We start from the raw sequence: 57,671 nt of genomic DNA, 5'->3' as shown, positions 1-57,671 counted from the left end.
GCGCGCTGGAACAGGTGCAGGGTATAGGTGGCGCTGGCACGCTGCTGATTGGCCAGTACCTGCGCGTACTGATCGGCCAGCTCGCCAGCGAACGCCACCTCATCGGCGTGCCAGGTCCTGACACAGCCGGAGTGTTCCAGGCAGAGCACGCCGAACACTTCACCGCCGACCCGGATCGTCGCATCAAGAATCGATGTGATGCCGCGCGGATTGAAGCATATAGGTGCGAGTTCCACGGTACGGGCGTCTTCTACGACGTTCTGCACATCGATCACCCGCCCCTTGTGCAGCGCCTCTACATAACCTGGGCAGGCCGAGACGTCCATAGATGGAGGGTATTCAAAGCTGCCAAGATCGCGGCAGTAAGCTGCGATGGCCTCTAGTTGATCTCCCTTCAAATGCCATATCGATGCGCGGGCGATCCCATATGCTTCACTGGCGGCCTGGGTGATCAGCTGCGCAGCCTCAAGCTGCGGGTTAGCTGCGCTGTAGCGGTGCCGGGCCAGGCGCACGATAAGACTCTGTTGCGCGCGAGAGCGGATCAGGTGTTCGAGATGCTCATCCTGGGCCTGCTGATAAAACTCCAGGGAGGACTGCAGCTTCGCATTCTGGGATTCCAGAGCCGGGGAGGTTCCCGCTGCATGGGGTTCGACGATCAGGTAGCCACGAACCAGTTCTCGACCATACTGTTGACAGAGTTCGCCGATCTCCAAAATATCCAGCGGCCCACCGGAGGCGTGCAGGCAATAACGAATGGAATAGTGGCCCAGGGTTGCCAGCTGCGCTTGCACGACGTCATGAAGTTTTAGGCGAGCCTGCGGCTCCATGAGGCTGGCATAAGGCGAGTCAATCAGAGAACAGAGATTATGCGCGGGCTGGCCAAGATAACGGTCGCAGGCTGGGTCGAGATACAGCAAGGCCCAGCTGGATTCGTTCAAACGCTCGAAACGCAGCATGCCCAGCCTCGAAGGCACTGGCAACTGTGTCACAACCTCGGTCGCCAAACGGCTGGCGGCATCGGTATGTATTTTCATCGAGCGGTTTGCTTCCAGTATGCTGCGGGAGTCGCTTCGTTAGCCGCAGCTTAGACGCTTTTTAGGGCGCGGCGATGGCTAAATAATATTAATTATTGCAAGGGTGCATCATGCAGCAGGGACTGACAAGTCAGCTAGCAAAGTTACTGTTAATCTCGGTTTTCCTGATCGCTAGCGGACAGCTCAACGCCGCCGAGCCAAATACCCTGGGCTCAGACGAACCGTCCCGCTATCTGGCCGAACTCCAGACGCTTTATCTCACCCAGGACGAACGAAAAGCCCTGCTTGCGCACAGCAATGCGCTGCTCAAGGCCTATAAATTGCGGGCTGCCTATCAAGTGGAGCAGGCCAACCCGGAGGATCTCGAATACCAGATCAGTGTTGGCGTGCCTGGCGAGTTGCGTATCCGTGAGGAGCGCCGCGATGCGTCCGGTAATGTCGCCGTGCGCAACCGTGGGTTTTCGGTGTTCGGCTTGGATCCCTACATCCAGTACCAGTGCCCGCCGCAAGGCGTTGTATGCACCTTCGCGGGCTTGGCTGACGGCGAGCCGTGGCTGACCATCCTCCGAGACCCCAAGGGGGCGGAGGAGTTGGCGAAGGCTCTGTCCTTCCTGTTCCGCAATCTTCAAAAAGGCTGATGACGCTTCGCGACTAGACTGACAAAAAAACCCGCCAAGAGGGCGGGTTTTTTTTCGCTCACCGGATCACAACAGCATCGTGCGGATGTCCGCCAGCAGCTCCGACAGACGCTTGGTGAAGCGCGCCGCCGCGGCGCCGTTGATCACGCGGTGATCGTAGGACAGCGACAGCGGAAGCATCAGCTTGGGCTGGAAGGACTTGCCGTCCCATACCGGCTGCATGGTCGCCTTGCTGACACCCAGGATCGCCACTTCCGGCGCATTGACGATCGGTGTGAAACCGGTGCCGCCAATGTGACCGAGACTGGAGATCGTGAAGCAGGCGCCCTGCATGGCGTCGGGCGACAGCTTCTTTGTGCGCGCCTTCTCAGCCAGCTCGGCCGCCTCGCCCGCCAGTTGCAGCAAGCTCTTCTGATCCACGTTCTTGATCACCGGCACCATCAAGCCGTCCGGCGTGTCGACCGCAAAGCCGACATGCACGTACTTCTTGCGGATCACTGCTTTGCCGCTGGGTGCCAGCGAACTGTTGAAGTCCGGCAGCTCCTTGAGCAGGTGCGCACAGGCCTTGAGCAGCAGTGGCAGTACGGTCAGCTTGACGCCGGCCTTCTCTGCCACAGCCTTCTGCGCGACGCGGAAAGCCTCCAGTTCGGTGATGTCGGCCGACTCGAACTGGGTCACGTGCGGTACGTTGAGCCAGCTGCGGTGCAGGTTCGCGGCGCCGACCTGCATCAGGCGGGTCATCGGCACTTCTTCGATTTCACCAAAGCGGCTGAAATCGATGGTCGGGATCGGCGGGATGCCCGCGCCGCCCGTGCTGCCTTCGGCTGGGGCCTGCTTGGTCTTGTGCAGCATGGTCTTGACGTAGGCCTGCACATCTTCCTTGAGAATCCGCCCCTTGGGGCCCGTGCCTGTAACCTCGGCCAGTTCGACGCCGAACTCCCGTGCGGTCATACGCACTGCAGGCCCGGCGTGCACTTTGCTGCCTGCCTTGCTTGGGCCACTTACTGCCGGGGCTGGTGTTGCGGCAGCCTTGGCTTCCGGTACGCCCTGCTTGTTCGGCGCGACGGCCTGCTGCTGCGGTGCCGCTTCCTGCGGCTTGGCTTCGGCCTTCTTCGCCGGGGCGGCGCCCGCGACCTTCAGCGTCAGGATCAGGTCGCCGGTCTTGGCCGAGTCACCGACCTTGATCGACAGCGACTCCACCACGCCTGCCTTGGGCGCCGGGATCTCCATGCTGGCCTTGTCGGATTCCAGCGTGATCAGCGACTGATCGGCTTCGACACTGTCGCCGGCCTTGACCATCACTTCGATAACGTTGGCGCTGCCGCTGGAGCCGATGTCCGGGATGCGAACTTCTTCCACGGATTCGCCAGCTGCTTCGGCGGGCTCTTCAGCCGCCTGCTCGGTAAGCTTTTCCTTGGGTGCGCTTTGCGCCTGACCTGCGGGGGCAGGGCTGGCCGCGGCTGGCTTGCTCTCCGCCTCACCCTTTAGAATCAGGATCAGATCGCCGGTGCCGACTTCGTCGCCCACCTTGACCGAAATGCTCTCGACGACGCCCGCAGCTGGAGACGGGATCTCCATACTGGCCTTGTCGGATTCAAGCGTAATCAGCGCTTGCTCGGCTTCTATGGTGTCGCCCGGCTTGACCGAAATCTCGATCACGCTGGCTTTGCCGGAGGAGCCGATGTCGGGCACCTTGATCTCCTGCGACTCGCCTTCCCCGGCCGATGCCGATGGATGTTCATCACCCGGAGGCGTCGGCTCTTCAGCTTCATCGACTGGGTTGCCACTGTTGGCCGGCTCGGCGGCGGCTTGCGCTGGCGCTTCGCTGCCCTGGCCATCTTCGCTTTCCAGCTCCAGTAGCTCGTCGCCTTCCTTGAGGCGGTCGCCCAGCTTGACCTTCAAGGCTTTCACGACGCCCGCCTTGGGCGCCGGAATCTCCATGCTGGCCTTGTCGGACTCGAGCGTCAGGATGCTCTGGTCGGCTTCGATACGGTCACCGACCTTGACGAACAACTCGATTACTTCACCCTCACCGCTGCCGATGTCGGGTACGCGTATGGTTTCACTCACGATAGGTTCTCCTGTGCGCACGCATCAGCAATCCAGAGGATTGCGCTTCTCGGGGTCGATACCGAACTCGGTGATGGCGTTGGCCACGACCGTGCGTTCGATGGCGCCGCGATCGGCGAGTGCCTGCAGGGCGGCGACAGCGACCCAGCGACGGTCGACTTCGAAGAAGTCGCGAAGCTTGGCGCGCGAGTCGCTGCGGCCGAAGCCGTCGGTGCCCAGCACCTGATATTCGCGGGATGGCACCCACTGGCGAATCTGATCGGCGAACAGCTTCATGTAGTCGGTGGAAGCGATGACTGGACCTTCGCGGCCTTCCAGACACTGCTCGACATAGCTCTTGCGGGGTTCGTCGGTTGGGTGCAAGCGGTTCCAGTGGTCCACGGCCAGACCATCGCGGCGCAGCTCGTTGAAGCTGGTGACGCTCCAGACGTCGGCGCCGACGCCCATCTTGGCGAGGATGTCCACCGCGGCGCGTACTTCGCGCAGGATGGAACCCGAACCCAACAGCTGTACGCGGTGCTTGAAGTCGCCCTTGGCTTCTTCGAGCAGGTACATGCCTTTGATGATGCCTTCTTCGACACCTTCTGGCATGGCTGGCTGCTGGTAGTTCTCGTTCATCACGGTGATGTAGTAGTAGACGCTCTTCTGCAGCTCCATCATCTCGTGCATGCCGTGATGCATGATCACCGCCAGCTCATAGCCGTAGGTGGGGTCATAGCTGCGGCAGTTGGGGATGGTGCTGGCGAGGATGTGGCTGTGCCCGTCCTCGTGCTGCAGGCCTTCGCCGTTCAGCGTGGTGCGCCCGGAGGTGCCCCCCAGCAGGAAGCCGCGAGTCTGTGCATCACCCGCCGCCCAGGCCAGGTCGCCGATACGCTGGAAGCCGAACATCGAATAGAAGATGTAGACCGGCAGCATCGGCTGGTTGTAGTTGCTGTAGGCGGTACCGGCGGCCATGAAGGAGGAGAAGGCGCCCGCTTCGTTGAGACCTTCCTGCAGGATCTGCCCGTCTTGCACCTCGCGGTAGTACATCACCTGGTCGCGGTCGACCGGCTCGTACAGCTGCCCCACCGGCGAGTAGATACCCAGCTGGCGGAACATGCCTTCCATGCCGAAGGTACGCGCTTCGTCGGCGAGGATCGGCACGATGCGCTTGCCCAGGTCCTTGTCTTTGATCAGCTGCGACAAGATCCGGCCGAACGCCATGGTGGTGGAGATTTCACGGTCTCCAGAACCGTCGAGGACAGCTTTAAGCGTCTCCAGCGGCGGCGTTGGAATGCTGAAGCTCTTGGCCCGACGCTGCGGCAGCGAGCCGCCAAGTTTCTCACGGCACTTGCGCAGATATCTCATTTCTGCGCTGTCTTCGGCAGGACGATAGAACGGCAGCTCTTCGAGTTGCGAATCGTTGATCGGAATGTCGAAACGGTCGCGGAATTTCTTCAGGCTCTCGATATCGACTTTCTTGGTGTTGTGGGCGATGTTTTTCGCTTCACCGGCACCGGTGCCATAACCTTTGATGGTCTTGGCGAGGATGACGGTCGGCTGGCCTTTGTGGTTGACCGCCTGGTGATAGGCCGCATAGACCTTGTAGGGGTCGTGGCCGCCACGGTTGAGCTTCCAGACTTCCTCGTCGGACATGTTCTCGACGCGCTTGAGCAACTCCTGATCGGCCCCGAAGAAATGCTTGCGCACGTAAGCGCCGTCTTTGGCCTTGTAGTTCTGGTATTCGCCGTCGATGGCCTGATCCATGCGGCGCTGCATGCGGCCGTCTTCGTCAGCGGCGAACAGCGGATCCCACAGGCGACCCCAGACGACCTTGGTGACGTTCCAGTTGGCGCCTTTGAACACGCCTTCCAGTTCCTGAATGATCTTGCCATTGCCGCGAACCGGGCCGTCGAGGCGCTGCAGGTTGCAGTTGATGACGAACACCAGGTTGTCCAGGTTCTCGCGGCCAGCCAGGGAGATGGCGCCGAGGGTTTCCGGCTCGTCGCACTCGCCGTCGCCGATGAAGCACCAGACGCGCTGCTTGCCTTTCGGAATGAAGCCGCGGCTCTCCAGGTACTTCATGAAGCGCGCCTGGTAGATAGCCGTGATCGGGCCCAGACCCATGGATACGGTCGGGAATTGCCAGAAGTCGTTCATCAGGTGCGGGTGCGGATAGCTCGACAACCCGTGGCCATCGACTTCCTGGCGGAAGTTGAGCATCTGATCTTCGCTCAGGCGGCCTTCGAGAAAGGCGCGCGAGTAGATGCCGGGCGAGGCGTGACCCTGATAGTAGATCAGGTCGCCGCCGTGCTCCTCGGTCGGAGCCTGGAAGAAGTAGTTGAAGCCGATGTCATACAGGGTCGCGCTGGAGGCGAAGGTGGAAATGTGCCCACCCAGGTCCGGGTCCTTCAGGTTCGCGCGCATCACCATCGCCAGTGCGTTCCAGCGGACCAGGGAGCGAATGCGGCGCTCCATGAACAGGTCGCCGGGCATCTTCGCTTCGCGGGTGACCGGGATGGTGTTGCGGTAGGGCGTGGTGATGCCGTAGGGCAGGGGTGTGCCACTACGGGTGGCCAGTTCACCCATCCGGGTCATCAGGTAGTGGGCGCGGTCTTCACCTTCGCGATCGAGTACTGACTCGAGGGCGTCCAGCCATTCCTGGGTTTCGACGGGATCGAGATCTTGCATGGCTTGCTCCAGGGCGGAAAGGCTTCCAGAATCGGTTGCCTGCTTCGCGGCCGGCTTTGTGAGCCGGTGCGTTTATGTTCTTGGATGGTTGCCGGGGGTAGAGCCGGGCTCTGTAGTTTTACTACAAAACCGAGACCGATTCAGCCCCCTGTCGGATTTTTTCGTAGTAAAACTACATTCGCAGTGGCTCCGTCGGACGGGTTGACCCCGGCGTCAACGCTCTATTGTGGGCGTTCTCGCTATTCTTCTGGCCGTTCTTGCACAAAGGAACATTCATGAGTTTGCCATTGCTGGTTGCATTGCCGACGTCGCTTCAATCGTTGGTCACCCGTGCCGAGGAGATGTTCCTCGGCTCCCTGCGCGACTCATCGGACCAAGCTGAACAGGTGTTTTCAGCGTGGCCAGCGGCTCGCCGTGAGGCCTTCGGTCGGGTTTGTGCCGCCAGCGACTTCGTGATCGAACAGGTTAGCCGAGATCCCGAGGTGCTGCTGCAACTGGCCGAAAGCGGGTTGCTGGAACGATCGCTAAAGCGTGGCGAAATGCGCACGACGCTCGCCGAACTGCTCGACGATTGCACCGATGAAGACAGCCTGGCCCATCGGCTGCGGCGGTTCCGCAACCGCCAGCAGGTGCGAATCATCTGGCGTGATCTGACTCGACAGGCCGATCTGGCCGAGACCTGCGGCGATTTGTCCGACATGGCCGATGCCTGTATCGATCTCGCCTATCAATGGCTGTATGAGCGCCAGTGCGAGCAGTTTGGCGTTCCGACTGGCCGGCGCAGTGGCGATGCCCAGCATATGGTCGTGCTTGGCATGGGCAAGCTGGGCGCGCATGAACTGAATCTGTCCTCGGATATCGACCTGATTTTCGGTTATCCGGAAGGCGGCGAGACTGTCGGGGCGAAGCGCTCCCTGGATAACCAGGAGTTCTTCGTCCGCCTCGGGCAGCGGCTGATCAAAGCGCTCGACGCGCCGACCGTCGATGGTTTCGTCTTCCGTGTCGACATGCGGCTGCGGCCCTATGGCTCGTCCGGTTCGCTGGTGCTCAGTTTCAATGCGTTAGAGCAGTACTACCAGGACCAGGGGCGCGACTGGGAGCGTTACGCCATGATCAAGGCGCGCGTGGTCGGCGGCGACAAGGCCGCCGGCAAGCAGTTGCTGGAAATGCTCAGGCCCTTCGTTTACCGACGCTATCTCGATTTTTCCGCGATCGATGCGCTGCGCACCATGAAACAGTTGATCCAGCAGGAAGTGCGGCGCAAGGGTATGGCCTCCAACATCAAGCTGGGCTCCGGCGGTATTCGCGAGGTGGAGTTCATCGCTCAGGCTTTCCAGCTCATCCACGGGGGGCGTGACCTGAGCCTGCAACAGCGGCCCTTGCTAAAAGTGCTGACAACCCTCGCCGGGCAGGGCTATCTGCCGACTGTTGCCGTAGAAGAGTTGCGCGAAGGCTATGAATTTCTGCGCTACACCGAGCATGCGCTGCAGGCCATCGATGATCGCCAGACGCAAATGCTGCCAGAGAACCAAGTCGATTGTGATCGCGTCGCCCTGATCATGGGCTTCGATGACTGGGATGCCTTTCATCAGCAACTGCTGTATTGGCGTGGGCGAGTCGATTGGCATTTCCGCCAGGTGATTGCCGATCCCGACGAAGACGAAAGCGCCGAAGCCGAATCACTGGTGGGCGGCGAGTGGCTGCCCCTTTGGGAGCAGGATTGGGACGAGGAATTCGCTTGCCGTCAGTTGAGTGATGCGGGTTTTCGTGACGGCCAAACCGCTTGCCAGCGACTCGCTGCCTTGCGCAGTGGCAGCCAGGTGCGCACCATGCAGCGGTTGGGGCGCGAGCGTCTCGATGCCTTCATCCCGCGGCTTCTGGCTCAGGCGGTCGAACAGGACGATCCGGATCTGGTGCTGGAGCGCGTGCTTCCTCTGGTCGAGGCAGTGGCTCGGCGTTCGGCTTATCTCGTACTGCTGACTGAAAACCCAGGCGCGTTGCAGCGTCTGCTCGAGCTGTGTGCCGGAAGCCCTTGGATCGCCGAGCAGATCACCCGCTTCCCGTTATTGCTCGACGAACTGCTTAATGCCGGGCGGCTGTTCAGCCCGCCGCAGGCGCCGGAACTCGCCGCCGAGCTGCGCGAGCGGCTGGCGCGCATTCCCGAGGACGATCTCGAGCAGCAAATGGAGGCGTTGCGCCATTTCAAACTAGCGCACCGTTTACGTGTCGCGGCATCCGAGATTGCCGGTACTTTGCCGCTGATGAAAGTCAGTGACTACCTGACCTGGCTGGCCGAGGCCATTCTCGAAGAGGTGCTGGCCCTGGCCTGGCGGCACACCGTCGCACGGCACGGCCAGCCGCAGCGAGCCGACGGTTCGCTGTGCGATCCGGCGTTCGTCATCGTTGGCTACGGTAAGGTCGGCGGCATTGAGCTGGGCCACGGTTCCGACCTGGATCTTGTGTTCATCCATGACGGCGACCCGAACGCCGAAACCGACGGCGTCAAACCCATCGATGGCGCGCAGTTCTTCACCCGACTCGGGCAGCGCATCATTCATCTGTTGACCACCCAGACGACGTCAGGGCAGCTCTACGAGGTCGACATGCGTCTTCGTCCGTCAGGTGCATCCGGCCTGCTGGTCAGCTCGCTGGGCGCCTTTGGCCGCTACCAGAGCGAGGAGGCCTGGACCTGGGAGCATCAGGCGCTGGTGCGTGCTCGAGTGCTGGTGGGCTGCCCTCAGTTGGAAGCGGATTTCGAAAAAGTCCGCGCTTCGGTGCTCGGGCGTGCGCGTGATCTTGAACAGCTGCGTGGCGAGGTCAGCGAGATGCGCGCCAAGATGCGCGACAACCTCGGCACTCGCACCACTCAGGCAGGCACGGCTGAAAAGGCGTTCCTGGCCGATGGCGAGTTCAATCTCAAGCAGGACGCCGGTGGTATCGTCGATATCGAATTTATGGTGCAATACGCGGCTTTGGCGTGGTCGCACCAGCATCCGCAGCTGCTGCGCTACACCGACAATATCCGCATCCTCGACGGGTTGGAGCAGGCCGGGTTGATGACCGGCGATGAGGTTCGGCTGCTGCAGGACGCCTACAAGGCATACCGCGCTGTGGCCCACCGGCAATCACTGCAGAAACTGCCTGGCGTTGTGAGCGGGGATCAATTTCATGACGAGCGTCGCGCGGTGATGCGCATCTGGCGCGAGCTGGGGCTTAGCTGATCTCGTCTGTTAACACAGCATTTATCGAATTCCGAGGTGGCAACAATGTCGATGGCCGATCGTGATGGCGTTATCTGGTATGACGGTGAGATGGTGCAGTGGCGCGACGCGACCACCCATGTACTGACTCACACCCTGCATTACGGTATGGGCGTCTTCGAAGGCGTGCGCGCCTACAACACGCCAGCCGGTACTGCGATCTTTCGCCTGCAGGCGCACACCGATCGTCTGTTCGACTCGGCGCACATCATGAACATGAAGATGCCGTACTCGAAAGAGGAAATTAACAAGGCGACTCGTGCCGCCGTTTGTGAAAACAATCTCGAAAGCGCCTATATCCGGCCGATGGTCTTCTACGGATCAGAAGGCATGGGGCTGCGCGCCAGCGGCCTGAAAGTGCATGTGATCGTCGCCGCCTGGCACTGGGGCGCCTACATGGGCGACGAAGCGCTGGAGGTCGGTATCAAGGTCCGCACCAGCTCGTTTACTCGTCACCACGTCAACATCAGCATGACCCGCGCCAAATCCAACGGTGCCTATATCAACTCGATGCTGGCGCTGCAGGAAGCCATCTCCGGCGGTGCTGACGAGGCGCTGATGCTGGATCCGGAAGGCTATGTGGCCGAGGGTTCGGGTGAGAACATCTTCATCATTAAAGATGGCGTGATCTACACCCCGGAAGTGACCGCCTGCCTCAACGGCATCACCCGCGGCACCGTACTGACCCTGGCTGACGAGCTGGGAATCAAGGTGGTCGAGAAGCGCATCACTCGCGATGAGGTCTATATTGCCGACGAAGCCTTCTTCACCGGTACTGCTGCAGAAGTTACTCCGATCCGCGAAGTCGACGGCCGCAATATTGGCCTTGGCCGTCGCGGCCCGGTCACCGAGCGCATCCAGAAGGCTTACTTCGATCTGGTCTCTGGCAAGACCGATGCGCACGCTGAATGGCGGACTCTAGTAGGCTAAAGGCTCGAGGTTGAAGGCTGGGCGAGGTGCTTCCCCGTTTAATCTTCAACTCTCCACCCTCTGGCGGCTTTTGTTATGAATATTCTGATTGTGGGTCCTAGCTGGGTCGGCGACATGGTGATGGCGCAGACGTTGTTCGTCTGCCTGAAGCAACGCCATCCCGACTGCCAGATCGACGTGCTCGCCCCGGAGTGGAGTCGGCCGATTCTCGAGCGCATGCCCGAGGTTCGGGAGGCGCTGAGCTTTCCGGTGGGGCACGGCGTGCTCGACATGGCGACCCGGCGAACCATTGCGCAGAGCCTGCGCGGGCGTTACCAGCAGGCAATCCTGCTGCCCAACTCGCTGAAATCGGCGCTGGTGCCCTTCTTTGCCGGCATCCCGAAACGCACCGGCTGGCGTGGCGAGATGCGTTTCGGCCTGCTCAACGACATGCGCAAGCTGGATAAACAACGTTATCCGCTGATGATCGAGCGCTTCATGGCGTTGGCCTTCGAGCCTGGCGTTGAGCTACCCGAGACCTATCCGAAGCCGTCCTTGCGTATCGTCGAAGAGACTCGCGACGCTGCGTTGGCGCGTTTCGGGCTTGCATTGGATCGCCCGGTGTTGGCGCTTTGCCCCGGTGCCGAGTTTGGTGAATCCAAGCGTTGGCCGGCCGCGCATTTTGCCAAAGTCGCCGAGGCTAAGATCCGTGAAGGCTGGCAGGTCTGGTTGTTCGGTTCGAAGAACGACCACGCTGTCGGCGCGGAGATTCTGCAGGCGTTAATTCCCGGACTGCGTGAAGAGGCGCTGAACCTGGCCGGCGAAACCAGCCTGGCCGAGGCCATCGACCTGCTCTCGTGCGCCGATGCGGTTGTTTCCAATGATTCGGGCCTGATGCACGTCGCCGCCGCGCTCGCGCGGCCGCTGGTTTCTGTCTATGGCTCGACGTCGCCGGCCTTCACGCCGCCTTTGTCCGATCAGGTTGAGATCGTGCGGCTGGGACTCGACTGCAGCCCGTGTTTTGATCGAACCTGCCGTTTCGGCCATAACAACTGCATGCGCGAACTTGAGCCGCGTTTGGTCATTGAGGCGCTGCGGCGCCTGCTACCCCAGTCGGTCGAGGTACGCTGAGTGAGGGTTTTGCTGGTCAAGACCTCTTCGCTGGGTGACGTGGTTCATACGCTTCCGGCGTTGACCGACGCACAGCGCGCTATTCCGGGCATTCAAATCGACTGGGTGGTGGAGGAGGGGTTCGCTGAGATTCCTGCCTGGCACCCTGCGGTGGCGCAGGTGATTCCGGTGGCGATCCGGCGTTGGCGAAAGCATCCTCTGCAAACTCTTCGTTCCGGTGAGTGGCGGCGCTTCAAGGCGCGACTGCGCGAGACCCGTTACGATCTGGTGATTGACGCTCAGGGGCTGCTCAAGAGCGCCTGGCTGACACGCTACGTCAAGGCACCGGTCGCCGGTTTTGATCGCGATTCGATACGTGAGCCGCTGGCATCGCGTTTCTACGATCGATGCCATGCCGTGCCGCGGAACCAACATGCGCTCGAGCGGGTGCGTCAGTTGTTTGCCCAGGCGCTCGGCTACACGGTTCCGGAAACGGTCGCTGACTACGGCCTAGACCGCAGCCAGTTGGCTGCACCGGGCGAGCAGCCGTATTTGCTCTTCCTGCATGGCACCACCTGGCCAAGCAAGCACTGGCCGGAGCGCTACTGGCGCGAACTGGCCGAGCGCATGAGCGAGTTCGGTTGGGCTATCCGCTTGCCGTGGGGCAATGCCGAGGAGAAGGCCCGAGCCGAACGAATCGCCAAGGAGCTGCCGAACGCTTCGGTATTGCCCAGACTCAATCTGGGAGGTGTCGCCAAAGTTGTAGCCGGGGCGCGTGCCTGTGTAGCGGTGGATACGGGGCTCGGTCATCTCGCTGCAGCCTTGGACGTTCCGGGCATTTCGCTTTATGGACCGACGCTGCCCGGCCGCGTCGGTGCGTACGGCCGTTCCCAAATACACTTGTGCGCGCCCGGGCCGAACGCCGGCAAAGGGGATCGCCACAAACCCTGTTTCGACGAGCTGCCACCTGAGCGCGTCGCAAGTGAACTCAAGGCCCTGTTGCGGTCATCGGAGACGCCCTGATGCAGCTGGCCTTCATTCTCTATAAGTATTTTCCGTTCGGCGGCCTGCAGCGTGACTTCATGCGCATCGCGCTGGAATGCCAGCGCCGTGGTCATGCGATTCGGGTTTACGCGATGATTTGGGAGGGCGAAGTGCCCGCTGGTTTCGAGGTGCTGATCGCGCCGGTCAAAGCGATCTTCAACCACACCCGCAATGAGCGTTTTACCGACTGGGTCGAAGCCGATCTGGCCAGGCGCCCGGTGGGCCGGGTGGTCGGCTTCAACAAAATGCCAGGGCTGGACGTGTACTACGCCGCGGATCCCTGTTTCGAGGATAAAGCGCAGACACTGCGCAACCCGATCTACCGCCGCTGGGGCCGCTACAAGCATTTCGCCGAATACGAGCGGGCGGTATTCGAGCCCCGCTCCAAGACAGAAATCCTGATGATTTCAGAAGTGCAGCAGCCGCTGTTCGTCAAACACTATGCGACGCCTGCTGGCCGTTTTCATCTGCTGCCGCCGGGCATCGCTCAGGATCGACGGGCGCCATCCAATGCCGCAGATATTCGGGCCGATTTCCGGCGTGAGTTCAGGCTTGAGGATGACGACCTTCTGTTAGTGCAGATCGGTTCCGGCTTCAAGACCAAGGGACTCGATCGCAGCCTTAAAGCCGTTGCGTCACTGCCTCTCGAATTGAAGAAGCGAACTCGCCTGTTCGTCATTGGCCAAGACGATCCAAAACCGTTCCAAATGCAAGCCAAGACGCTGGGAATATCCGCTCAGGTCGAGTTTCTCAAAGGCCGCAGCGACATCCCGCGTTTTCTCCTCGGAGCCGACCTGTTGATCCATCCGGCCTACAACGAAAATACCGGTACGGTGCTGCTAGAAGCGTTGGTTGCGGGGTTGCCTGTGCTGGTGACGGATGTCTGCGGTTACGCTCACTACATTACAGATGCGAACTGCGGCAGGGTCGTCCCTAGCCCATTCGACCAAAGCCAGCTCGACCGTCTGCTGGCCGAAATGCTTGCAAGCGACGACCAGCGCAGCCGCTGGGCGCAGAACGCCTTGGCTTTTGCCGCTAGCGCGGACCTCTACAGCATGCCCGAGCGGGCAGCCGATGTAATCCTGGCGGAACCTACATGAGCGGTGCAACTTTCCCTGCGGCAGCCCGTGCGCTGGCGATGCTCGCGCGCTGCCTGGGTCTCGACTACGGACGGACACGCCCGACTCGGTCCTGCGAGGACTTCGTATGCGCCTGATCCTTGCCGAACCGTTCAAGTCCCTGTGGGCCGGCCGCGATGCGTTCGCCGAAGTGGAAAAGCTGCAGGGCGAAATATTCCGCGAGCTCGAAGGCCGACGAACCCTGCGCACCGAAATCGACGGGCGCGGTTACTTCGTCAAGATTCATCGCGGCATCGGCTGGGGTGAGATCGTCAAGAACCTCTCTACCGCCAAGGTGCCGGTACTTGGCGCCGGTCAGGAGTGGCGCGCGATTCAGCGGTTGCATGAGGTTGGTGTGCCGACGATGACCGCCGTCGCCTATGGCGAGCGCGGCAGCAATCCCGCGACGCAGCATTCGTTCATCGTCACCGAGGAGTTGGCGCCAACGGTCAGTCTTGAGGACTTTAGCGCCGACTGGTCGAAAACCCCGCCCGAGCCAAGGCTCAAGCGGGCGCTAATTGATGAGGTGGCGCGCATGACTGGGGACATGCACCGCGCCGGCGTGAATCACCGCGACTGCTATATCTGCCATTTTCTGCTGCATACCGACAAGAAGGTCACGGCTGAACATTTCCGTCTTTCCTTGATTGACCTGCACCGCGCCCAGGTCCGCAGCACCACACCGCCCCGCTGGCGCGACAAAGACCTGGCCGGGTTGTATTTCTCGGCCTTGAATATCGGCCTGACCCACCGCGACAAGCTGCGCTTCCTAAAGGGGTATTTCCGCAAACCGCTGCGGGATGTACTACGCGATGAGGCCGCTTTGTTGGCCTGGCTGGCAGCCAAGGCCGCAAAGCTGCAGACTCGCTATGACCGCAAATACGCGCCGGGTACACGAGGGTGAGTGCTTGGACCGTCGTTCGTGGTGCGGATCCCGAAGCAGTTGAGGCCTTTGCCAGCCTCGAGTCGGTATTCGCGCTCCGAGGTGAGCCGATTGCTCGGGACCCATTGTCTGAAGTAATCCGGGTCGAGCGCGACGGCCTGCGCTATTACGTCAAGCGTTATTGGGCTGCAGGGAAGGGGTTGCGTCGCTATTTAGGGCGCCCGCGAGTGAAGGCGGAATGGCAGAATCTCAAGCATTTCGAGCGGTGGGGGATACCCGTTGCGCCGCTCGTGGCCTGGGGAATGGAGCGTCGTGCCGGCGCGTTTGTGCGAGGAGCGCTGATCACTCTCGAGGTGCCTAACTCTGTGGATATGGCAGCAATTGCCACGAATGCAGATCCGCGCCTATCCGACCGCCACTGGGTCGAGCAAATCAGTCGACAGGTAGCGCAGGCAACTCGAACCTTGCACGATCACCGCTTTGCTCACAATGACCTGAAGTGGCGAAACCTGCTGGTGAACGACGCTGGCGAGCTTTTTATGATCGATTGCCCATCCGGTGACTTCTGGTGGGGGCCCTTTCTGCGGCACCGTATCGTCAAGGACCTGGCTTGCCTCGACAAAGTGGCCAAACAGCGCCTGAGCCGCACGCAGCGGCTGCGATTCTATCTGCAGTACCAGCAGCGTCCACGCCTGGTGCCGGGCGACCGCGCCGTTATTGGTCAAGTGCTCAAGTATTTCGAGGGGCGCGAATGAAGGACTATTATTCACTGCGCGACCAGGCAATCCTGCAGGCGCAGGGGCTCGATAGCTTCGAAGCGCTTTGGGCGCTACAGCTCGAGTCGGTGGATGCGCCGAATACAGTGCGTGGTGGCTGGAGCAGTGTTTTCCGTCTGGAACTGGGCGGGACGGCCTATTATCTGAAGCGTCAAAGCAACTACCTGACCCATACTTTTCGCCGCCCGTTTGGCGAACCGACGTTCTCGCGTGAGTTCCGCAATATCCAGCGTTACCAGCGCCTAGGCATACCCACGCTACAGGCAGCGTACTTCGGCGAGCGGCGCGTTGCTGGCGAGCGGCGCGCCATTCTTCTGACCCACGCCCTGGATGACTGGCGGGACTTGCACGGTTGGCTGAATGAGTGGCGTGAGCTTAATACGACGACGCGCAGGGCGCTGCTGCAAGCGTGTGCTGAGCTTGCAAGAAACCTGCACCAATCTGGCCAGCGTCACGGTTGCTTCTATCCCAAGCACATTTTCATTCGCCCGTCTGGCGAGCGGTTCGAGGCTTGCCTTATCGATCTGGAAAAGACTCGCCCGCTGCTGTTTAGACGCCAGGATCGAACAATCGACCTCGAGGCACTGACCCGCCGCGCGGCGGTTTGGAGTAAAAGCGAGGTGCGGCAACTGATCGAAACCTATCTCGCGCGCGGTGCCAGTGAGTCGGCTATCGATGCCTGGTTGGAGAAAATTGCCGGCCGTCGGCAGCGCAAGGCGGCACGCATATGAAACTGACGGATCTCGCTCATGCCGGACGGTCGCCGACATTGCCGCTGACGTTGGCATTGCCCGCCGGCGAGCTGACGGTGCAGCAGTGGCTGCGTGTACTGCCAGGGCAGCGTTATGTCGGCAAGGCGCAGTGGCAAGGCCGCGACGTGCTGGCCAAGCTGCTGGTCGGAACCAAGGCCGAGCGGCATTTCCAGCGTGAGCGGCGCGGTGCTCGATTGCTGGCGGAACAGGGCATGACTACGCCCGCGCTACTCGCCGAGGGTTTGGCGGAGGGGCAGGGTGGTTGGCTGCTGTTCGACTACCTGGCCGGCGGCGAAAGTCTGGCGCAGGCATGGCACGAGGTGAAGCGGCAACCCATGCTGTCCGATGCGCAACAGGATGTGTTGGGCGCGGCGCTTGGCGCTATTGCGCAGCTGCATACCAAGGGGTTGTGGCAGAGCGACCTGCATCTGGACAATCTGCTGCGCCACGAGGGAAAGCTGCACCTCATCGACGGTGGAGCTGTGCAGGCGCAAACACCGGGCCAACCGCTCGGTCGTGACAAGGTGCTGGCGAACCTCGGTGTGTTCTTCGCCCAGCTGCCTGCCAGTCTCGAGCCGCATATCGAGGAGCTGCTCGTGCATTACCTGCTAGTCAATGGCGAGCATGCACTTCCCTTGGAGGTTTTGCTGCGGGAGGTCGCCAACGTGCGGCGTTGGCGGCTACGCGACTACTTGAGCAAGCTTGGACGTGATTGTTCCTTGTTCAGCGTAAAACGTGGTTTGAATCAGCTGCGTGTTGTGCGTCGCGAGGATGAGCCCCTGCTGCATGAGTTGCTGGCGGCACCGGATATGGCCGTCGAAGCTGGGCACGCGTTGAAGCTGGGCGGTAGTTCGACAGTCGCGTTGGTCGAACAGGGTGGTCGGCAGCTGGTGGTCAAGCGCTACAACATCAAGGGCCTTGCGCATTGGTTACGGCGCTGCTGGCGCCCGAGCCGCGCCTGGCACAGCTGGCTCGAAGGTAATCGCCTGGCGTTTTTCGATATCGCTACGCCGCAGCCGCTGGCCATACTGGAGTTACGTTGGATGGGGCTGCGCCGGCGTAGCTATCTGATTACTGAGTACAGCGCGGGTGAGGATATCGTTACTCATTTCCGACCATACCTGTCCAGCTCACCGCCTGAAGCCGAACTGTCGGCACTGGATCAACTGTTCGCCTCATTGCTGCGCGAACGTATCAGTCATGGCGACATGAAGGGCACCAACCTATTGTGGGAACAGGGTCGCTGGTCGCTCATCGATCTCGATGCGGCCCAGCAGCACGGCAGCAATGCCAGTTTTCCCCGTGCCTACGCCAAGGACCGTGCCAGGCTCCTGCGCAACTGGCCGATCGATTCGGCACTTTATCGTCTGCTCGACGAACGTCTGCCACGACTCTGACTGTTCGTTGCACAGCCTGCCGTTCGTAGCCTGCGCTAGGTTTCGCTCTTTGTCGTGTACTTCCCTCGCGGCCGTGTCGGTATAATTCCGCCCTTTGTCAGTGATCGCATACAGCGGTCGCGTTCGATTTTCCTTGATAGCCTTGCGCTGTCCCCGTTCCAGAGGCCTTCCTGTGGCATTGACGATTCTCGGGCTTTCCGGCGCCCTCAGTCATGATCCTTCCGCCGCTCTGTACATCGACGGCAAGCTGATCGCCGCCGTCGAAGAAGAGCGCTTCGTACGCGACAAGCATGCCAAGAACCGCATGCCCTACGAGTCGGCCAAGTTCTGCCTGGAGCAGGCTGGTATCAAGCCATCCGACGTCGATGTGGTGGCGATCCCTTTCGCGCCGATCAGTATTTTCGAAAAAGCCCGCTGGCACTACGCCAAGCGCTACTGGTACGCACCGGATCGCGCGCTCGATGCCATTCTGTTCGGTAACCGTCGCTACAAGCGCTACCACAAGCGCATCCAGTGGTGTCTGCAACAGCTGGGTTTCGATCTGAAGAAGATAAAGATCGAGCCGGTCGAGCACCATCTGGCCCATGCGTCTAGCGCCTATCATTGCTCGGGTTTCACGGAAAAAACTGCGATTCTCGGCATCGATGGAAAGGGCGAGTACGCCACAACCTTCTTTGGCTACGGCGAGAATGGCCGCATCCACAAGATCAAAGAGTTTTACGATCCGGATTCGCTGGGCGGTCTGTATGGCGCGATCACCGAGTTCCTCGGGTTCGAAATGCTCGACGGAGAATTCAAGGTCATGGGCATGGCGCCCTACGGCGATGCGGCCAAGTACGATTTTTCGCGTTTGGCCAAATTTGAGAATGGCGAGCTGACCATCAACACCGATTATGCCAACGTCATCGGCTTCCGCCGCTACAAGGAAAAGGGCAAGGGTTATTACTTCTCGCCCAAGCTGATTGAGTGGCTCGGCCCTAAGCGCGAAGGTGACATCGCCGACGATCCCTACATTCATTATGCCGCCAGCATGCAGGCGCTGTTCGAGAAGTTGGCGCTTGAGATGATGGACTACTACCTGGGCGACATCATCCGCGAGACCGGCAAGATCGCCTTCGCCGGTGGTTGTGCGCTGAACGTCAAGCTCAACCAGAAGATCATCGCCCGCGACGAGGTCAAGGAGCTGTTCGTTCAGCCGGCTTCCGGCGACGCCGGTACTGCAGTCGGCGCGGCGGCCTACGTCTCGGTGCAGCGGGGCGTGCCGGTGGAGAAGATGGAGCACGTCTATCTCGGTCCGTCTTATTCCAACGAAGATATTATTGCCGCCTGCGCGCGCCATCCGAGTGCGCCCGCGTGGCAGAAAATCGATGATGTCGAACGGCGCATCGCCAAAATCATGGTCGATGGCCATCCGGTGGCCTGGTTCCAGGGCCGCATGGAGTTCGGCCCGCGCGCCCTCGGTGGTCGCTCAATCATCGGCTGTCCGAGCATTCCGGGAGTGGCCGATCGCATCAACGAACAGATCAAGTTCCGAGAGCGCTGGCGCCCGTTCTGCCCGTCCATGCTTGATACCGTGGCCGAGCAGATGCTCAAGGTTGATCATCCCAGCCCATTCATGACCTTCACCTTCGAAGTCAACGACAAGTGGAAGGAGCGCGTTAGCGAAGTCGTCCACGAAGACGGCACCTCCCGTGCCCAGGTACTCAAGCGTGAATACAACCCGCGCTGGTACGACCTTATGCTGGAGCTGGAAAGACTGACCGGCAATGGCGTCTCGCTCAACACCTCGCTCAACCGTCGTGGCGAACCGATGATCTGCTCGCCGACCGATGCGCTGAATATGTTCTATGGCTCGGACCTGCAGTATCTGATCATGGAGGATGTGTTGGTGGTGAAGGATGGGGGGCGTGGGGATGGCAGTGTCTGAGCCATTGATAAGCGTCGTTATCCCTGCCTATAACTATGCTGCAACGCTCCCGCGTGCAGTTGATTCAGTTTTGGTTCAGCTAGATGAAGCTTCCGCTGAACTAATCGTAATCGATGATGGTTCGAACGACGATACGCCGCGCGTGATCGAAGCGTTACTAGCCGCTCATCCGGCGAGTATCAGAGCACTGCGCAAGGAAAATGGCGGATTAGCGTCAGTGCGCAATCGAGGCATTCGCGAAGCCCGGGGAAACTATCTGATCTTTCTCGATGCAGATGACGAAATGGCTTCGGGCGCGCTTGCATTGATCGCCCGGCACATCACCGAACAGCCGGAAACTCGTATGGTGATCGGCGGGCACTACGCCATTTCAAACAACGGCAAGCGGCGTGAACATCTGCCGCCGGCCCTTCCTGAGACACCGCTGGAGCGGGTGCGCGGCTATTTGTTGGACAAGCGTTTCGCGCTGTCCAACGGCGCTTGCGCAATGCATCGGGAGGTGTTTTCGCGTGCTGGTTATCCCGAGCAGTTCCGCAGCGCCGAGGACATCCCTGTCTTCAGTCAAACGCTGGCGAATTATCCATGCACGGTGTTGGCCACGCCGTTGGCGTTGATCCATAAGCACGATGACAGCCTCCGGCATCAATTCAGTCACGCTAAGGCCGGAGGTCTTGCTTTGGTTGATGAGGTTTTTTCGCCGCAGCGTTTGGGGCCGGAGTTTCAGGTGCTTCGCAACGACTTTTTCGTCCAGCGTTGCCTGTCGCTGTTCCGCAGTGCATATCTGGCAGGTGATGTTTCTACTGCCAAGGAATATTTCCGAACGGCTTGGCGGCATGATTGGCGCGTCTTATTGAATGGCTCGTATGTACGCAAGGCGTTGCGGTTGTGGTTGGGCCGCTGACATGACCTCGAAAATCAAAGTCCTGCAGGTGCAGAATCGCTATAACGTGAATGCGTCCGATCTAGCGGAACAGATTATTCAAGGGCTGCCCGCCGAGCGCTATGAAGTCACGACTCTCTTTCTGCGGGGGCGGCCAAAGCCCGGCGAGCCTGAAAGCCGTGCCGGACGCTCGGTGTATTTCGACTTGAACAAGGCCGCGACCAAAGGGCTGCGTTTCAAAGCCCTCTGGATGCTCTACAAGCTTTGCCATAGCCAGGGCTACGATGCAGTCGTTGCGCATCGATTCAAGCCCATCAACATGATGATGGTGCTTAACCGCCGCTTGCGTATACCCGCATGCATTGGGGTTTTGCACGGCCTAGGCGAATATGACCGGGCTTATCGCCGTTGGGAAGCGAGCATATTGATTAGTTCGGCCTGGCGGCTGGTTGGCGTGTCACGCGCTGTTTACGATGATCTGATCGTAAGTGGTGGTTTTGCGCGGGAGAGCGTCCGCCAGATCAACAACGCAATTAATATCTCACGGGCCGAGCGGTTACAGCATCCGAGATCGAAAGCGCGAAAACTTTTGGAATTACCCGCGGATGCATTTGTTATCGGAACCATTGGCCGGTTGGTTCCAGTCAAGGCACATGCCCACCTGATTGAAGCGTTTGCAGCGATAAAGGACGACTTCCCCGGAGCGCTTCTGGCAATCATTGGTGAAGGGCGCTCGCGCGAGGAACTGGAGGCATTGATACGTGCTCATCGAATGGAGCAAAGGGTGCGCTTGCTAGGTGCACGGGATGATGCTCTGCAATACGTTAAGGCGTACGACGTGTTTGTAATGTCTTCCGTTAGTGAAGGCTTGCCTTTGGCTTTGCTTGAGGGCATGAGCGGCCGATTGCCTGTGGTTGGCTCGGACATCGACAGTATGCGACCTATACTCGAGGATTGCGGCGGGCGAACCTATCCAGTCGGCCAGCCGCTTGTGCTGGCGGAGAGGTTGAGGGAAGTCATGTCGCTTTCTGAAACGGAGCGCGCCGAGGAAGGCAAGCGCTCATACGAGTATCTTTGCCGATCGCATGCAATCGAGGATTTCCGTGAACAGTACCGAAGTTTGCTTGATGGAATGTTAGTGGATCAGCAGCATGTCTAATCTTCCACTCGTGTCGGTAATCATTGCATCTTACAATCATGCGCCGTACGTCGAAGAAAGTATCCTCAGCGTATTGGAGCAGACATATCCAAACATCGAATTGCTCGTTGTGGACGATGGCTCAAGTGATGACAGCGTGGAGCGCATCCAGCGTTTGCAGCTGGAGCACGGGTTCAGCTTTCTGGTTCAGCCCAATCAGGGTCTATCAAGAACCCTAAACGACTGTATCGCCCGGGCGAAGGGTGACCTGATCGCTCCGCTCGGCTCGGACGACGTGATGCTGCCAGAGCGCATCGCGACGCAGGTTGCCTATATGAACGGCAAGCCTGAGGTCGGTATCTGTGCGGGTAATGTTCTGACAATCGATGCGCAAGGAAATACGGTCCAGAAGCGTTTTCGCGAGCGTGTATTCCGTCGTCTTGACTTCGATGCGATGTTCAATGCAGTAGAATCGGGCCCTCCGGCGCCCACGTTATTATTTCGCCGGGAAGCTTTGCAGGCCGTTGGCGGCTTTGATCCGGAAATTCGTCTCGAAGATCTACAGGTCGAGCTAAAGATCGCTCATGCAGGTTACTTTATTGATGTACTGAACGACGTTATGGCGAAGTATCGCGTTCACGGAGCCAATACTTACAAAAATCGGCGCTTCATGGTTGAGCAGGTGATGGCCACCTATCGGTGCTTTGCTGATCATCCAGACTATGATCGCGCCTGCGCCAAGTTCCTCAATTCCATGTTCCTCAAGTGCGCCAAAAGTGATCCGGTGCTTGCTCGAGAGTTGCTGAGCAATCTACCGCTACGCCATTGGAACACGAAGACGGTGCGTGGCTTAGGGCGTCTGCTGCTTGGCTGAACGTTCGGTCGCGTGAGCGCGGAGAGCGTCGACATCGGATGAACATAGTAACGTTGACGCTGCGCGTATATCTGCCTCGGGCCAGTTCCACCATTCAATCCCGAGCAGCACGCGACGTTGCTCTTCGGGGAAGCGCCAGCGCACGTGGCGGGCAGGGTTTCCGGCGACGACTGAATATGGCGCTACATCACGTGTGACAATGCTTCCGCACGCAACTACCGCGCCATGGCCGACAGTTACTCCGGAAAGGATGACGCAATTGGAGCAGAGCCAGACGTCGTTACCGATCACTACATCGCCTCTGCTTCCGTTGTAATCCGTTATGTCTGCAGCCTCGTCTATAAAAGCGGGGAACGGAAAGGTAGTAATCCAGTCCGTGCGATGAAGCCCTCCAAGAAAGATCTGTACGTTGCTGGCGATGGAGCAATACGCACCTACCTTTAGAGTTGATCCTTCCTGCCAGTCATAGACCTCTGGCATCCCATAGGTGCCGTTTCCTATCGAATAGGAGGGGTATCGCAGGTGGAACTTTTCCTGGGCTCTCTGAAGTTTTGGCGTCTTCTTTTTCGCTTGAACTAATAGGCGGCGTAACAGCTTCATCTCATCGGCTGCCGTGCTGTACGTTGCTAAGGTCTTCGCCCAGTTTCCTGGCCGCCGTCTCGCCACACTTTTCTGAGTACCCTGACATTAGAGCAGGGCTATGAAGTGTCACCAGCCAGTGACTGTCTTCTTTATAACGCAGCATGTGCCTGAGATTGCGTCGACGCTTTCCGAACCTAAGCGGGTGCTGGCTAAATCTCATATCGGATACGTCGATCAAGGCAAGTTCACCGTCGGGCTGCTTTAGGACGTTCCCCAAGTGCAGCGAGCGGAAATAGATCCCTGCTTGGTGGAGGGCGCCTAAAAATTGCCCGAACTGGCGAACATCCAGCTCCCGTTCCGTATCTCCCAGACGGCGCCAACGGTTGCGCAGCGTATCGCCGGGCAGTGGTTGGTAAATCACCCCGTCTAGTTTGGCTGAAGGGATTTGCACTAACTGCTTGATAATCGGTGCGGTGATTCCGAGAGAGCGAAGATGGATTGAGTTGTCAGCGAACCGACGAGATGGAGTAGCCCAAAGAGCTGTCGAAAGCAACTGCTTGCGTCGAAACAACTTCAAGTAAGTGCCGTCTTTAAGTTTCGCCACCTTCACGCCATGGCCATCTTCTTCGATCACATCTGCTTCGCGCAGCATCTCTGCCAGCTGATCGTTACTGAGGGGTGTGCTCGAAGAGGCACGTTGTCGAAGTGCAATGGATACTGCAGCTGCCAAAGAAAGAGGTATCCATATGAGGAACCAGTTTTCGTTGGGTCGAGAAAGGAAATTGCTGCCCTCGGTAAGACCGGCTGCTAACCCGTACATCACAAGAGCAGAGGCCAGTTGTAAGCCGGGATCATGGCGGTGGGTCAGGCAGCGCGCGACAGTCACCACATACATCGTGATCCACAAAGTTAAACCTATGGCGCCCAGTTGCAGCAGTACAGCCAGTTCGACATTGTGGGGGTCAGTGAGGGGGTGCCCAATTCCCGGAACCAGGAAGCTGAAGTCCGCCTCATACCCGCGACCGACCCAGACGTGACGGTACGCCTGCTGTATGGCTTCGGTCCAAAGCTCTGGACGATAGGACATACCCCTCGCCAGCAGCGACTCGGGAGCTAACAGAAGGCCCAGAACAGAAGTGATGATTGTCGCTGCGAGAAAGTAAAGCGCCCTCTGTCTGGCTAAAGCAAGCATCCAGACCCCAGTCAAAGCCAGCGCTACCAGCGGCGTGCGGGACCCGGTAGCCAGTAAAGCGGCCAGTAGCGGAGCCGCAAACGTCATCGAGAGCCACGACGGCGACTTGCGATCAGCAACCCATATGGCGATCCAGTAAGTGCAAAAAAAACCGTAAACGTGAGAGGACAAAAGCGGGTTGGACAAGGCTCCGGTTCCGATCATGCGGCCGCTCTGTGGGCTTTCCGCGAATATGGCCAGTCCGATTAGGGCAGCCAGCGAGGCGAACACTGCGGCAATCCGCAATGCCTTAAGAAGTAGCTGTTCGTCCTTTATTGCGAGGAGCGCACTAGCGGCAAATATCATGAACACATATAGCGGCCGTTTCGCGAGACTAGCTGGGCTGGTGTCGGCCGATGTCCAGGTCAGGCTTAACAGAAGCCATGCCCCAAACGCCAGATAAGACAGGACGATTGGCTCGCGCAGTATGATCTTCATGTACGTCGGTTGCGCTAAGAGGATGACAAGCGCAGGGGTTGCCAAAAGAGCGTAATAGAGCTTGGTGTAAGCGCTCGTATCTTCCTGCCAGAACAGGCCTGTCAACAGCGCAACATATCCGAGTGTCAGCCACCCATACGTAATTGGGTGGTCTAGCAGCGGGGCGGAAGAGTACAGTTTCGGCACGAAGAATTCTTCAGCTATGGTCGTAGGTCCGGCATGGTAAATCATTGCTCGATAAAGGGGCATGTTGCGCCTGTGTGGTAGTCTGTGCCGCCTTGTTCCCACAGTTGGTTGCAAATGTCCGATCCTGAATCAAGCGTTCGAAGCGAGCCCTCCAGTTTGAGGATCTACTTTCGCCTGCTGGGTTACGTGAGGCCATACGCCGGATACTTTCTGCTAAGCCTCCTCGGGTTCATAATCTTCGCCGCCACCCAGCCGATGCTCGGCTACATCCTCAAGTTTTTCGTCGATGGATTGAACAATCCGGATGCGAGTTTCTTCGCCCAGGTGCCACGCCTGAGCGAACTGGAGTGGCTGGCTGAGCTCAAGTTGCTGCAGGCCGTCCCGCTGTTGATTGTGCTTATTGCGCTGACTCAGGGTATTGGTTCGTTTCTCGGTAATTACTTCCTCGCCAAAGTATCGCTGGGCCTGGTGCACGACCTTCGCGTCGCGTTGTTCAACAATATGCTGACGCTGCCCAATCGCTACTTCGACAGCCATAACTCCGGTCACCTGATCTCGCGTATCACCTACAACGTGACCATGGTCACCGGTGCCGCGACGGATGCAATCAAGGTGGTGGTGCGTGAAGGCATGACGGTGATTTTCCTGTTCGCTACATTGCTGTGGATGAACTGGAAACTGACCCTGGTGATGGTGGCTATTCTGCCGGTCATTGGCGTGATGGTATCCAGTGCTAGCAAGAAATTCCGCAAGCAGAGCAAGAAGATCCAGGTCGCAATGGGTGACGTCACCCACGTGGCATCCGAGACTATCCAGGGTTATCGTGTGGTGCGCAGCTTCGGTGGTGAGGCCTACGAACAGACTCGTTTTCTGACGTCCAGCACTGATAACACCGCCAAGCAGCTGCGCATGGTCAAGACCAATGCGGTCTATACGCCCAGTCTGCAGCTGGTGATTTATACCGCGATGGCGCTGTTGATGTTCCTTGTGCTGCTGCTGCGCGGAGATGCTTCAGCGGGCGATCTTGTGGCCTACATTACTCTGGCGGGCCTGCTGCCCAAGCCGATTCGCCAGCTTTCGGAGGTCAGTTCGACGATTCAGAAGGGCGTGGCAGGCGCGGAGAGCATCTTCGAGCAGTTGGATGAAGCTCCGGAAGTGGATGCTGGCACGGTGGAGCGTGACAAGGTTAGCGGCCGGCTGGAGGTGCGTGATCTTGGCTTCATCTATCCGGGCACTGAAAAACAGGTGTTGCACGATATCAACTTCACGGTCGAGCCGGGGCAGATGGTGGCGCTGGTCGGCCGTTCGGGTAGCGGCAAGTCGACACTGGCGAACCTGATCCCTCGTTTCTACCAGCATGACCAAGGACAGGTCATGCTGGATGGCGTCGATATCGTGGACTACAAGTTGCGCAACCTGCGTCGACACATCGCGCTGGTTACGCAGCAGGTCACGCTGTTCAACGACACGGTTGCCAATAATATCGCCTATGGCGATCTGGCCGGTGCACCGCTAGAAGATATCCAGCGAGCCGCCCGCGATGCCTACGCTGAGGAGTTCATTCAGCAGATGCCTCAGGGTTACCAGACGCCTGTCGGAGAGAACGGCGTTCTACTGTCAGGCGGTCAACGCCAACGTCTGGCGATCGCACGCGCACTGTTGAAAAATGCGCCAGTGCTGATTCTGGATGAGGCGACCTCAGCCTTGGATACCGAGTCCGAGCGTCATATCCAGGGTGCGCTGGATCATGCCATGGCGGGGCGCACCACGCTGGTCATCGCTCACCGTCTGAGCACCATCGAGAAGGCCGATCTGATTCTCGTGATGGAGCAGGGCCGTATCGTCGAGCGCGGTTCTCATGCCGAACTGATTGCGGCGAACGGAGCCTACGCCAGCCTGCATGCCAAACAATTCAAGGATGATGACGAAGCCTGATTGATGTGATGGTGCCTCACGGCGAGCAATCGCTGATCGCAGACTTGAATGAACCGGCCCGCTTCATGCTGGTATTCTTTGCACCGTTTTTTCTTCCTTCCCCGGAGCTCTGATGAAACTCACCATGCCCCGTTTCGACCAAGCCTCCGTTCTGGTGGTTGGCGACGTTATGCTCGATCGATACTGGCATGGCGGCACATCGCGGATTTCGCCGGAGGCGCCGGTGCCGGTGGTCAAGGTCGAGCAGGTCGAGGACCGGCCGGGTGGCGCCGCCAACGTGGCTCTGAACATCGCGGCATTGGGTGCGCCAGCTGCGCTGGTTGGTGTTACGGGTGTGGATGAGGCGCAACAGAGCCTGACTGATAGCCTCGCTGCGGCCGGCGTTGCGGCTCATTTTCAATCGATCGAGCATCAACCAACCATCATCAAGCTGCGGGTGATGAGCCGGCACCAGCAACTGTTGCGGATGGATTTTGAAGAGCCGTTCGACACTGATCCGGCCGCCTTGCTTGCTCAGGTCGAATCGCTGCTCAGCGGCGTCAAAGTGCTGGTTCTTTCCGACTACGGCAAAGGCGCGCTGCGCAATCACCAGGCGCTGATTCAGGCAGCGCGCAAGCGCGGTATTCCGGTGCTGGCTGATCCTAAAGGCAAGGATTTCGAAATTTACCGCGGCGCTTCGGTGATTACGCCGAACCTGGGTGAGTTCGAAGCCATCGTCGGGCATTGCGCAGACGAAGCCGAGCTGGTTGCCAAGGGCGCGGAGCTGATGCATGGCCTCGAGCTCGGCGCCCTTTTGGTGACCCGCGGCGAGCATGGGATGACCCTGCTGCGCCCCGATCATTCGGCGCTGCATTTGCCGGCGCGCGCGCGCGAGGTGTTCGACGTCACTGGCGCGGGTGATACGGTGATTTCGACGTTAGCGGCAGCCATTGCTGCTGGAGAGGAGCTGCCGCAAGCCGTGGCATTGGCCAATCTTGCTGCTGGGATCGTGGTCGGCAAGCTGGGCACCGCTTGCATCAGCGCACCGGAACTGCGTCGCGCCGTGCAGCGTGAGGAAGGTTCCGAGCGCGGCGTGATGACGCTCGAGCAGCTGCTCACCGCGATAGAAGATGCCCGCGCCGAAGGCGAGAAGATCGTCTTTACCAATGGTTGTTTCGACATCCTGCACGCCGGGCATGTGACCTATCTGGAACAAGCCCGTGCGCAAGGGGATCGCTTGATCGTTGCGGTAAATGATGATGGTTCGGTGAGTCGCCTGAAGGGTCCGGGCCGGCCGATCAACTCGGTTGATCGACGCATGGCAGTGCTGGCTGGCCTCGGCGCAGTCGATTGGGTCGTGTGCTTCGCAGAAGACACACCGGAGAATCTACTCGCCGAGGTCAAACCGGATGTGTTGGTCAAGGGCGGTGACTACGGTGTCGATCAGGTTGTGGGCGCGGATCTGGTCACCGCCTATGGCGGCGAGGTCAAAGTGCTTGGGCTTGTTGAAAACAGCTCTACCACGGCCATTGTCGAGAAAATCCGCAAGCGATAACTAGCGCCCTACTGCCCAGCCGACCTGGCTGGGCTGGCTATATCTTCAGCTCAACCGGATGCTGCCAAGGCATTGGTCTTGATCCAGTCACGCCAGCTGATTCGTTCTTCTCGCACGACCCATTCGTCCTGGCTGGCAAAACTTTCCGACAGCCACAACCCGCGCGTGCTGGCCGCAACGGGCTGACCCTTGCGTAGGGTGAACAGCGCGGCGGTCGGTCGGCCCTGTAGCAGCGGAACCAGATAGAGGTCGGGTCTGCTGCGGGATAACGCTGCGACGAGCTTGCCGTCGTCCAGGCGTTCGTCAACGTGGAACAGGCTGAGCTCGCGGGTTTCCTTCGGCAACTCAAGGCGCATGTCGTAGACCAGCTGCAGCGAAGCAGTAGGCAGATGAACATAGGCTCGCGGCCGCTCCATCAAGGTCATCTGGCCGCACTGAACCGGTCTCGCCGAGCCGGAAAGCGAGGCCAGATTGAAATGCACCGCCTCGCGATAGCGCAAGCTGCCCTGATAAGGTGCTGGCAGCCAGGTATCACCGAAGCGCCCCGCGAGCCAGCCTTCAGGCGTCTCCATCAGGCACTCTTCCGCGACTTCCTGGATCGCGGTCAGGAGCGGCAGGCTGAGCTCATGGGCGGGGACGTAGCCAGAGATCAACTTGAGCACCACGTCGCCCCGGTCCTGGCGTTGCTGGCGAACCAGTATCCAGTACTCCTGGCCCTGCCAGCGGAGCGTCAGGCGTACCGAGACGCCCAGATTTGCCAGCTCGATATTGAAGCGATTTGGATCTTCGACCGCAACGGGCCGGCGTCGCTCGAGCATCTCGCTGAAATTGAGCGGCCGTCCGAGGCTCTGGTAGCGCAAACCTTCCGGGCTGGCTTCGACGAGCAGCGGCAGCGTCTTGAAGGCTGTGGGATTCTTGCGGATTAGCACACGCGGCATCGGCTCCTCCTGGCAGTAGGCGGCCGTTTGGCCGTGTTTATTGTTGTTGGGATAAAACGGCTGCGGCGGTACGCACGTTATCTGACAAGTGTTGCGGGTTGATGGTGCCAACGATGGCGGCACCAACGCCGGGGTGGCCGAACAGCAACTCGAAGCTGAGCCGTACGGGGTCTTCATCAGACTTAAGGCAAACATGGCCGCTGGCGAGCGCCTTCTTGACCAGGATGCCCTTGCCGTGTGCCTGAGCGTAGTCGAGCACCGGCCGTTCGGCCTGCTCGTTGAGGTTGTAGGTAACCATGGCGCAGTCGCCATGCTCAAGGGCGAGCAATCCGCCCTCCACGGTCTTGCCCGAGAGGCCGTAGCCGAGGATCTTGCCCTCGCGCTTGAGCTCCGCGAGCGCTTCGTAAACGCCACTGTGCTGCAGAATCTCCAGGTCGCGCCCGTCCGAGTGCACCAGTACCAGCTCGATACGGTCGGTTTTCAGCCGCTTTAGGCTGCGCTCGACGGAAAGGCGGGTATGGGCTGGTGAGAAATCGAAATGCGAACGACCGTCGATGAATTCCTCGCCGACCTTGCTGACCACCACCCAATGGTCGCGCTGGCCTTGCAGCAGCGGGCCCAGGCGCTGCTCACTGACCCCGTAGGCGGGCGCGGTGTCGATCAGGTTGATTCCTAGACCCCGTGCTAGAGCAAGCAGTTGTCGCGCCTGCGAGTCGTCGGGAATACGAAAGCCGTTGGGGTACTTCACGCCCTGGTCACGGCCCAGCTTGACGGTGCCCAGGCCCAGCGGCGATACATTCAGACCGGTACTGCCGAGCGGGCGATGCAGGTGGTGGAGGGTCGTTTCCATCAGAACAGTCCTTCCCAGAAGGGCCCGGTGATCGCAGGACGGGGCAGTTCAGGCAGTGGCGCCAGCGGTTGCGGTTGGATGCCGTCTCGGACCAATGCACCTTCGACGCGATCAGCGAAATCCGGCGACAATGCCAGTTTGGTCGGCCAGCCAACCAGCAGACGGCCCTGTTCCGCGAGAAAGGCGTTGTCCGGTCTCGCCAATGCCGATTGCGCCGGCTCCGCTCGATCGATGCGCAGCGTTGCCCATTTTGCCGCGGACAGATCGATCCAGGGCACCAGCTCGGCCAGTTCTTTCTTCGCAGCCGCAATTTGCGACGCTTCATCGCGCGCCACCCCGCCGGCTTCGGCCAGGTCACCGCCCAGGTACCACACCCATTCGCCGTCGGCGGCAGGGTGGCTGGTTACCGTGATGCGTGGCTTGGAACCGCCACCCAGGCAATGTGCGTAAAGCGGCTTCAATGTAGGCGCCTTGACGATGACCATGTGCAGCGGACGCTTCTGCATCGCCGGTTGGGCGAGATCCAAGGCATTCAGCAAGTCGGCATTGCCCGCGCCGGCCGTCAGCACAATGCGTTGAGCGCGTACCGAGCGACCGTCGACGACTAGCCCCGTCAGTTCGCCGTTTTCCCGTAGTGGCTCGATTCGTTCGGCTTTAAGCAGGCCCGGGCCGGATAATTCAGCGAGTCGCTGGATCAGGCTAGGGACATCCAGCACCAGCTCGCTAAGGCGGTACACCTTGCCTTTGAAACGCGGGTTCTGCAGAGCGGGTGGCAGTTCGCTCCCCTTGACCTGACCGACGCGTGAGCGGACGGCTTTGCTGGCGAAGAAGCTAGTGAGGTTGCCGGTCAGCGTGCCTGGAGACCACAGATAATGCGCGTCGGAGAGCAGGCGTACGCCGGAAAGGTCCAGTTCTCCGTTGCCGGCAAGTGCCTCGCGCCAGCGTCGCGGCATATCGGCGATGGCTTCGGATGCGCCGGTCAGCGCGCCGCTCAATGCGTACTTGGTTCCGCCGTGGATGATGCCCTGTGACTTGACGCTCTGCCCGCCGCCGAGCACGCCTTTGTCCACCAGCAGTGTCGAATAGCCCAGCCGGCGCAGGCGTGCGTTCAGCCACAGGCCGGCGACTCCGCCGCCAACGATCAGAACATCGGTGCTGAGTGAATCGGACATGGGCGGGCCTCATAGAAAAATCAGACGCGCAGTATAACCGCTCACCTGTCGGCTTCAGCCGATCTGGCTAATGTCCCGTGCTGCCGGAAAACAGCTGAATCACCACGACGCCAGCCACGATCAGCGCCATGCCGAGCACCGCCGGAAGATCGAGCTTCTGCTGGTAGATGACTGCCGCTGCGATGCTTACCAGGACGATGCCCAGGCCGGCCCAGATGGCGTAGGCGATTCCCACCGGGATGGTCTTGACCACCAGGGCAAGCATCCAGAACGAAATACTGTAGCCAGCGATCACCAGAAACAGCGGTAGCGGGCGACTGAAGCCCGCCAGCGACTTCATGGACGTGGTGGCAATCACTTCGGCGGTGATGGCGATGGCGAGATAGAAATAGCCAGTCATACGGTCTCCGGTTGCGGGCAGTGCCGGTCTGCGCTGCGTTCATTCGGCTCCCGCGGAACGGGCAAGTTCTGCGCAACGGTAGCGAATTTCGCTTCGCGCTTCGCTGTGGCCGTTGCATTCACCCCTTTGCTAAGCTCCGCGCCCATGAATCGTGCCCTCTATACCCTGCTGTTTCATCTCGCGTTGCCACTGATCGTGGCTCGTTTGTTCTGGCGCGCCCGTCGAGCGCCGGCTTATCGATCGCGCATCGGCGAGCGCTTCGCTGTCGGGTTGCCGGAGTTTCAGCCGGGTGGCATCTGGGTGCATGCGGTGTCGGTCGGCGAAAGCATTGCTGCGGCGCCGATGATTCGGGCGCTCAAGGAGCGCTATCCACAGCTGCCGATCACCGTGACCTGCATGACGCCGACCGGCTCCGAGCGCATCAAGGCGTTGTTTGGCGACACCGTGCAGCATTGCTATCTGCCTTACGATCTGCCCTGGGCGGCATCGCGCTTTCTAGAGTGTCTGCGACCGAAGCTGGCGGTCGTGATGGAAACCGAGTTATGGCCCAACCACATTCACCAGTGCGCGCGTCGCGGCATCCCGGTGACGCTGGCCAATGCTCGGCTCTCCGAGCGCTCGGCACGCGGCTATGCACGCTTTGCCCGGCTGACCGCGCCGATGCTGGCCGAGCTGAGCCTGATCGCTGCGCAGACCGAAGCGGAGGCCGTGCGCTTTCGACAGCTCGGTGCCCGTGAGACCAGCGTGCAGGTCACTGGCTCGATCAAGTTTGACCTGAGCATCGATCCGGTGCTGCCTGAGCGCGCCTCGCAGCTCCGTCAACAGTGGAGCGCTGTGTCGCGGCCGATCTGGATCGGTGCCAGCACTCATACGGGTGAAGACGAAATTCTGCTCGCGGCGCATCGGCTGATCCTGGCTGAACAGCCCGATGCGCTGTTGATCCTCGTGCCGCGCCACCCTGAACGCTTCGGCTCGGTGTATGAACTGTGCGGCAAGCAGGGTTTTGCTACGGTTCGCCGATCGCTAGCGGAACCGCCGCAGGCCGGGACTCAAGTGGTACTTGGCGACACCATGGGCGAACTGCTGTTTCTATTCGCATTGGCCGATGTCGCGTTTGTCGGCGGCAGCCTGGTGCCGACGGGCGGGCACAATCTGCTCGAACCCGCTGCGTTGGGTAAGCCGGTCGTGACAGGGCCGCATTTGTTCAACTTCCTTGATATTGCCGCACAACTGCGCGATGCGGGTGCGCTCGTTGAAGTCAGCAATGCGCCCGAACTTGCATTGGAGATAGCGGCGTTCTGGAGCGATGCCGAGCGAGCGGAGCGGGCACGAACTGCAGGGTTCGCCGTGTTGAGGAACAATCAGGGCGCGCTGGAACGGCTGTTGGCCGGGCTGGGGCGACTGCTTGATCGCTGAGTAGAGCGGGTGCAACCCGCCATTGCGCAAGCTTCGCGAAAACCCGCGGGTTTCCCTGGCCTGCGGATCGATGCTGCCTGGCAGCGCTTCGTCGAGAGGCCGGGTGGCGTTTGGCGACGATGACGGCCACATGAGCGGTGCGCCACTAGGTACGATGTAGGGCAGATGCAACCGCCACCTCGGAGCTTCGTGCAACCCACGCGGGTTTCACCCGCCCTACACCTGAACCCAGGTTTTGATCGTTGGTTCGCGGGATGGCCCGCTTCTACAGGTCCGGTAGCCGTAGGAGCGGGCCATGCCCGCGAACTTCGGCGAAGGCCACGTGCAAGCGGTAGGGCGGGTGCAACCCGTCGTGAGGTCTACTCGATACGCACCGGGCGGGCGAAATTCTCGGACAGATCCGGCGGCAGGAAGTCAGTGTCCGGGTCGTAGTCGGTTTTCAGATAGCGCTGCAGATCTTCCAGATCACCGGGGTTGAGCGTCCCGGCCGCCTGTTTCAGGCGCAGACTGTCGATGATGTAGTCGTAGCGGGCATTGTTGTAATCGCGCACCGAAGCGAACAGGCGGCGCTGCGTGTCGAGCACGTCGACGATGTTGCGGGTGCCGACCTGGTAGCCGATATCGGTCGCTTCCAGCGCGCTCTGGTTGGAAATGATCGACTGCCGCCGTGCCTGCACCTGCTCCACATCAGTATTGACCGCGCGATGGAGGTTGCGCGTGGTCTCGACCACCTGGCGCCGCAAGCTTTCACGCTGTTGCTCGGTTTGGGTCAGCTGGTGGAAAGCTTCGCGGCGCTGGGAGCTGATCAGTCCGCCGCTGTACAGCGGGATGTTCAGCTGCAGGCCGATGCTGCGCTGCTCGACGTCGCCGGTGTAGCGGGGGATGCCAGGCACCGCTTGGCTACCCGTGTTGGTGAAGCCGAGGCTGTCGTTGTCGCCCTTGCTGTAGCGCGCCACGGCGTCGAGGGTTGGTGCATGACCCGAACGGCGTTGGCGCAGCGTTTCTTCGGCCGCGTTGACGGCCTGATTGCTGGCCAGCAGGTCGAGGTTCTGCTGCGTGGCGGTGTTGACCCAGGCACTGGCGTCATTGGGGATGGGCGGCAGCACCGGCAAACTGTGCTCAATGCCTTCCAGCGCAAGATACTCACGGTTGGTCAGGGTGAACAGGGCTTGGAATGCATCGTCCACCCGCCGTTGTGTAAGCAATCGGTTGGCGCGAGCGGTATCGAAGCCTGCTTGTGCTTCCAGAACATCGGTCCGGTCGGACAAACCCACCTCGAAGCGCTCGTTAGCCTGGTCGAGCTGGCGCTGAAAGGCCGACTCTTCGGCCTTGGCTGCGGCCAGATTGTCCTGGGCACGTAACACGGCGAAGTAAGCTTGCGCCGTGAGGCGAATCAAGTCCTGTTCGGCGATCGAGTACTCCAGCGCGGCCTGCTCGCCGATGGCTTCGGCCGCCTGCAACTGGAACCAGCGTTCAGGTCGAAAGATCGGCTGGCTGAGGGTCGCCTGATAGACAGTGCCGCTGCGGGACAGTGAGCGCGACCCCATGGACGTATCGACATCGGTGCGGGTATTGCTGAGCTCCGCACCGCCGCTGAGGTTCGGTAGCAGGCCAGCACGCGCTTGCGGCACGACTTCCTGGATCGCTTTGAATTGCGCGCGTGCCGCGGCGAGGTCGGCGTTGTTTTCCACAGCCTGTCGGTAGACGCTAACCAGGTCGGTCCGGGCGGAAAGTGGAGGTGCTGTCTGAGCCCAGGTCAGCCCGGACGAGGCGGCGGTCACGGCGAGTGCCAACGTGAGTCTGCGCAGCATGTGCGTCTTTCCCTGAAGCGAAGTGATGGGCAAGGCTATGCGCGGTCATGCAGGCGGTCAAGGCGCTTGAGCAGGGTGTTCAGGTCCTTTGTGGGTAGCGATGGAGCAGCAGGCTGGCCAGACATAAATGTGACCCATCAGTCGCGCATGGCGCCGTCGACATGGTATTCCCAACCAGTCTTGATTAGACTCGACCCCGTTCTTGTCGGGGTGCCTTGAAGCGAAGGCTGAGATCGGAAAATTCCGGATCCCGTTGAACCTGATCAGGTTAAGGCCTGCGTAGGGAACAAGATGTGCTCGCCAGTCCTCAGGCAAGCTCTCTCAGCGCTATTTCCGGCGCGCCCGATGCCCTTTCCCTGCCGTGTTTTTCAGGTTCGCTCCGACAATTCTCTAGGAGCCAGCCTGATGCGTGCCGAACAACAAAATCTGAGTGAATCCGCCCAGGTCGACCAGCAGTCGATCCAACCTTTCCCTCGTTCCCAGAAAGTCTACGTTCAGGGCTCACGGCCCGACATCCGCGTGCCGATGCGCGAGATCAGTCTCGATGTCACGCCGACGGACTTCGGTGGCGAGATCAACGCACCGGTCGTCGTCTACGACACCTCCGGTCCCTACACCGATCCGAGCGTGACAATCGACGTGCGCAAAGGACTAGGCGACGTTCGCTCGGCCTGGATCGATGATCGCGGCGACACCGAGCTGCTCGATGGCCTGACCTCGAATTTCGGCCAGCAGCGTCTGGCAGACGCCGAGCTGACCAAGATGCGCTTCGCCCACGTGCGCAACCCGCGCCGCGCCAAGCCGGGCAAGAACGTCAGCCAGATGCACTATGCGCGTCAGGGCATCATCACGCCGGAAATGGAATTCGTCGCCATCCGCGAAAACATGAAGCTGCAGGAAGCGCGCGCGGCCGGCCTGCTTACCGAGCAACACGGCGGGCAGAGTTTCGGTGCTTCAATTCCGAAAGAAATCACTGCCGAATTCGTGCGTGACGAAGTAGCCCGCGGTCGCGCCATCATCCCGGCCAACATCAACCACACCGAGCTTGAGCCGATGATCATCGGACGCAACTTTCTGGTGAAGATTAACGGCAACATCGGCAACTCGGCGCTGGGCTCCTCGATTGAAGAAGAAGTGGCCAAGCTGACCTGGGGCATCCGCTGGGGCTCGGACACCGTGATGGACCTGTCCACCGGCAAGCACATCCACGAAACCCGCGAGTGGATCATCCGCAACTCGCCGGTGCCGATCGGTACCGTGCCGATCTACCAGGCGCTGGAAAAGGTCAATGGCGTCGCCGAAGACCTGACCTGGGAGCTGTTCCGCGACACGCTGATCGAACAGGCCGAGCAGGGCGTGGACTACTTCACCATTCACGCTGGCGTACTGCTGCGCTACGTACCGCTGACCGCCAAACGTGTCACTGGCATCGTCTCGCGCGGGGGTTCGATCATGGCCAAGTGGTGCCTGGCGCATCACAAGGAGAACTTCCTCTACACGAACTTCGAGGAAATCTGCGAGATCATGAAGGCCTATGACGTCAGCTTCTCGCTGGGCGACGGCCTGCGTCCGGGCTCGATCGCCGACGCCAACGACGCCGCGCAGTTCGGCGAGCTGGAAACCCTCGGCGAGCTGACCAAGATCGCCTGGAAGCACGACGTGCAGTGCATGATCGAAGGCCCCGGCCATGTGCCGATGCACCTGATTAAAGAGAACATGGACAAGCAGCTGGCGTGCTGCGACGAGGCGCCGTTCTACACCCTCGGTCCGCTGACTACCGACATCGCGCCGGGCTACGACCACATCACCAGCGGCATCGGCGCGGCCATGATCGGCTGGTTTGGCTGCGCCATGCTCTGCTACGTCACGCCCAAGGAGCACCTGGGCCTGCCGAACAAGGATGACGTCAAGACCGGCATCATTACCTACAAGATCGCCGCGCATGCTGCCGACCTCGCCAAGGGTCATCCCGGCGCGCAGATTCGCGACAACGCTCTGTCCAAGGCGCGCTTCGAATTCCGCTGGGAAGACCAGTTCAACCTCGGCCTGGACCCGGACACCGCCCGCTCATACCACGATGAAACCCTGCCGAAGGACTCGGCCAAGGTCGCGCATTTCTGCTCGATGTGCGGGCCTAAGTTCTGCTCGATGAAAATCACCCAGGAAGTCCGCGAATACGCCGCGCAGAACGGGTTGACCGACGAACAAAAGGCGATCGAGGCCGGCTTCAAGGAGCAGTCCTCGCGCTTCAAGGATGAAGGCTCGGTGATCTACAAGCAGGTGTGATGATGATTCCGTAGGAGCGGGCCATGCGCGCGAGCGCAGCCCAGGATGTTCCGGGCCAACCGGTTCGCGGCCATGGGCCGCTCCTACGCATCTGTCGATATGCCGCCGTCCGGCGGTCAGCGGAGCGTGATTCCCCTGCATGGCTACAACCAGACGTCAGGATGCTTCCGTAGGAGCGGGCCATGCCCGCGAGCGCAGCCCAGGATATTCCGGGCCAACCGGTTCGCGGCCATGGGCCGCTCCTACGCATCTGTCGATATGCCGCCGTTCGGTGACCAGCAGAGCGTGATTCCCCTGCATGGCTACAACCAGACGTCAGGATGCTTCCGTAGGAGCGGGCCATGCCCGTGAACACAACCCTGGCTGTGCCAGGTTTTCAAACAACTCTTCGAGAAAACACGTGAAGACTCCAGGTCTGTATTCCCCCCATCAAAGCATCGCCGCCGAACATCGTGTGTTCGGCGGACGAGATCTGTTCTCCTTGTGGTTTTCCCTCGGCGTCGGCCTGATGGTATTGCAACTCGGCGCCTTGCTGGCGCCGGGTCTGGGCATGAGCAGCGCCTTGCTGGCCATCCTCAGCGGTACCGCCGTCGGCGTGATATTGCTCGGAGCGGTCGCAGTGATCGGCAGCGACACCGGCTTGTCTTCAATGGCCAATCTCAAGCGCACCCTGGGTGACCGCGGCGCGGTGTTACCGGCGGTGCTGAATCTGGTGCAGCTGGTCGGCTGGGGCGCGTTCGAAATTATCGTCATGCGCGATGCGGCGAGTCTGCTAGCAACCCGTGCATTCGGCGAGCAGAGCGGGCTGGTCAGCCCTGCGCTCTGGACATTGTTCTTCGGGGCGTTGGCCACCCTGCTGGCGATCACCGGCCCGTTGACCTTCGTTCGCCGAATACTGCGCAAGTGGGGTATCTGGCTGCTGCTCGGGGCCTGCGTCTGGCTGACCTGGAACCTGCTGGACAAGGCGGATCTGCGGGCGCTTTGGGCACGCCAGGGCGACGGCTCGCTGCCTTTTGCGCTGGGCTTCGATATCGCCATCGCTATGCCCCTTTCCTGGCTTCCACTGATTGCCGATTATTCGCGCTTCGGCAAGGCAGCGGGTCGGGTGTTCGGCGGAACGGTGATGGGCTTCTTTGTCGGCAATGTGTGGCTGATGAGCCTCGGCGTCGCCTATACCCTGGCCTTTGCGGATAGCGGTGAGGTCAATGCTTTGCTGCTGGCTTTGGCCGGCGCCGGACTGGGGATACCGCTGTTGTTGATCCTGTTGGATGAGTCGGAAAATGCCTTTGCCGACATCCATTCGGCGGCGGTGTCAGTGGGCATTCTGCTGCCGTTCAAGGTCGAGCGGCTGGCGTTAGTCATTGGCGCGCTGTGCACCTTGATTGCTTGGTTCGCGCCGCTGGCGGAATACCAGAACTTCCTTCTGCTGATCGGCTCGGTATTCGCGCCGTTGTTCGGCGTGGTGCTGGTGGATCACTACGTCCTGCAGCGCCGTGGCAGGCTGCAAATGACCAATTCGGTGTTGCGCTGGGAGACGTTGCTGGCCTGGGGCTGTGGCGCTGCTATCTACCACGTGCTTGCCAGAGCCTGGCCGGAAATCGGCGCCAGCCTGCCGGCATTGTTCCTATCTGGCGGGTTGCTGCTGGTGTTGAGTCGTTTTGGCGGCGTCACGACGGAGCGGCCGGTTTCGGAATAAAAGAGCGCTGACAAGCTGCTATTCAGGCCCGTCCGCGAGGCGCGGGTTTTGTTGCGCGGCGCGCCTGGTTTAGCGGCTCTGCGGCACTTCGTCGAAAAGTTCCCTAAGTGGCGGGTTATTTTTTGGCCTCACTTGGTGTGAGGGTAAGCGCATGGCAGAATGCTGCGCTTTGCGACGCCCTCACATCGCCAGGTTAAAGGAACTAACCGATGCCGTTCCCCCAAATTACCCATCACGGAGCCGTCAACGGCGTGACCGGCTCGTGCCATGAACTTCACGCCGATGCCGCCAACAGTTACCTGATTGACTGCGGTCTGTTCCAAGGTGCGGATACTGCCAATGGTGGAAGAGCGGGGCAGGGCAGCCTGGATATCGAATTCCCGCTGAATACTGTACGGGCTTTAATCGCAACGCACGTGCACATCGATCATGTTGGCCGGATTCCTTATCTGCTTGCTGCAGGCTTCAAAGGCCCAATCCTCTGTAGCGAGCCCTCAGCCAAACTCCTGCCGATAGTCTTGGAGGATGCCTTTAAGCTAGGCGTCAGCCGCGACCAGAAAAAGGTAGAGCGCTACATCAAACTAATCGAACAACGCATCATCGCGCTCCCTTACAATACTTGGTTCACGCTGCAGGGGTCTTCCGAAATAATCTGCCGCGTTCGTCTGCAGCGGGCCGGGCATATTCTCGGTTCCGCCTACGTTGAGTTCGATCTCCAATATCCAAAAACGGGTGAGAAAAAACGCGTCGTCTTTTCGGGCGACCTAGGCGCTCCCCACGCGCCGTTGCTACCTGCACCCAAGCCACCGCACCGTGTCGACATCCTGGTTATTGAAAGCACCTACGGCGACCACAATCATGAAGATCGCCGCACCCGCCGACAGCGTCTGGAAAAAGTTATTGAGCAAGCATTGCTGGACAAAGGCACCGTGCTGATACCGGCGTTTAGCATCGGCAGAACCCAGGAACTGCTATACGAACTCGAAGAGATTATCCACACCAAACCCAGCAGAGCAGCGGCCCCTGTAGGAGCGCGCTCACTTGCGAAAAAAATCTTGAGGCGCGTCACTGACGAAACCAACTGGCCCGAACTTCCCATCATCCTCGACTCGCCCTTGGCCAGCCGCTTCACTGCAGCCTATCGAGAACTACAGCCCTTCTGGAATCAGGAAGCAATCAAGCGTGTACAATCCGGCCGCCGTCCATTGGGTTTCGAACAGCTGATCACGGTTGATAGTCACGGCGACCACCTACGCATGGTTCAATACCTTGCGCGTACCGCTCGTCCGGCGATTGTAATTGCGGGTAATGGTATGTGCTCAAGTGGCCGTATCGTTAACTACCTTAAAGCTATGCTGGGCGACTCAAGGCACAACGTGCTGTTCGTAGGCTACCAGGCGGCAGGCACGCCTGGTCGGGCCATCCAGTCTTATGGTCCTGCGGGTGGTTACGTCGATATTGATGGCGAGCGCATAGACATCAAGGCAGGCATCGATAGCATTGGTGGTTACTCCGCACATGCTGATCACGAAGGATTGGTGAAATTTGTAACCGGCATGCGCCAACGGCCATCTCACATACGCATCGTTCACGGCGAATCAAAAGCAAAGCAAGCATTGGCCGCAAGGCTCGCCGCTATTTATCAGGACAAGCAACAACCGTTGCAGCTAGAAATCCCGCAATAAGGCCCTCGCGCCGGCTCAAGCTATGGATATGGTATGACAGTCAAAACCCTATGCGTCTTCGGGACACGGCCGGAAGCGATCAAGATGGCCCCGTTGGCCCTCGCGCTGAATGCCGACCCGCGTTTTGATGCAAAGGTCTGTGTTACCGGGCAGCATAGGCAGATGCTTGATCAGGTACTCGAGTTGTTCGATCTGGCCACAGATTTCGATCTGCACATCATGAAGCCCGGCCAAGATCTGACGGACATTACCAGTGCCATCCTGGTGGGCATGAAACAAGTATTCGCGGACTTCCACCCCGACGTCGTGTTGGTTCATGGCGATACAGCCACAACCTTCGCTAGCACGCTTGCCGCTTACTATCACCAGATACCCGTTGCTCATGTCGAGGCCGGGCTGCGAACCGGCAACATGTATTCGCCCTGGCCGGAAGAGGGCAACCGAAAGCTGACAGGCGCGCTCGCCACGCTGCATTTTGCACCTACCGAAACCTCCCGCCAGAATCTGCTGCGCGAGGGCATTACGAATGGCATCGAGGTGACGGGTAATACCGTCATCGATGCGCTGTTGCAGGTGGCGACGAAGCTGCAGAAGGACGTGACGTTACAACAGAGCCTCGATCGGCAATTCGACTTTATTCGCCCGGACAGCCGATTGGTTTTGGTCACCGGGCACCGACGCGAAAGCTTTGGTGGTGGGTTTGAGCGAATCTGCCAAGCGCTGGCCGAAACGGCGAAGGCTTATCCGGATATTGACATCGTCTACCCCGTCCACTTGAATCCGAACGTGAGTGAGCCCGTCAATCGTCTACTGGCAGGCATCGACAATATCCATTTGATCGAGCCGCTGGATTACCTGCCTTTCGTCTACCTGATGAACCGCGCCTATCTGATTCTTACCGACTCAGGTGGCATACAAGAAGAAGCCCCTTCGCTGGGCAAGCCTGTTCTGGTCATGCGTGACACCACTGAACGACCCGAAGCGGTCGAAGCCGGTACCGTAAAGCTCGTGGGTACGGATGTAGCAGCGATCAGGAATGGGCTAAGTACCCTGCTGACTGATGAGCGCACATATCAGTCCATGGCCTACGCTCATAACCCGTATGGGGATGGCAAGGCGTGCTTGCGGATCATCGACACACTCAATTCCGTGATTAAGAGACCATAAATGACTTTTGGCACCATTGCTGTGGTCGGGCTTGGTTACATCGGCCTGCCCACGGCAGCTGTATTTGCGTCCCGCAAGCGCAAGGTGATTGGCATCGACGTCAACACCCACGCTGTTGAGACGATAAACCGCGGGGAGGTGCATATCGTCGAGCCTGACCTCGACATGCTCGTGCACGCAGCCGTGACCGAAGGGTATCTGCGCGCCACTACGGTGGCAGAACCCGCGGATGCATTTTTGATCGCAGTACCCACGCCGTTTAAGACCGACCACAAGCCCGACCTGTCCTACATCGAATCGGCCAGCAAGGCGGTCGCCCCCGTATTGAAAGCCGGGGACCTGGTCATACTGGAATCTACTTCGCCAGTCGGCGCCACCGAGCGGATGGCAGCCTGGCTCGCCGAAGCACGTCCCGACCTGACGTTTCCGCAAACGGCTGGCGAAGCCTCTGACATTCGGATTGCTCACTGCCCCGAGCGCGTATTGCCCGGGCATGTGCTGAGCGAGCTGGTGCATAACGACCGGGTGATTGGCGGGATGACGCCGCGCTGTTCGGAAGTGGCGACGAGCCTGTACAAGATCTTCGTCGAAGGCGAATGCGTGATCACCAATGCGCGCACTGCCGAAATGTGCAAGCTGACCGAGAACAGCTTTCGGGACGTTAACATTGCTTTCGCCAACGAACTGTCGATGGTCTGCGACAAGCTTGATGTGGACGTCTGGGAGCTGATCCGTCTCGCCAATCGGCATCCTCGCGTAAATATCTTGCAGCCCGGCCCTGGGGTCGGTGGGCACTGCATCGCCGTCGATCCGTGGTTCATCGTCAGTCAGGCGCCTGAGCAATCCCGCCTGATCCGTACAGCTCGCGAGGTAAACGACAGCAAGCCCGCCTGGGTACTCGCCAAGATAAGAAGCCACATCGATGATCTGATCGCTTCGACAGGCAAAAGCCGCAGCTCGATACGTATTGCCTGCTTGGGCCTGGCTTTCAAGGCGAATATTGATGACCTTCGTGAAAGTCCGGCGTTGGCCATCACGCTGGAGCTGGGCCACCTATATCCGGGCCAAGTCGTCGCTGTTGAGCCTCACGGTGCTTCAAGCCCCGCGCCTTTGCTTGCCGTTGACATTCAACTGGTGGAACTGTCAGCTGCACTTGAGGCTGACGTACTCGTCTTGCTTGTCGATCATAAACTTTTTGCAGCCCAGACTCTTCAACTGCGTCCGGACCAGCGCCTGCTGGATACCCGCGGTTTTTTTGACTGCGCCACTTTTTCCTGACCTTACCTCGCATTTGCGCGGATACACTCACTAGGAGTAAAAAATGAAGCAACAGCTTCTGGATAAGCTAAACAAAAAAGATGCCGTTATCGGAATTGTTGGCCTCGGATACGTTGGTCTTCCCCTAGTTCTGCGCTACGCCGAAGTGGGTTACAAAGTCGTCGGTTTCGATATTGACCAGTCAAAGATTGACCACATCGCGCAGGGCAAAAGCTACATCGAACACATTCCTGCTTCGGCAATCAGCGCCGCAGTGGACAGAGGTTTCGAAGCAACAACTGACTTCACTCGGGCAAGTGATGTCGACGCGCTTATTCTTTGCGTACCTACTCCGCTGAATAAATACCGCGAGCCTGATCTCAGCTTCGTTCTCGATACGACTGATTCGCTGGTGCCTTACCTGCGTCCAGGCCAGGTGATGTCTCTGGAAAGTACAACTTACCCCGGAACCACTGACGAAGAGCTGCTCCCCCGTATCGAATCTCGTGGCTTCAAGGTGGGTGAGGACATGTTCCTTGTTTACTCTCCTGAGCGTGAAGACCCGGGCAATCCGAACTTCACCACCCGTACAATTCCCAAGGTTTGCGGTGGTCATACGGCGGGCTGTCAGGAAATCGGCATGGCACTCTACGGCCAAGTCATCGACCGCGTCGTTCCGGTGTCCAGCACTCGTGCTGCGGAAATGACCAAGTTGCTGGAAAATATTCACCGCGCGGTGAACATTGGCCTGGTCAATGAAATGAAGATCGTTGCCGACAAGATGGGCATCGACATTCACGAAGTTATCCGTGCAGCTGCTACCAAGCCCTTCGGCTTCGTTCCGTACTACCCAGGCCCTGGTCTGGGTGGTCACTGCATCCCGATCGATCCGTTCTACCTGACTTGGAAGGCGCGTGAGTACGGATTGCATACTCGGTTTATCGAGCTTGCCGGTGAAGTCAACTCCGCCATGCCGGATTACGTGGTCAGCAAGCTGGCAGCAGCGCTTAACCAGCGCAAGAAATCGGTAAACGGCAGTCGACTCCTTGTGCTGGGCATCGCTTATAAGAAGAATGTTGATGACATGCGTGAATCTCCTTCTGTGTTCATCATGGAGCGTCTACGCGATCTTGGCGCCGATGTCGAGTACAGCGATTCCCACGTGCCGGTCTTTCCAAAGATGCGCGAGCACCACTTCGATCTAAGCAGCGTTGACCTCACGGCTGACTCTATCGCGAGCTTCGATGCAGTCCTTATCGCTACGGACCACGATAGCGTTGACTACGAAATGCTAAAGGCGAATGCGCAGCTTATTGTCGATTCGCGCGGGCGCTATCTTGAGCCGGCGGACAACGTAGTCAAAGCTTAATGCGCTAGCCCGCTTCCTTATGGGTAGCGGGCGTTAATGAATGAACCAGGGGCTTTTCAATTGGCGACTCAGGACATAAGCAAGCAGTTCAATCAATTACGCAACTCCTTCCGCAAGGAACTGCGCGAGTCGGTAAATGACATTAGGCTGGATGCGTTATACCAACAATTGTTGATGCAGCATGTTTTCCATCGGCCTGAGCCTCTGGCTGCAATGACCAGTTGGTCCGTCGCGCCCGAATTCGCTTGGTGGCTATTCCAACATGTCACCACGACCTGTCCCGAGAAGATTATTGAACTAGGTTCTGGTACCTCCACCCTGGTCATCGCAGCGGCATTGAAGCAGCTTGGTGTCGGGCGGTTTCTGTCATTCGAGCACGACCATGCATACCTTGAGAAGACTCGCGCCCTGTTGCAGGTCTGTGATCTTCAAAATCACGTTGAATTGATTTATGCACCTCTCGAAGAAATGCAACTCGATGGCCAGGCCTACCGCTGGTACGACCTTCCCTATGACCTGATCGATCATATGGTCGGGCGTGAGGAGCTTGACCTGCTACTTGTCGATGGTCCACCTGCTGCAACCAATCATCATGCTCGCTATCCAGCGCTGGCTCGCCTGCGCGACTACTGCAATGAGTCCACGCTGGTGCTGCTCGATGACGCCGGCCGTGAAGAGGAGCAGGAGATTCTCGGTCGCTGGAGCGAGCTGTTCGAGGGGAGGTGCTCACATCAGATGCTCAGTAACGTGCGACATGGCCCGGCGTTATTCCATTTTACGAAGAAACCAATGTCTCCAAACGGATGTGAAGAGGCCTCCATGAGTGTTGCGGGTGAATCGGTTAGGCAAGAGATTGAGCGACAGGTGAAAAACGCTGTGCACGGCCTGCAGCGAGATCAGAGCGATGGGCTGGTGCGGTCTTTGTTCGACTCGTTTCTTCGCTTTAGAGAATTCAGCCTTGAAGCGCCTAAGGTGAAGATTGCTGAAGCGAATGTGCAGAGCAAGACCTTGGACAAAGAGGCCGCCTCGCTCAAGCAGCAGCTTGCTGATGGAAAGCTGCGCTTTTCCGAGCAAAATCAGTTACTAGAGACTGCGTTGCTGAGTGCGGAGAAAGAGGTCGCCTCGCTCAAGCAGCAGCTTGCTGATGGAAAGCTGCGCCTTTCCGAGCAAAATCAGTTACTAGAGACTGCGTTGCTGACTGCGGAAAAGGAACAGCAGGCACGTAAGGCGCAAAGGCAGATTAGTGACAGGTTGACGCGGGAACTGAAGGATGCAAAGAGGCATGTTGATGTGCTAGCACATGAGCGCAACTCCCTGAAAACCGAGCTGATTGAGTTGACCAGGCAGCATAAGCTGGTCTACAAGTCATTAGTTTACCAGCTTGGCTTGGCGTTCTACCGGCAGACTCGCAGTGTTTCGGGGTGGGCGAAGATGCCCATAGCGATTCAGAGAGTTATTCGTCGTCACGCCGGTAGTGGCAATCCGGATGTAGTCGAGTACCAGGCTCACACCTCGCAATGCTCCATTGAGGCTGAAAAGTCCGGCGCTACTGCGGCCTCGCGAGGGGCAAATGCTTTTGATATTGATGCTTGTTCTCTAACACTTCAGAAAGTTATCCGAGGGGTGAAAGGAAACTCTGTACTCTGGGTTGCCTCGCAAGTTGCCGATGAGCGGGGTTATCAAGCAGCATTGCAATTTGCTGAAGATAATGTCGATAGCACCCAACGGCCAGGACTAAATATTCTGCGCGCGAATGCCAGCCTGCATTTGGAAAAGGACTGGCTCCGGCACTTTAATGCTTACCTGGCACCTTTTCAATTGGCTCCGGTCAGTTTGTCGGCTATTCCTGGCTCGCGCTTTTCACGTTTGTGTGTGATCGAGCCGCTGGCCCCGGTCGAGGGGCCGCTTATCAGCGTGATCATGCCGGCGTTCAATGCAGAGGCCACTTTGAGGCATGCCGCTCAGTCGATTTTAGATCAGACCTGGCGCAACCTGCAGCTGATCATCGTCGATGATTGCAGCTCCGACGCTACTTGGGAGATCACGCAGCAGATTGCCGCGCAGGATTCTCGCGTTCTTGCACTGCGCAATGCCGTCAATGTCGGGCCTTACGTGTCGAAGAACCTGGCCCTGCGTCTGGCCAAGGGGGACTACATCACGGGGCAGGACGCCGATGACTGGTCGCACCCGCAGCGTCTGGAACGTGATATCGAGCCAATCCTGTCCAGTGATGGGCTGTTGCTCGCCGTGCTCTCCGATATGGTGAGAATGAGCCCTGAGGGCGAGTTCAGTTGGTTTTCGCGAGTTGGGCCGTTCTCAAAAGATGGTGCCTGCAGGGTTGCGTCCATATCTTTGTTAATTGACGCGGGCTACTTGCGTGAGGTGCTGGGTGGTTGGGATAGTGTGCGTTTTGGTGCGGATAGTGAATTGATCGCTCGCGCCGAGAAAGTGATGGGAGAGCAATTTAGGCGCGTGAGACATATCGGAATGTTCTGCCTTGATCTGGATACTAATCTAACAAACAATCCGGAGTTTGGGGTTTCCAAAACTAATGGGGTCTCGCCAACGCGTAAACAATTTAAGGAGGCGTTTGTGCAATGGCATGCTGATTTGAATAAGGATGGTGCCAAGCTGCCTTTCCCCCCTATTGAGCGAAAGTTCAAAGCGCCGGAGGCAATGCGGGTGCCGTTGAAACATATTGAAGAAAACATTATGTCTCATCAGGCGCGGTTTGAATAAGCTGCTTATGGTTGGCGGTTGAGTGTATGAGCGCCTGCTGATGGAGGATGTTAGGTTTTTGATAGTCTGATTTTCTTATAATTTTTAAATTTTATGCTCGTTTTCGGGGTTTTGTATGCAGGCTTATATTTTCTCTTCTTTTACTGGTTTGCCGGAACGTTATTTTCAAGGTTATTGCTTTTCAGGGGCTGATTATATTTTTGGGGAGAAAGGAAGTCTTGAATATGAGGGGGTGACCGGTAAGCGTATCGGTCCTGGCCTTGATGGATGTTATGTTTCCGTTGGAAAAGAGAATGATGCTTATATAATAGGAGGGGATTACTCTGGATTTAAGAAAATATTTTACTATCAGCGTGACTCGATTTGGTGTGTGTCTAATTCCATTGAGCTGATTGTGAGGCATATGTCGGCTAACGGAGCAAGATTGACCTGCCGCAGCTCACAAATTGAAGCGCAAAAAGTTGCCAGTAATATTACTACTTGTCAGTCCACATTTAAGACTATTTTTAATGAGGTGTTCTTACTGCCTTCTTATTCCTTTATAAAAGTGGATAAGGGGGGGTTGGTTGTGTTGAGGAGAAGTAAGGGCGGGCGTAGAGCGCCTTATGAGGAAGGTTTGGCTGTCTTCCTTGAGACGTGGGTCTCTCGCTTTGAAACTCTTCTTGTTGATTCTAGGGTGAAAATTGGTTCCCAGCTTACAGGGGGGAAGGACTCACGAGCAGTTTTTGCCATGCTGCAGCGGGCTCGACAGCGAATTGGTTCTAAGTTTTTTAATAACGCCTCTGTAATAAGTGGGAGAAGTGAGAAGGAGCCAAGAGATTATGAAATAGCGGAGCTCATCGCTAACGCTCATAATATCCCTATTCAGGGGCAGTCCCTAGGGTTTCTGCCGAAGTTTACTACTGAGGCTTCATATTTGTCTTGGAGAACTCTGTCTCTTGGGTTGTATAACCCTATCTATTTCTCTAATAACAAAATAGATGGCTCTTTTGTTCAGTTTTCAGGGATTGGAGGAGAAAATCATCGGCCATTTTATAATTTTAGCGGTGTTGAAGAGCTTTTAAGGTCCGTTAGGAAGGTGTCGAGTTTCTATTCTGGTGCTTGGGAAGGTGATCTGCGCGAGACAATGGCTCAGCTGCTTCTAAATAATCCGAGTTCATCCCCCTTGATTGAGCATTATAGGGAGTTTCGCTCTAGGATTCACGGGGGTAGGACTCCGCAGAATCTGGTTTGTTTTCCTCCTCTTTCAGGGGGCTTACTTGAAAACCTTTTGATTGAAGATAAAGCGCGCGCTCTTGGTCAGGTTAATTTCGATATAATGGAAAGTGCGCTACCGGGGCTTTGGGATTTTGATTATGATAAACCAACTAAAAGCCCTACCCTTGAGCATCGAGCGATTGTTAAAAGGGTGCCGATAAGAGATGAGGCGAGTCCGGGTGGCGTCTATTTAAGTCCCTCTGAAGATTCGGTGGCTGGCGGGAGGATAGATCCGGTTCAACGGATGGCTCTTCTTGCTTCAGATTTTGCAGAGGCTATTGAGCATCCATCTGTGCGATCGATCATGGGGGCGGGCACAATTAAAAAATGTCTAGATATCTTGGGGGCTGCTGAGTCGGCAGGAAAATTTAATCATGCTTGGGATGGGCAAGATATAACTAGGACTTTAACTGTTGCGCTTGCTTTAAAGTATGCTGATCATTGAATGGGTAGAAAATTACTGAATTTCCGTCGTGATTCTTTTTTTGCTGAGGGTGGCTCTTGATATGGATGGAATTTCATGGGCGCTCGGCGAGTGGCGACAACTAGCAGATCGATTATTTTCTGTTGGGGCGAGAGGATGATTTCTCGTGCTGGCAGGGCGCTAACGTTTCGTGTTGGAGATGGTCTCTCTTTTGATTGGTTGGTAAATCCGTGCTTAATAGATGCAAATTAGTGCATTTTCTCCGCTGGGCCTGGATCGCTTCCGGTGCTTTGCTTCCTGTTGTATGGAGGCCAGCCAGAGATACTTATCTGTTTCTGCCGATCAATGGCGCCGGCCTCGGGCACGTTAGTCGTGCGCTTGCCGTTGCTAAGGAGCTACGCAGACAAAAACCGGAAGCGCGTATCGTCTTTCTGACCACTAGCATCGCAGTGCATCTGGTCTATCGTGAGGGCTTCGTGTGCCATCACGTCCCGCCTGCCGCGTTGCTTGAGGGATTAGGGACGGTGCGTTGGAATGGTTACTTCTATCGTTGCGTTGCCGACGCGGTCACGCTTCATCGTCCAGGAACCTTGGTCTTCGATGGAAGTGCTCCTTATATCGGGCTCCAGCGAGTCATCAGGAGGTTTAAGGCCGTGCGGTATGTATGGGTCAAGCGCGGGCTATACAAGGCTTCGGTTGACCACGACCGTTTGGATGAGCAGTTTCGGTTGTTCCAGAATGTCATTGTCCCCGCCGAATTTGGTGACTCCGGCCGGTCGGGGGCTGCGCGACCGCGGGTATCGCTTGTTCCACCTATCGTGGGCATGGGTTTCGATGATCTATTGTCTCCTTTGGATGCCTGTACCCGTTTGCGCCTCGATCCGGCTCGTCCTCGGGTCTATCTACAACTGGGTGCGGGCAATATCAACGGTATTGCGGACGTGCAGGCTCGCGTGGTGCGCACACTGCAGCAGCGGGGCTATCAGGTGGTGGTTGGACAGTCTCCAATTTCACTGCGGCCTACGCCCTGCGATGAAGCAGACCGGGAAATTGTGGACTATCCCAACAGCCGCTATTTCGCTGCTTTCGATTTCGCAGTATTGGCAGCTGGGTACAACTCGGTATGCGAGGCGGTAGCGCTAAAGCTACCAGCGATTTTTCTACCTAATCATGCAACGCAGGCAGACGATCAAACCCTTCGCGCGTCGATGGCTGCTCGAATGGGGCCGTTTGAGGTAGTCCCGGAGTTCTCTGAGGCGGCCTTGCTAGAAGCCATCCATAAACTGCAACAGCGGATAGAGTCAAGGGAGTCTTTTTCGGCGCCTGAGGCCAACGGTGCTGCCCATGCTGCGGCCGTGGTGATCGGTGGACGGTCTTGATTGCATTTGAAGGAAGCTCCCGTGGCGATGCTCAGTGAGTTTAGGTCCGCAATGCGCTGGATTCTCAGCCTGAGCCACCGCCTGCTCAAAGTCGTACCCTGGTTTACGGGCTGTAGTGTCGCGGCGACGCTTGTGAGCCAGCTTGCGCTGTTGCTCGCTTTTGTCCTGCCGCTCAAGGTCATCCTGTTACTGGGCGCTGAGGGGGTACCGCGTTATTTTCCGGACCAGTTCAAAGCTTTTGATCGACAGTCGCTGATCCTGGCGTTAAGTGGCTTGGCGATGCTGCTATTTCTGGTTCATCTACTTTTCGAGCACCTGATTGGAAAATGTGTTGCCGCCGGGTCACGCAAGCTACTGTCTCGCAGCAGCAAGATGGTGCTATTCGAGAACCAGGACGAGATGGCTGCCAAGGCGTACCAGCGGTTTTCCCGTGGGTTGGCCAGTCTGGTTTTCCTGCTTCTGTTCATCCCTTTGCTGCTCTGGCTGAACCCTTACCTGGCATGGATATTCATCGCTTATGTGTTTGTTGTTGCGAATGGATCCGTGCTGCTTGCTGCATGGGTGCCAACGTTCCAGGCGCACTTAACGAATGCCGGCGGCCGGGTCGCCTCTCTGCTCGCGGGCGTCGGTTTCTTACTGTGCTTCGGTTACATGGTCGCTGAGTTTCTCTGGCTTCAGGCTTCTAGCGTTTTGGTCGCCGTGGCTTGTCTTTTACTGTTGCGGCAGCTGTTCAGGCATTCCGTAAGCGTCTTTAACGATTCGCTCGCGCTGGTCGAAAGGCGGCGTCAGTTATCGGCGCTCTTTTTTCATGGCCAGCGTTTGATCGAGCTACCCCGGCACGGCTTCGATGGCGTGTGGTCGCTGGTCGAGCCGGCGACTAGAGATGAGCGGTTGCTCGGGGCCCTAAGCGATGTTACTTCTCGATCCTTTGCCATCAAGGCAGTGCGCTGGTTGCAACTTAGTGTAACCGACGTGGTGGCCTATCGTGTCGTGGCTAGTGATGGCGGAAAAGAAGAGTGTTTTCTGGTCAAGGTTTTTGAGAGTAACCGCAGTTCACTGGCCAAGCATGAGGCCACTTTGCTGGTGGGGCAGGCAAACCTGCCGACTCTGGAGCTGCTTGGTGTAACGGATATTGGGGGGCGCTTTCATTGCCATGTATTTGCTCTGGATAGCGCTCGCCAGGCGCTTGGCAAAAAATGGCCTGTTCGTTGTCAGGTTGCCCGCTCTGCCTTGCTGGCCTGCGCGCCGAACGAGGACCTGAAGGCGCTTTTCCGGCGCTCGAAGTCTTGCCTGGCTCAACGAATGGAGCGCGACGTGCTAAGGCGAATGCGCTGCCTTCTGGATAATCCAGCTCACCTTGAGGAGTTGCTGCACTTCGAAGAGTCTTTTGATCAGATTCGCGAGCTGATCAGTCGACTCCCGATGGCTTTCGTAAATCCCGATGTTCGTCGTGGGCTGGTGCTACTGGACGATCACTGTCGTGTGCTGGTCTGCCACTGGGCGCGCTGGTCGCTTGAACCAGTCGGGAGTGGTTGGCCCATTGAGGAGCGTGCGATGAAGGCATTGGAGGAGGCCCATGAGGCGGCGGTAGCCGTACGTTCGGATCTGGCGAGGGTTACAGTATCTCAATTGAAATTGGCTGCGCTGCTTTTTGCTTTTGAAAGAAGTTGTAAGCAGCAGGACTATCATGGTGCGGCCGACTTGTTGGGGCGGATTAACAAAGCGTTCGCGGACAGTGCGGGTGAATAGTACTTCGGTTGGAGGGGTGGCCGTTGCGTAATATTTTTGTGTTGTGTACTGGGCGTTGTGGTTCAGTAACCTTTATTGAGGCCTGTCGCCATATCGATAACTATTCTGCTGCGCACGAGAGCCTGAGTCATGCGGTTGGGGCGGCGCGTTTTGCTTATCCTACCCGACATATCGAGGCGGATAATCGTCTTTCTTGGGTGCTTGGGCGGTTGGATCGGGTGTATGGTAATGATGCTTTTTATGTTCATCTGACACGCGATACCATGGCGACCGCGCGTTCTTTCTTGAAGCGTTATGACTCTGGCATCATGCATGCCTATAAGGGTTCCATACTCATGGGGGCGCAAAAGAAAAGCAAGGAAGTTGACCCGCTTGACTTTTGTGTTGACTACTGTGAAACGGTTAATTCCAATATCGAGGCATTTCTAAAAGATAAGTCGAACAAGATGAAGTTTCGCCTGGAGTGTGCGCCATCGGACTTCTCTGAGTTTTGGGAGCGAGTGGGCGCGCAAGGCAATGTTAACAGCGCACTCGAAACGTGGCAGATAAGACATAATGCTTCAGCTTGAGGTGCTCATTGACTGATAATTTACGTTGGCATGGTAGCCATATATCTCACGACCACCGATGCCAATTGTTGCGGCAACGCCCCCTTACCGTCTGGTTTACCGGCTTAAGCGGCGCAGGGAAGTCAACCCTTGCGTTTGAATTGGAGCGACGTCTAGTGGCATCTGGGCGCGCGGCCTATGTATTAGATGGAGATAACATCAGGCATGGGTTGTGTGCCGATTTAGGATTTTCCGCTGAAGCACGTGCGGAGAACATACGTCGTGTGGCTGAGGTGGCGAAGCTCTTTAATGATGCCGGGATGCTATCTATTTGCTCTTTAATCTCACCTTTTTTATCTGATCGCGCGCTAGCAAGGCGCGTAGTGGGTGATGATCGATATTTTGAGGTTTATGTTTCTACACCGCTGGTTGAGTGCGAGCGCCGTGACGTGAAAGGCCTTTACGCCAAGGCTCGAGCGGGTGAGCTTGAAAATTTTACCGGCGTCAGCATGCCATATGAGGTTCCGATAGCTCCAAATTGTAGTGTGGACACATCAGTCATGAGTGTCGATAAGGGTGTAGATCACATCCTTTCTTGTCTAATGGAGTGCATATCGATCTGATATAACTTAGGAAAATTGGAGGCGGATCCATTTGTAATCTGGAGTTGGAGTTACTCATGGTTGATGAGGTTAGAGCAGGTTCCGCTGTTCATATGTTGGTTTGGAACGACTTTCTAAACGATGCTCGCGTGCTGAAGGAGGCTGAGACACTGCAGTTGAGTGGCTATAAGGTTGTCGTTCATGCTGTGCATTACCCAGGTAAAACATTATCGCACCAAGTATTGAATACTGGCATCACAGTACGCCGCGCACCGTTGTCACCTTTCGCAGTTCGGCGTAACGGTAGCCACGAGATACAGCATAAGACGCCGCTCGCCCTCCAATTGTGTATGCGTTTGTGGGCGCATCTGGTAATGCTTCTTCGTTTAAGTATTGCGAGACCAGATATCATTCATGCTCACGACGTGAACATGCTTCCCACAGCCTGGCTCGCTGCAAAGTTGTCGGGCGCCAGGATGGTGTACGACGCCCACGAAATAAGCACCAGCCGCGAGGGATATTCCAGGGTACGCAAGCTGGTGGGTTGGATCGAGCGTACCTTGATGCCGCGTGTGCAAGGCACCATTACCACTACCGAGGCGCGGGCAAAGTATTTCGCGCGCGCTTATGGCGTCGCGCGACCAGTGGTGCTGCAGAATCGGCCGAGGGAACAGCAGGCGATGCGGTCCGATCGGATTCGTGCAGAGCTTGAACTGGCCCAGCCTTGGCCGATTATTCTTTATCAGGGCGGCGTGCAGCAGGGTAGGGGCTTGGAGCGTCTGGCTCGCGTCGCCGCTGAAGTTCCGAATTCGTACTTCGTTTTCATTGGCGGCGGTAGGCTCGATGGCAGCTTGCGCCGCATTGTTGAAGAGCTGCAGTTGGAGCAGCGGGTTCGTTTTATCCCGACCGTGGCTCTGGCTGAGCTACCAAGCTATACAGCTTCGGCAGACATCGGCGTTCAGCCCATCGAGAACACCTGCCTCAATCACTACACGACCGACTCCAACAAACTGTTCGAGTACGTTCAGGCGGGCCTGCCGGTCGTTGCGTCCGATCTGCCTGAGATACGGCGTGTTGTAAGAGAGCATGACCTGGGCGTGCTCGTGCCTGAAGGCGATAGCGTGGCGCTGGCTATGGCGTTACGCGACCTGGTGGAGGTTGAGGGCAAGCGCCAGTACTACGCTGCACAGTCGCGGAAGGCGGCAAGCGTTCTTAACTGGGAAAGCCAGGAGCATGAACTGCTCGCATTGTACGAGCGGGTGTTGTCCAATCGCGCCTCGACCTGATCTGTGCTGCTGATGCGTAAACGAATTCTGCTGCTTAGCTTTTTCTATCCTCCTGATCTCTCCGCGGGCTCTTTCCGCGCCAAGGCATTGGTTGATGCGCTTTGTGCGCGGGTGGCCGGGGAAACAGATATTGACGTGCTGACCACGCAGCCCAACCGCTACCACTCCCACGCCAGTGAGGCGCTAGCGGTCGAGGCGCAAGGCTGCGTACGCATCCGGCGCGTCCAGCTGCCAGTGCATAAGAGCGGTTTTGTCGATCAGGCAAAGGCGTTCGCAGCTTTTGCTTTGCAGGCCAATCGAATTGCTGGCGAAGATCACTATGACGTCGTGGTCGCGACCTCGTCGAGGTTGATGACGGCTGTATTGGGAAGCTGGATCGCTCGTCGCCAGCGTGCGCGGCTGTATCTGGACATCCGTGACATTTTTGTGGAGAACTTGGGCGAATTGTTTCCTTCGCCGTTTGGCAGGGCTGTTGCCTGGACGTTCGGTGCGTTGGAGCGCTGGTCCATCAAGCGGGCGGATAAGGTGAACCTGGTAGCCGCTGGGTTCCTGGGCTACTTTCAGCCGAAATATCCCCAGCAGCAGTTTTCGGTTTACACAAACGGTGTTGATGACGACTTTGTTGATCTTCCTTTAACTTCGTCTGGAGATAGCAATGCTGACCAGCCGTTGCGCATTCTGTATGCGGGAAATATCGGGGACGGGCAGGGATTGCATCTGATCATTCCGGCGCTTGCGCAGCGTCTGGGCGCCCAAGTTCATTTCAGTATCGTAGGAGCAGGCGGACGCCAGCAGGCTCTGAGAGATGCTGTGGCTGAAAGTGGTGTTGAGAATGTGGAACTGCTTGCGCCGGTTTCACGTGACCGGTTGCTCGCTGTCTATCGACAGGCAGATGTTCTGTTTCTGCATCTCAACGATTTCAAAGCCTTTCGGCGGGTGCTGCCATCCAAGCTGTTTGAGTATGCAGCTACTGGCAAGCCCATTCTGGCAGGCGTAGCTGGCTATGCCTCCGAGTTTGTCAAAGCGGAGATCACCAACACAGCTGTTTTCGAGCCCTGCGATATAGACGGTGCATTGGACGCGTTGAGTCGGTTGAGTCTTGAGGATGTTCCGCGCCCGGAGTTCGTCGATCGTTTCGCTCGTAAGCGGATCATGCGCTCCATGGCAGATGATGTGCTTGAACTTGTCCGGGAAGCGATTTGATGCGCGTACTTGTCACGGGCGCGGACGGATTCGTGGCGCGGGCTCTAGTACCGCAGATAACGATGCTGCCTGGGTGTTGCGTTGTCGCGGCAGTTCGACGACTTCGATGTGCCGAGCGGGACACTTCCGAGCGTGGCGGCACCGTTCAGTGGCTGGAACTCGGCGACCTCGCAACTGCTCAGCTAAGGCCTGATTTGCTCAGCGGTGTGGATGTGGTCGTCCATTGCGCGGCTCGGGTTCATGTGATGGATGAGCTTCACTCCGACCCGCTTGCTGCCTTTCGGGCAGTAAACGTTAACGGCACGCTGAACTTGGCTCACGCTGCGGCGCAGGCAGGTGCCAAGCGCTTCGTGTTCCTCAGTTCGGTGAAGGTGCATGGTGAATCCACTTCCTGCGGACGGCCCTTTACCGCCGATGATGCGCTATGTCCGGTCGACCCTTACGCAGTATCCAAGATGGATGCCGAACGGGCGCTGCTGGCGCTCTCGGAGAAGACAGGATTGGAGGTGGTCATCATTCGACCGCCGTTGGTATACGGGCCGGGAGTTAAAGCGAATTTCTATAGCATGATGAGATGGTTGGATAAGGGGATTCCGCTTCCGCTTGGTGCAATACGAAACCGTCGCAGTCTTGTCGCACTAGATAACTTGGCCGATTTGATTGTGTCTTGCTTGGCTCACCCCAATGCTGCCGGACAGGCATTTTTAGCAAGCGATGATGAAGATCTTTCAACTACCGAACTGCTTCGGCGGCTCGGAGAGGCGCTTGGTAAGCCGGCTCGGCTAATCCCTGTTCCACCTCGGTTATTGGAGGGAGCAGGTGCTGTGCTTGGCAAGCGGGCCGTGATTGAACGTATATGCGGATCGTTGCAGGCCGATATCGGTAAAACCAAAGCGCTCTTGGGGTGGCGCCCACCGGTAAGTGTGCACGAGGCCCTTGCGTTGACCGCGGTTGGTTTTAAGCAAGAGCTTTGATTCATTGCTTTTTTTCCGAATTTTCATTTGAGATTGGCTGCAGACTGTGACATTGGTTCGCCGCGGGGCGCGCCTCCTACAAAACTGTATTGTCAGAGGCGCTGCTCGGCGTGAAAGCCGCTATCTAGGGAGTGGATGATGGGGGCGATTTTTTTGTTGCTGCCGCTAGTATTCGGCGGTTCTTATTTGTTGACTTGGCTGCTGAGACGGTACGCATTGCACCGCGACCTGATCGATGTACCCAATGCCCGCAGCTCGCATACTGTGCCGACGCCCCGCGGCGGCGGGGTAGCGATAGTCATTAGTCTGCTCGTTGCTCTGCCAGTTTTGGCGTCGTTGGGATTGGTCCCATGGGTCGAGGTATGGGGTTTATGGGGCGCCGGTTGTGCTGTCGCTATGGTCGGCTTTTTTGATGACCATGGTCATATTGCTGCCCGTTGGCGCCTGCTCGGGCATTTCTTGGCGGCGGCCTGGGTGCTGTTCTGGCTCGGTGGGCTTCCTCCACTTGAGTTGTTCGGGTCGACGGTAAATTTTGGGTGGTGGGGGCACTTGCTTGCTGCTATCTGGCTCGTCTGGCACCTCAACCTCTACAACTTCATGGACGGTATCGATGGCATTGCCAGCGTTCAAGCGGTGACCGTTTGTCTGGGCGCGGCGGCGGTTTATGCATCGGTGGGGTTTGCGGACGCTACGCTTGTGCCTGTTCTGCTGGCTGCGGCCGTAGCGGGATTTCTAGTTTGGAACTGGCCGCCCGCGCGAATATTCATGGGTGACGCCGGGAGTGGGTTTCTCGGTATAACGATTGGTGCACTTTCGATACACGCAGGCTGGTTGGCGCCGCAATTGCTTTGGTGCTGGTTGATTCTGCTTGGCATCTTTATTGTCGATGCCACTTGGACCTTGATGCAGCGATTGTTGCGGGGTGTCAGAGTGTACGAGGCTCACCGCAGCCACGGCTACCAGATCGCTTCTCGCCGTTTAGGTTCACATCGGCCGGTGACGCTCGGCGTTTTGGCTGTGAACATTCTTTGGTTATTGCCCATCGGCATGGCAGTGGGGTTGCAGTGGTTGGATGGG

General features: G+C 58.3%; 43 protein-coding genes and 1 riboswitch (2 of these 44 cut by a window edge). Of the genes, 33 read left to right on the top strand and 10 right to left on the bottom strand.

Annotated features, from left to right (window positions below; all coding sequences use genetic code 11):
- Positions 1 to 1,034, bottom strand: partial view of a sensor domain-containing phosphodiesterase gene (locus tag BUE09_RS02100; RefSeq protein ID WP_073299055.1) — the start only. The gene continues 1,642 nt to the left of window position 1, outside the view; 1,034 of the gene's 2,676 nt are visible here — the first part of the coding sequence; the start codon lies at positions 1,032 to 1,034; the stop codon falls past the left edge of the window.
- Between the two features lie 110 nt (positions 1,035 to 1,144).
- Between BUE09_RS02100 and BUE09_RS02095 the strand changes: the two genes are divergently transcribed.
- Positions 1,145 to 1,672, top strand: a complete 528-nt coding sequence (locus BUE09_RS02095) for a hypothetical protein (protein WP_073299054.1) — start codon at positions 1,145 to 1,147, stop codon at positions 1,670 to 1,672.
- A gap of 66 nt (positions 1,673 to 1,738) precedes the next feature.
- On the opposite strand, the gene aceF is transcribed toward BUE09_RS02095, so the two are convergent.
- Together aceF and aceE are read right to left on the bottom strand one after the other, a co-directional pair.
- Positions 1,739 to 3,742, bottom strand: coding sequence for a dihydrolipoyllysine-residue acetyltransferase (aceF, locus tag BUE09_RS02090; RefSeq protein WP_073299053.1), 2,004 nt, complete (start codon positions 3,740 to 3,742; stop codon positions 1,739 to 1,741).
- 24 nt (positions 3,743 to 3,766) lie between these two features.
- The gene (aceE, locus tag BUE09_RS02085; RefSeq protein WP_073299052.1) at positions 3,767 to 6,412 is read right to left on the bottom strand and encodes a pyruvate dehydrogenase (acetyl-transferring), homodimeric type; all 2,646 of its coding nucleotides are present in this window, start codon (positions 6,410 to 6,412) and stop codon (positions 3,767 to 3,769) included.
- Between the two features lie 275 nt (positions 6,413 to 6,687).
- On the opposite strand from aceE, the gene glnE reads away from it, so the two are divergent.
- From glnE to BUE09_RS02020, 13 genes are all read left to right on the top strand, one after another.
- Positions 6,688 to 9,633, top strand: coding sequence for a bifunctional [glutamate--ammonia ligase]-adenylyl-L-tyrosine phosphorylase/[glutamate--ammonia-ligase] adenylyltransferase (gene glnE / locus BUE09_RS02080; protein ID WP_073299051.1), 2,946 nt, complete (start codon positions 6,688 to 6,690; stop codon positions 9,631 to 9,633).
- A gap of 45 nt (positions 9,634 to 9,678) precedes the next feature.
- Complete coding sequence (gene ilvE / locus BUE09_RS02075; RefSeq protein ID WP_073299050.1) at positions 9,679 to 10,602, top strand: branched-chain-amino-acid transaminase; 924 nt, start codon at positions 9,679 to 9,681, stop codon at positions 10,600 to 10,602.
- A 75-nt stretch (positions 10,603 to 10,677) separates the two neighbouring features.
- On the top strand, positions 10,678 to 11,712 hold the full coding sequence (gene waaF / locus BUE09_RS02070) for a lipopolysaccharide heptosyltransferase II (RefSeq protein ID WP_073299049.1): 1,035 nt from the start codon (positions 10,678 to 10,680) through the stop codon (positions 11,710 to 11,712).
- Positions 11,713 to 12,714 carry a lipopolysaccharide heptosyltransferase I gene (waaC, locus tag BUE09_RS02065; RefSeq protein ID WP_073299048.1) on the top strand — a complete coding sequence of 334 codons (1,002 nt, stop codon included), beginning with the start codon at positions 11,713 to 11,715 and terminating at the stop codon, positions 12,712 to 12,714. It abuts the gene before it with no gap.
- Positions 12,714 to 13,835 carry a glycosyltransferase family 4 protein gene (locus BUE09_RS02060; RefSeq protein ID WP_073299047.1) on the top strand — a complete coding sequence of 374 codons (1,122 nt, stop codon included), beginning with the start codon at positions 12,714 to 12,716 and terminating at the stop codon, positions 13,833 to 13,835. The genes waaC and BUE09_RS02060 overlap by 1 nt, the downstream gene beginning before the upstream one ends.
- Positions 13,836 to 13,941: 106 nt before the next feature.
- Positions 13,942 to 14,757 carry a lipopolysaccharide core heptose(I) kinase RfaP gene (rfaP, locus tag BUE09_RS02055; protein WP_073299046.1) on the top strand — a complete coding sequence of 272 codons (816 nt, stop codon included), beginning with the start codon at positions 13,942 to 13,944 and terminating at the stop codon, positions 14,755 to 14,757.
- A complete protein-coding gene (locus tag BUE09_RS02050) occupies positions 14,754 to 15,491 on the top strand; it encodes a lipopolysaccharide kinase InaA family protein (protein WP_073299045.1) in 738 nt (245 codons plus the stop codon). Before rfaP ends, BUE09_RS02050 begins: the two co-directional genes overlap by 4 nt.
- Positions 15,488 to 16,243: a lipopolysaccharide kinase InaA family protein gene (locus BUE09_RS02045; RefSeq protein ID WP_073299044.1), complete on the top strand. Its 756-nt coding sequence runs from the start codon at positions 15,488 to 15,490 to the stop codon at positions 16,241 to 16,243. The genes BUE09_RS02050 and BUE09_RS02045 overlap by 4 nt, the downstream gene beginning before the upstream one ends.
- On the top strand, positions 16,240 to 17,661 hold the full coding sequence (locus tag BUE09_RS02040) for a lipopolysaccharide kinase InaA family protein (protein WP_073299043.1): 1,422 nt from the start codon (positions 16,240 to 16,242) through the stop codon (positions 17,659 to 17,661). The genes BUE09_RS02045 and BUE09_RS02040 overlap by 4 nt, the downstream gene beginning before the upstream one ends.
- A 172-nt stretch (positions 17,662 to 17,833) precedes the next feature.
- Positions 17,834 to 19,588: a carbamoyltransferase family protein gene (locus tag BUE09_RS02035; protein ID WP_073299042.1), complete on the top strand. Its 1,755-nt coding sequence runs from the start codon at positions 17,834 to 17,836 to the stop codon at positions 19,586 to 19,588.
- Complete coding sequence (locus tag BUE09_RS02030) at positions 19,575 to 20,489, top strand: glycosyltransferase family 2 protein (RefSeq protein ID WP_073299041.1); 915 nt, start codon at positions 19,575 to 19,577, stop codon at positions 20,487 to 20,489. Before BUE09_RS02035 ends, BUE09_RS02030 begins: the two co-directional genes overlap by 14 nt.
- A gap of 1 nt (position 20,490) precedes the next feature.
- Entirely contained in the window at positions 20,491 to 21,627 is a 1,137-nt protein-coding gene (locus tag BUE09_RS02025) for a glycosyltransferase (RefSeq protein WP_073299040.1), read from the top strand.
- Positions 21,620 to 22,480: a glycosyltransferase gene (locus BUE09_RS02020; RefSeq protein ID WP_073299039.1), complete on the top strand. Its 861-nt coding sequence runs from the start codon at positions 21,620 to 21,622 to the stop codon at positions 22,478 to 22,480. The genes BUE09_RS02025 and BUE09_RS02020 overlap by 8 nt, the downstream gene beginning before the upstream one ends.
- On the opposite strand, the gene BUE09_RS02015 is transcribed toward BUE09_RS02020, so the two are convergent.
- Both BUE09_RS02015 and BUE09_RS02010 read right to left on the bottom strand, forming a co-directional pair.
- Positions 22,457 to 23,080: a CatB-related O-acetyltransferase gene (locus BUE09_RS02015; protein WP_073299038.1), complete on the bottom strand. Its 624-nt coding sequence runs from the start codon at positions 23,078 to 23,080 to the stop codon at positions 22,457 to 22,459. The genes BUE09_RS02020 and BUE09_RS02015 overlap by 24 nt on opposite strands.
- Position 23,081: 1 nt before the next feature.
- Positions 23,082 to 24,980: an O-antigen ligase family protein gene (locus BUE09_RS02010; RefSeq protein ID WP_231975542.1), complete on the bottom strand. Its 1,899-nt coding sequence runs from the start codon at positions 24,978 to 24,980 to the stop codon at positions 23,082 to 23,084.
- Between the two features lie 51 nt (positions 24,981 to 25,031).
- Between BUE09_RS02010 and msbA the strand changes: the two genes are divergently transcribed.
- A complete protein-coding gene (msbA, locus tag BUE09_RS02005) occupies positions 25,032 to 26,852 on the top strand; it encodes a lipid A export permease/ATP-binding protein MsbA (RefSeq protein ID WP_073299037.1) in 1,821 nt (606 codons plus the stop codon).
- Between the two features lie 112 nt (positions 26,853 to 26,964).
- A complete protein-coding gene (gene hldE, locus BUE09_RS02000) occupies positions 26,965 to 28,386 on the top strand; it encodes a bifunctional D-glycero-beta-D-manno-heptose-7-phosphate kinase/D-glycero-beta-D-manno-heptose 1-phosphate adenylyltransferase HldE (RefSeq protein ID WP_073299036.1) in 1,422 nt (473 codons plus the stop codon).
- 50 nt (positions 28,387 to 28,436) lie between these two features.
- Here the strand turns inward: hldE and BUE09_RS01995 are convergent, their stop codons facing one another.
- From BUE09_RS01995 to BUE09_RS01980, 4 genes are all read right to left on the bottom strand, one after another.
- Entirely contained in the window at positions 28,437 to 29,324 is an 888-nt protein-coding gene (locus BUE09_RS01995) for a metal ABC transporter ATPase (RefSeq protein WP_073299035.1), read from the bottom strand.
- Positions 29,325 to 29,361: 37 nt separating this feature from the next.
- On the bottom strand, positions 29,362 to 30,174 hold the full coding sequence (locus tag BUE09_RS01990) for an aldo/keto reductase (protein WP_073299034.1): 813 nt from the start codon (positions 30,172 to 30,174) through the stop codon (positions 29,362 to 29,364).
- Complete coding sequence (locus tag BUE09_RS01985; RefSeq protein WP_073299033.1) at positions 30,174 to 31,346, bottom strand: NAD(P)/FAD-dependent oxidoreductase; 1,173 nt, start codon at positions 31,344 to 31,346, stop codon at positions 30,174 to 30,176. Before BUE09_RS01985 ends, BUE09_RS01990 begins: the two co-directional genes overlap by 1 nt.
- A gap of 67 nt (positions 31,347 to 31,413) precedes the next feature.
- Complete coding sequence (locus BUE09_RS01980; protein ID WP_073299032.1) at positions 31,414 to 31,746, bottom strand: DMT family transporter; 333 nt, start codon at positions 31,744 to 31,746, stop codon at positions 31,414 to 31,416.
- A gap of 144 nt (positions 31,747 to 31,890) precedes the next feature.
- Here BUE09_RS01980 and waaA point away from each other — a divergent pair, with 144 nt between their 5' ends.
- Positions 31,891 to 33,162, top strand: coding sequence for a lipid IV(A) 3-deoxy-D-manno-octulosonic acid transferase (gene waaA / locus BUE09_RS01975; protein WP_073299031.1), 1,272 nt, complete (start codon positions 31,891 to 31,893; stop codon positions 33,160 to 33,162).
- A gap of 359 nt (positions 33,163 to 33,521) precedes the next feature.
- Here the strand turns inward: waaA and BUE09_RS01970 are convergent, their stop codons facing one another.
- A complete protein-coding gene (locus BUE09_RS01970) occupies positions 33,522 to 34,973 on the bottom strand; it encodes a TolC family outer membrane protein (protein ID WP_073299030.1) in 1,452 nt (483 codons plus the stop codon).
- 196 nt (positions 34,974 to 35,169) lie between these two features.
- Positions 35,170 to 35,276, top strand: a riboswitch (TPP riboswitch).
- A gap of 102 nt (positions 35,277 to 35,378) precedes the next feature.
- On the opposite strand from BUE09_RS01970, the gene thiC reads away from it, so the two are divergent.
- The 16 genes from thiC to BUE09_RS01895 form a co-directional block, all read left to right on the top strand.
- Complete coding sequence (gene thiC / locus BUE09_RS01965; RefSeq protein WP_073299029.1) at positions 35,379 to 37,259, top strand: phosphomethylpyrimidine synthase ThiC; 1,881 nt, start codon at positions 35,379 to 35,381, stop codon at positions 37,257 to 37,259.
- Between the two features lie 400 nt (positions 37,260 to 37,659).
- A complete protein-coding gene (cytX, locus tag BUE09_RS01960) occupies positions 37,660 to 38,955 on the top strand; it encodes a putative hydroxymethylpyrimidine transporter CytX (protein ID WP_073299028.1) in 1,296 nt (431 codons plus the stop codon).
- 209 nt (positions 38,956 to 39,164) lie between these two features.
- A complete protein-coding gene (locus tag BUE09_RS01955; protein WP_073299027.1) occupies positions 39,165 to 40,640 on the top strand; it encodes an MBL fold metallo-hydrolase RNA specificity domain-containing protein in 1,476 nt (491 codons plus the stop codon).
- 33 nt (positions 40,641 to 40,673) lie between these two features.
- Positions 40,674 to 41,807 (top strand): non-hydrolyzing UDP-N-acetylglucosamine 2-epimerase, encoded by a 1,134-nt coding sequence (gene wecB / locus BUE09_RS01950; protein ID WP_073299026.1) that lies wholly within the window; start codon positions 40,674 to 40,676, stop codon positions 41,805 to 41,807.
- Positions 41,808 to 43,085 (top strand): UDP-N-acetyl-D-mannosamine dehydrogenase, encoded by a 1,278-nt coding sequence (gene wecC / locus BUE09_RS01945; protein ID WP_073299025.1) that lies wholly within the window; start codon positions 41,808 to 41,810, stop codon positions 43,083 to 43,085.
- Between the two features lie 43 nt (positions 43,086 to 43,128).
- Positions 43,129 to 44,433 (top strand): nucleotide sugar dehydrogenase, encoded by a 1,305-nt coding sequence (locus BUE09_RS01940; RefSeq protein WP_073299024.1) that lies wholly within the window; start codon positions 43,129 to 43,131, stop codon positions 44,431 to 44,433.
- A gap of 36 nt (positions 44,434 to 44,469) precedes the next feature.
- Entirely contained in the window at positions 44,470 to 47,172 is a 2,703-nt protein-coding gene (locus tag BUE09_RS01935; protein WP_073299023.1) for a glycosyltransferase, read from the top strand.
- A gap of 115 nt (positions 47,173 to 47,287) precedes the next feature.
- Positions 47,288 to 48,874 (top strand): hypothetical protein, encoded by a 1,587-nt coding sequence (locus tag BUE09_RS20060; RefSeq protein ID WP_143164609.1) that lies wholly within the window; start codon positions 47,288 to 47,290, stop codon positions 48,872 to 48,874.
- 230 nt (positions 48,875 to 49,104) lie between these two features.
- Positions 49,105 to 50,232 (top strand): glycosyltransferase, encoded by a 1,128-nt coding sequence (locus tag BUE09_RS01930; protein WP_073299022.1) that lies wholly within the window; start codon positions 49,105 to 49,107, stop codon positions 50,230 to 50,232.
- 21 nt (positions 50,233 to 50,253) lie between these two features.
- Positions 50,254 to 51,981: a hypothetical protein gene (locus BUE09_RS01925; RefSeq protein ID WP_073299021.1), complete on the top strand. Its 1,728-nt coding sequence runs from the start codon at positions 50,254 to 50,256 to the stop codon at positions 51,979 to 51,981.
- Between the two features lie 23 nt (positions 51,982 to 52,004).
- On the top strand, positions 52,005 to 52,550 hold the full coding sequence (locus BUE09_RS01920) for a hypothetical protein (RefSeq protein WP_073299020.1): 546 nt from the start codon (positions 52,005 to 52,007) through the stop codon (positions 52,548 to 52,550).
- An 8-nt stretch (positions 52,551 to 52,558) separates the two neighbouring features.
- Positions 52,559 to 53,152, top strand: a complete 594-nt coding sequence (cysC, locus tag BUE09_RS01915; protein ID WP_143164608.1) for an adenylyl-sulfate kinase — start codon at positions 52,559 to 52,561, stop codon at positions 53,150 to 53,152.
- Positions 53,153 to 53,208: 56 nt separating this feature from the next.
- Positions 53,209 to 54,417, top strand: a complete 1,209-nt coding sequence (locus BUE09_RS01910; RefSeq protein WP_231975541.1) for a glycosyltransferase family 4 protein — start codon at positions 53,209 to 53,211, stop codon at positions 54,415 to 54,417.
- Positions 54,418 to 54,429: 12 nt separating this feature from the next.
- The gene (locus BUE09_RS01905) at positions 54,430 to 55,620 is read left to right on the top strand and encodes a glycosyltransferase family 4 protein (protein WP_073299469.1); all 1,191 of its coding nucleotides are present in this window, start codon (positions 54,430 to 54,432) and stop codon (positions 55,618 to 55,620) included.
- Positions 55,620 to 56,594 carry a UDP-glucose 4-epimerase family protein gene (locus tag BUE09_RS01900; RefSeq protein ID WP_073299018.1) on the top strand — a complete coding sequence of 325 codons (975 nt, stop codon included), beginning with the start codon at positions 55,620 to 55,622 and terminating at the stop codon, positions 56,592 to 56,594. The genes BUE09_RS01905 and BUE09_RS01900 overlap by 1 nt, the downstream gene beginning before the upstream one ends.
- Before the next feature lie 138 nt (positions 56,595 to 56,732).
- A protein-coding gene (locus BUE09_RS01895) for an MraY family glycosyltransferase (RefSeq protein ID WP_073299017.1) crosses the window boundary here: on the top strand, positions 56,733 to 57,671 show its 5' portion. 93 nt of this gene lie beyond the right edge of the window; only the first 939 of its 1,032 coding nucleotides appear in the window; it begins with the start codon at positions 56,733 to 56,735; its stop codon lies beyond the right edge, outside the window.

This window comes from Stutzerimonas xanthomarina DSM 18231, assembly GCF_900129835.1.
Taxonomy (GTDB): Bacteria; Pseudomonadota; Gammaproteobacteria; order Pseudomonadales; family Pseudomonadaceae; genus Stutzerimonas; species Stutzerimonas xanthomarina.
This window is presented reverse-complemented; position numbering and strand designations above follow the sequence as displayed.

Excerpts from the sequence above, each read along its gene's own strand:
- BUE09_RS02095 (WP_073299054.1), top strand. The coding sequence starts at position 1,145 with ATGCAGCAGGGACTGACAAGTCAGCTAGCAAAGTTACTGTTAATCTCG.
- aceE (WP_073299052.1), bottom strand. The coding sequence starts at position 6,412 with ATGCAAGATCTCGATCCCGTCGAAACCCAGGAATGGCTGGACGCCCTC.
- glnE (WP_073299051.1), top strand. The coding sequence starts at position 6,688 with ATGAGTTTGCCATTGCTGGTTGCATTGCCGACGTCGCTTCAATCGTTG.
- ilvE (WP_073299050.1), top strand. The coding sequence starts at position 9,679 with ATGTCGATGGCCGATCGTGATGGCGTTATCTGGTATGACGGTGAGATG.
- waaF (WP_073299049.1), top strand. The coding sequence starts at position 10,678 with ATGAATATTCTGATTGTGGGTCCTAGCTGGGTCGGCGACATGGTGATG.
- BUE09_RS02060 (WP_073299047.1), top strand. The coding sequence starts at position 12,714 with ATGCAGCTGGCCTTCATTCTCTATAAGTATTTTCCGTTCGGCGGCCTG.
- rfaP (WP_073299046.1), top strand. The coding sequence starts at position 13,942 with ATGCGCCTGATCCTTGCCGAACCGTTCAAGTCCCTGTGGGCCGGCCGC.
- BUE09_RS02045 (WP_073299044.1), top strand. The coding sequence starts at position 15,488 with ATGAAGGACTATTATTCACTGCGCGACCAGGCAATCCTGCAGGCGCAG.
- BUE09_RS02040 (WP_073299043.1), top strand. The coding sequence starts at position 16,240 with ATGAAACTGACGGATCTCGCTCATGCCGGACGGTCGCCGACATTGCCG.
- BUE09_RS02030 (WP_073299041.1), top strand. The coding sequence starts at position 19,575 with ATGGCAGTGTCTGAGCCATTGATAAGCGTCGTTATCCCTGCCTATAAC.
- BUE09_RS02025 (WP_073299040.1), top strand. The coding sequence starts at position 20,491 with ATGACCTCGAAAATCAAAGTCCTGCAGGTGCAGAATCGCTATAACGTG.
- BUE09_RS02020 (WP_073299039.1), top strand. The coding sequence starts at position 21,620 with ATGTCTAATCTTCCACTCGTGTCGGTAATCATTGCATCTTACAATCAT.
- BUE09_RS02015 (WP_073299038.1), bottom strand. The coding sequence starts at position 23,080 with ATGAAGCTGTTACGCCGCCTATTAGTTCAAGCGAAAAAGAAGACGCCA.
- BUE09_RS02010 (WP_231975542.1), bottom strand. The coding sequence starts at position 24,980 with ATGCCCCTTTATCGAGCAATGATTTACCATGCCGGACCTACGACCATA.
- msbA (WP_073299037.1), top strand. The coding sequence starts at position 25,032 with ATGTCCGATCCTGAATCAAGCGTTCGAAGCGAGCCCTCCAGTTTGAGG.
- hldE (WP_073299036.1), top strand. The coding sequence starts at position 26,965 with ATGAAACTCACCATGCCCCGTTTCGACCAAGCCTCCGTTCTGGTGGTT.
- BUE09_RS01995 (WP_073299035.1), bottom strand. The coding sequence starts at position 29,324 with ATGCCGCGTGTGCTAATCCGCAAGAATCCCACAGCCTTCAAGACGCTG.
- BUE09_RS01990 (WP_073299034.1), bottom strand. The coding sequence starts at position 30,174 with ATGGAAACGACCCTCCACCACCTGCATCGCCCGCTCGGCAGTACCGGT.
- BUE09_RS01985 (WP_073299033.1), bottom strand. The coding sequence starts at position 31,346 with ATGTCCGATTCACTCAGCACCGATGTTCTGATCGTTGGCGGCGGAGTC.
- BUE09_RS01980 (WP_073299032.1), bottom strand. The coding sequence starts at position 31,746 with ATGACTGGCTATTTCTATCTCGCCATCGCCATCACCGCCGAAGTGATT.
- waaA (WP_073299031.1), top strand. The coding sequence starts at position 31,891 with ATGAATCGTGCCCTCTATACCCTGCTGTTTCATCTCGCGTTGCCACTG.
- BUE09_RS01970 (WP_073299030.1), bottom strand. The coding sequence starts at position 34,973 with ATGCTGCGCAGACTCACGTTGGCACTCGCCGTGACCGCCGCCTCGTCC.
- thiC (WP_073299029.1), top strand. The coding sequence starts at position 35,379 with ATGCGTGCCGAACAACAAAATCTGAGTGAATCCGCCCAGGTCGACCAG.
- BUE09_RS01955 (WP_073299027.1), top strand. The coding sequence starts at position 39,165 with ATGCCGTTCCCCCAAATTACCCATCACGGAGCCGTCAACGGCGTGACC.
- wecB (WP_073299026.1), top strand. The coding sequence starts at position 40,674 with ATGACAGTCAAAACCCTATGCGTCTTCGGGACACGGCCGGAAGCGATC.
- wecC (WP_073299025.1), top strand. The coding sequence starts at position 41,808 with ATGACTTTTGGCACCATTGCTGTGGTCGGGCTTGGTTACATCGGCCTG.
- BUE09_RS01940 (WP_073299024.1), top strand. The coding sequence starts at position 43,129 with ATGAAGCAACAGCTTCTGGATAAGCTAAACAAAAAAGATGCCGTTATC.
- BUE09_RS01935 (WP_073299023.1), top strand. The coding sequence starts at position 44,470 with ATGAATGAACCAGGGGCTTTTCAATTGGCGACTCAGGACATAAGCAAG.
- BUE09_RS20060 (WP_143164609.1), top strand. The coding sequence starts at position 47,288 with ATGCAGGCTTATATTTTCTCTTCTTTTACTGGTTTGCCGGAACGTTAT.
- BUE09_RS01910 (WP_231975541.1), top strand. The coding sequence starts at position 53,209 with ATGGTTGATGAGGTTAGAGCAGGTTCCGCTGTTCATATGTTGGTTTGG.
- BUE09_RS01905 (WP_073299469.1), top strand. The coding sequence starts at position 54,430 with ATGCGTAAACGAATTCTGCTGCTTAGCTTTTTCTATCCTCCTGATCTC.
- BUE09_RS01900 (WP_073299018.1), top strand. The coding sequence starts at position 55,620 with ATGCGCGTACTTGTCACGGGCGCGGACGGATTCGTGGCGCGGGCTCTA.